At 47.1% G+C, this 57,671-nt stretch carries 48 protein-coding genes and 1 riboswitch (1 of these 49 only partly in view); of the genes, 30 read left to right on the top strand and 18 right to left on the bottom strand.

Features of this window, described 5'->3' with window-relative positions; translation table 11 throughout:
* From AYJ58_RS22150 to dsrO, 4 genes are all read right to left on the bottom strand, one after another.
* On the bottom strand, nucleotides 1–361 hold the beginning of the coding sequence (locus tag AYJ58_RS22150) for a methyl-accepting chemotaxis protein (protein WP_106651665.1). The gene continues 944 nt to the left of window position 1, outside the view; 361 of the gene's 1,305 nt are visible here — the first part of the coding sequence; the start codon lies at nucleotides 359–361; the stop codon falls past the left edge of the window.
* 336 nt (nucleotides 362–697) lie between these two features.
* On the bottom strand, nucleotides 698–3,805 hold the full coding sequence (locus AYJ58_RS21500; protein ID WP_106651664.1) for a tetrathionate reductase subunit A: 3,108 nt from the start codon (nucleotides 3,803–3,805) through the stop codon (nucleotides 698–700).
* A 35-nt stretch (nucleotides 3,806–3,840) separates the two neighbouring features.
* Entirely contained in the window at nucleotides 3,841–4,923 is a 1,083-nt protein-coding gene (gene nrfD / locus AYJ58_RS21495; protein WP_106651663.1) for an NrfD/PsrC family molybdoenzyme membrane anchor subunit, read from the bottom strand.
* Nucleotides 4,913–5,695 carry a sulfate reduction electron transfer complex DsrMKJOP subunit DsrO gene (gene dsrO, locus AYJ58_RS21490; RefSeq protein ID WP_106651662.1) on the bottom strand — a complete coding sequence of 261 codons (783 nt, stop codon included), beginning with the start codon at nucleotides 5,693–5,695 and terminating at the stop codon, nucleotides 4,913–4,915. The genes nrfD and dsrO overlap by 11 nt, the downstream gene beginning before the upstream one ends.
* 408 nt (nucleotides 5,696–6,103) lie before the next feature.
* On the opposite strand from dsrO, the gene AYJ58_RS21485 reads away from it, so the two are divergent.
* The 7 genes from AYJ58_RS21485 to AYJ58_RS21455 all read left to right on the top strand — a co-directional run bounded on the left by AYJ58_RS21485 (nucleotide 6,104) and on the right by AYJ58_RS21455 (nucleotide 17,151).
* The gene (locus AYJ58_RS21485; protein ID WP_106651901.1) at nucleotides 6,104–8,056 is read left to right on the top strand and encodes a sensor histidine kinase; all 1,953 of its coding nucleotides are present in this window, start codon (nucleotides 6,104–6,106) and stop codon (nucleotides 8,054–8,056) included.
* Entirely contained in the window at nucleotides 8,056–8,676 is a 621-nt protein-coding gene (locus tag AYJ58_RS21480) for a response regulator transcription factor (RefSeq protein WP_106651661.1), read from the top strand. Before AYJ58_RS21485 ends, AYJ58_RS21480 begins: the two co-directional genes overlap by 1 nt.
* 347 nt (nucleotides 8,677–9,023) lie before the next feature.
* Nucleotides 9,024–12,713: an ATP-binding protein gene (locus AYJ58_RS21475; protein WP_106651660.1), complete on the top strand. Its 3,690-nt coding sequence runs from the start codon at nucleotides 9,024–9,026 to the stop codon at nucleotides 12,711–12,713.
* A gap of 8 nt (nucleotides 12,714–12,721) precedes the next feature.
* Nucleotides 12,722–13,375, top strand: coding sequence for a condensin complex protein MksE (locus tag AYJ58_RS21470; protein WP_198555712.1), 654 nt, complete (start codon nucleotides 12,722–12,724; stop codon nucleotides 13,373–13,375).
* A 48-nt stretch (nucleotides 13,376–13,423) separates the two neighbouring features.
* Nucleotides 13,424–14,644, top strand: a complete 1,221-nt coding sequence (locus tag AYJ58_RS21465; RefSeq protein WP_106651658.1) for a phosphoenolpyruvate carboxylase — start codon at nucleotides 13,424–13,426, stop codon at nucleotides 14,642–14,644.
* On the top strand, nucleotides 14,632–15,504 hold the full coding sequence (locus AYJ58_RS21460) for a DUF7281 domain-containing protein (RefSeq protein WP_106651657.1): 873 nt from the start codon (nucleotides 14,632–14,634) through the stop codon (nucleotides 15,502–15,504). The genes AYJ58_RS21465 and AYJ58_RS21460 overlap by 13 nt, the downstream gene beginning before the upstream one ends.
* A gap of 402 nt (nucleotides 15,505–15,906) precedes the next feature.
* A complete protein-coding gene (locus tag AYJ58_RS21455) occupies nucleotides 15,907–17,151 on the top strand; it encodes a dicarboxylate/amino acid:cation symporter (RefSeq protein ID WP_006084179.1) in 1,245 nt (414 codons plus the stop codon).
* A gap of 93 nt (nucleotides 17,152–17,244) precedes the next feature.
* Here the strand turns inward: AYJ58_RS21455 and AYJ58_RS21450 are convergent, their stop codons facing one another.
* Complete coding sequence (locus tag AYJ58_RS21450; RefSeq protein WP_106651656.1) at nucleotides 17,245–17,715, bottom strand: hypothetical protein; 471 nt, start codon at nucleotides 17,713–17,715, stop codon at nucleotides 17,245–17,247.
* Between the two features lie 454 nt (nucleotides 17,716–18,169).
* Nucleotides 18,170–18,664 (bottom strand): TIGR00645 family protein, encoded by a 495-nt coding sequence (locus AYJ58_RS21445; protein ID WP_006080109.1) that lies wholly within the window; start codon nucleotides 18,662–18,664, stop codon nucleotides 18,170–18,172.
* Nucleotides 18,665–19,060: 396 nt separating this feature from the next.
* Here AYJ58_RS21445 and AYJ58_RS21435 point away from each other — a divergent pair, with 396 nt between their 5' ends.
* Nucleotides 19,061–19,630, top strand: coding sequence for a DUF7010 family protein (locus AYJ58_RS21435; RefSeq protein WP_106651654.1), 570 nt, complete (start codon nucleotides 19,061–19,063; stop codon nucleotides 19,628–19,630).
* 410 nt (nucleotides 19,631–20,040) lie between these two features.
* On the opposite strand, the gene AYJ58_RS21430 is transcribed toward AYJ58_RS21435, so the two are convergent.
* Both AYJ58_RS21430 and AYJ58_RS21425 read right to left on the bottom strand, forming a co-directional pair.
* Nucleotides 20,041–20,226, bottom strand: coding sequence for a hypothetical protein (locus tag AYJ58_RS21430; protein ID WP_106651653.1), 186 nt, complete (start codon nucleotides 20,224–20,226; stop codon nucleotides 20,041–20,043).
* 354 nt (nucleotides 20,227–20,580) lie between these two features.
* Nucleotides 20,581–21,573 carry a class 1 fructose-bisphosphatase gene (locus AYJ58_RS21425; protein WP_106651652.1) on the bottom strand — a complete coding sequence of 331 codons (993 nt, stop codon included), beginning with the start codon at nucleotides 21,571–21,573 and terminating at the stop codon, nucleotides 20,581–20,583.
* A gap of 264 nt (nucleotides 21,574–21,837) precedes the next feature.
* Between AYJ58_RS21425 and AYJ58_RS21420 the strand changes: the two genes are divergently transcribed.
* Nucleotides 21,838–24,153 carry a S9 family peptidase gene (locus AYJ58_RS21420; RefSeq protein WP_106651651.1) on the top strand — a complete coding sequence of 772 codons (2,316 nt, stop codon included), beginning with the start codon at nucleotides 21,838–21,840 and terminating at the stop codon, nucleotides 24,151–24,153.
* Between the two features lie 96 nt (nucleotides 24,154–24,249).
* Here the strand turns inward: AYJ58_RS21420 and arcA are convergent, their stop codons facing one another.
* Nucleotides 24,250–24,966 (bottom strand): two-component system response regulator ArcA, encoded by a 717-nt coding sequence (gene arcA / locus AYJ58_RS21415; RefSeq protein ID WP_006080127.1) that lies wholly within the window; start codon nucleotides 24,964–24,966, stop codon nucleotides 24,250–24,252.
* 588 nt (nucleotides 24,967–25,554) lie between these two features.
* Between arcA and AYJ58_RS21410 the strand changes: the two genes are divergently transcribed.
* The 3 genes from AYJ58_RS21410 (at nucleotide 25,555) to AYJ58_RS21400 (ending at nucleotide 28,894) form a co-directional block, all read left to right on the top strand.
* On the top strand, nucleotides 25,555–25,989 hold the full coding sequence (locus AYJ58_RS21410; RefSeq protein WP_006080129.1) for a DUF3293 domain-containing protein: 435 nt from the start codon (nucleotides 25,555–25,557) through the stop codon (nucleotides 25,987–25,989).
* A 101-nt stretch (nucleotides 25,990–26,090) separates the two neighbouring features.
* Nucleotides 26,091–26,265, top strand: a riboswitch (Lysine riboswitch).
* Nucleotides 26,266–26,415: 150 nt separating this feature from the next.
* Complete coding sequence (gene lysC / locus AYJ58_RS21405) at nucleotides 26,416–27,771, top strand: lysine-sensitive aspartokinase 3 (protein ID WP_063881752.1); 1,356 nt, start codon at nucleotides 26,416–26,418, stop codon at nucleotides 27,769–27,771.
* 1 nt (nucleotide 27,772) lies between these two features.
* Complete coding sequence (locus AYJ58_RS21400; protein ID WP_106651650.1) at nucleotides 27,773–28,894, top strand: succinylglutamate desuccinylase/aspartoacylase family protein; 1,122 nt, start codon at nucleotides 27,773–27,775, stop codon at nucleotides 28,892–28,894.
* Nucleotides 28,895–28,997: 103 nt separating this feature from the next.
* On the opposite strand, the gene AYJ58_RS21395 is transcribed toward AYJ58_RS21400, so the two are convergent.
* Nucleotides 28,998–29,963: a zinc transporter ZntB gene (locus AYJ58_RS21395; protein ID WP_012588585.1), complete on the bottom strand. Its 966-nt coding sequence runs from the start codon at nucleotides 29,961–29,963 to the stop codon at nucleotides 28,998–29,000.
* Between the two features lie 197 nt (nucleotides 29,964–30,160).
* Here AYJ58_RS21395 and AYJ58_RS21390 point away from each other — a divergent pair, with 197 nt between their 5' ends.
* Nucleotides 30,161–30,535: a YacL family protein gene (locus AYJ58_RS21390; protein WP_006080134.1), complete on the top strand. Its 375-nt coding sequence runs from the start codon at nucleotides 30,161–30,163 to the stop codon at nucleotides 30,533–30,535.
* A 99-nt stretch (nucleotides 30,536–30,634) separates the two neighbouring features.
* Here AYJ58_RS21390 and AYJ58_RS21385 read toward each other — a convergent pair whose 3' ends face one another.
* The gene (locus tag AYJ58_RS21385) at nucleotides 30,635–31,264 is read right to left on the bottom strand and encodes a response regulator (RefSeq protein WP_006084162.1); all 630 of its coding nucleotides are present in this window, start codon (nucleotides 31,262–31,264) and stop codon (nucleotides 30,635–30,637) included.
* A complete protein-coding gene (gene narQ / locus AYJ58_RS21380; RefSeq protein WP_198555550.1) occupies nucleotides 31,257–33,089 on the bottom strand; it encodes a nitrate/nitrite two-component system sensor histidine kinase NarQ in 1,833 nt (610 codons plus the stop codon). The genes AYJ58_RS21385 and narQ overlap by 8 nt, the downstream gene beginning before the upstream one ends.
* A 225-nt stretch (nucleotides 33,090–33,314) precedes the next feature.
* On the opposite strand from narQ, the gene nrfA reads away from it, so the two are divergent.
* The 3 genes from nrfA (at nucleotide 33,315) to AYJ58_RS21365 (ending at nucleotide 37,456) form a co-directional block, all read left to right on the top strand.
* Nucleotides 33,315–34,718 (top strand): ammonia-forming nitrite reductase cytochrome c552 subunit, encoded by a 1,404-nt coding sequence (nrfA, locus tag AYJ58_RS21375; protein WP_012090224.1) that lies wholly within the window; start codon nucleotides 33,315–33,317, stop codon nucleotides 34,716–34,718.
* A 397-nt stretch (nucleotides 34,719–35,115) separates the two neighbouring features.
* Complete coding sequence (locus AYJ58_RS21370; protein WP_106649753.1) at nucleotides 35,116–36,729, top strand: IS1634 family transposase; 1,614 nt, start codon at nucleotides 35,116–35,118, stop codon at nucleotides 36,727–36,729.
* Nucleotides 36,710–37,456 (top strand): putative porin, encoded by a 747-nt coding sequence (locus AYJ58_RS21365; protein WP_106651900.1) that lies wholly within the window; start codon nucleotides 36,710–36,712, stop codon nucleotides 37,454–37,456. The genes AYJ58_RS21370 and AYJ58_RS21365 overlap by 20 nt, the downstream gene beginning before the upstream one ends.
* Before the next feature lie 81 nt (nucleotides 37,457–37,537).
* Here AYJ58_RS21365 and AYJ58_RS21360 read toward each other — a convergent pair whose 3' ends face one another.
* Nucleotides 37,538–38,080 carry a hydrolase gene (locus AYJ58_RS21360; RefSeq protein WP_106651648.1) on the bottom strand — a complete coding sequence of 181 codons (543 nt, stop codon included), beginning with the start codon at nucleotides 38,078–38,080 and terminating at the stop codon, nucleotides 37,538–37,540.
* 343 nt (nucleotides 38,081–38,423) lie between these two features.
* Between AYJ58_RS21360 and AYJ58_RS21355 the strand changes: the two genes are divergently transcribed.
* From AYJ58_RS21355 to aroG, 5 genes are all read left to right on the top strand, one after another.
* Nucleotides 38,424–38,762, top strand: coding sequence for a P-II family nitrogen regulator (locus AYJ58_RS21355; protein ID WP_028761800.1), 339 nt, complete (start codon nucleotides 38,424–38,426; stop codon nucleotides 38,760–38,762).
* A gap of 10 nt (nucleotides 38,763–38,772) precedes the next feature.
* A complete protein-coding gene (locus AYJ58_RS21350) occupies nucleotides 38,773–40,023 on the top strand; it encodes an ammonium transporter (RefSeq protein WP_012197658.1) in 1,251 nt (416 codons plus the stop codon).
* Between the two features lie 218 nt (nucleotides 40,024–40,241).
* A complete protein-coding gene (locus AYJ58_RS21345; protein ID WP_106651647.1) occupies nucleotides 40,242–40,580 on the top strand; it encodes a hypothetical protein in 339 nt (112 codons plus the stop codon).
* A 127-nt stretch (nucleotides 40,581–40,707) separates the two neighbouring features.
* The gene (locus tag AYJ58_RS21340; RefSeq protein WP_106651646.1) at nucleotides 40,708–41,901 is read left to right on the top strand and encodes a tetratricopeptide repeat protein; all 1,194 of its coding nucleotides are present in this window, start codon (nucleotides 40,708–40,710) and stop codon (nucleotides 41,899–41,901) included.
* A 307-nt stretch (nucleotides 41,902–42,208) separates the two neighbouring features.
* The gene (gene aroG, locus AYJ58_RS21335) at nucleotides 42,209–43,264 is read left to right on the top strand and encodes a 3-deoxy-7-phosphoheptulonate synthase AroG (RefSeq protein WP_106651645.1); all 1,056 of its coding nucleotides are present in this window, start codon (nucleotides 42,209–42,211) and stop codon (nucleotides 43,262–43,264) included.
* A 103-nt stretch (nucleotides 43,265–43,367) separates the two neighbouring features.
* On the opposite strand, the gene AYJ58_RS21330 is transcribed toward aroG, so the two are convergent.
* Nucleotides 43,368–43,544: a hypothetical protein gene (locus AYJ58_RS21330; protein ID WP_105250227.1), complete on the bottom strand. Its 177-nt coding sequence runs from the start codon at nucleotides 43,542–43,544 to the stop codon at nucleotides 43,368–43,370.
* A 482-nt stretch (nucleotides 43,545–44,026) separates the two neighbouring features.
* On the opposite strand from AYJ58_RS21330, the gene AYJ58_RS21325 reads away from it, so the two are divergent.
* Entirely contained in the window at nucleotides 44,027–45,826 is a 1,800-nt protein-coding gene (locus AYJ58_RS21325; protein ID WP_106651644.1) for an ABCB family ABC transporter ATP-binding protein/permease, read from the top strand.
* A 77-nt stretch (nucleotides 45,827–45,903) separates the two neighbouring features.
* Nucleotides 45,904–46,164 carry a hypothetical protein gene (locus AYJ58_RS21320; protein ID WP_106651643.1) on the top strand — a complete coding sequence of 87 codons (261 nt, stop codon included), beginning with the start codon at nucleotides 45,904–45,906 and terminating at the stop codon, nucleotides 46,162–46,164.
* A 164-nt stretch (nucleotides 46,165–46,328) separates the two neighbouring features.
* On the opposite strand, the gene AYJ58_RS21315 is transcribed toward AYJ58_RS21320, so the two are convergent.
* The 3 genes from AYJ58_RS21315 to AYJ58_RS21305 form a co-directional block, all read right to left on the bottom strand.
* Nucleotides 46,329–46,538, bottom strand: a complete 210-nt coding sequence (locus AYJ58_RS21315; RefSeq protein WP_006084154.1) for a hypothetical protein — start codon at nucleotides 46,536–46,538, stop codon at nucleotides 46,329–46,331.
* A 151-nt stretch (nucleotides 46,539–46,689) separates the two neighbouring features.
* The gene (locus tag AYJ58_RS21310; protein WP_106651642.1) at nucleotides 46,690–48,180 is read right to left on the bottom strand and encodes an FMN-binding glutamate synthase family protein; all 1,491 of its coding nucleotides are present in this window, start codon (nucleotides 48,178–48,180) and stop codon (nucleotides 46,690–46,692) included.
* Between the two features lie 11 nt (nucleotides 48,181–48,191).
* Nucleotides 48,192–48,809 (bottom strand): histidine phosphatase family protein, encoded by a 618-nt coding sequence (locus tag AYJ58_RS21305; RefSeq protein ID WP_106651641.1) that lies wholly within the window; start codon nucleotides 48,807–48,809, stop codon nucleotides 48,192–48,194.
* A 226-nt stretch (nucleotides 48,810–49,035) separates the two neighbouring features.
* Between AYJ58_RS21305 and AYJ58_RS21300 the strand changes: the two genes are divergently transcribed.
* From AYJ58_RS21300 to AYJ58_RS21290, 3 genes are all read left to right on the top strand, one after another.
* Nucleotides 49,036–49,653 (top strand): DUF5610 domain-containing protein, encoded by a 618-nt coding sequence (locus tag AYJ58_RS21300; protein ID WP_106651640.1) that lies wholly within the window; start codon nucleotides 49,036–49,038, stop codon nucleotides 49,651–49,653.
* 112 nt (nucleotides 49,654–49,765) lie between these two features.
* On the top strand, nucleotides 49,766–50,515 hold the full coding sequence (locus AYJ58_RS21295; protein WP_106651639.1) for a ferredoxin--NADP reductase: 750 nt from the start codon (nucleotides 49,766–49,768) through the stop codon (nucleotides 50,513–50,515).
* 81 nt (nucleotides 50,516–50,596) lie between these two features.
* Nucleotides 50,597–51,193 (top strand): glutathione S-transferase N-terminal domain-containing protein, encoded by a 597-nt coding sequence (locus tag AYJ58_RS21290; protein WP_106651638.1) that lies wholly within the window; start codon nucleotides 50,597–50,599, stop codon nucleotides 51,191–51,193.
* Nucleotides 51,194–51,207: 14 nt separating this feature from the next.
* Here AYJ58_RS21290 and AYJ58_RS21285 read toward each other — a convergent pair whose 3' ends face one another.
* Nucleotides 51,208–51,618 carry a hypothetical protein gene (locus AYJ58_RS21285; RefSeq protein ID WP_106651899.1) on the bottom strand — a complete coding sequence of 137 codons (411 nt, stop codon included), beginning with the start codon at nucleotides 51,616–51,618 and terminating at the stop codon, nucleotides 51,208–51,210.
* 219 nt (nucleotides 51,619–51,837) lie between these two features.
* Here AYJ58_RS21285 and AYJ58_RS21280 point away from each other — a divergent pair, with 219 nt between their 5' ends.
* From AYJ58_RS21280 to ggt, 4 genes are all read left to right on the top strand, one after another.
* Nucleotides 51,838–52,845 carry a Fe(3+) ABC transporter substrate-binding protein gene (locus tag AYJ58_RS21280; RefSeq protein WP_106651637.1) on the top strand — a complete coding sequence of 336 codons (1,008 nt, stop codon included), beginning with the start codon at nucleotides 51,838–51,840 and terminating at the stop codon, nucleotides 52,843–52,845.
* An 84-nt stretch (nucleotides 52,846–52,929) separates the two neighbouring features.
* Entirely contained in the window at nucleotides 52,930–54,561 is a 1,632-nt protein-coding gene (locus AYJ58_RS21275; RefSeq protein WP_106651636.1) for an ABC transporter permease, read from the top strand.
* Entirely contained in the window at nucleotides 54,561–55,610 is a 1,050-nt protein-coding gene (locus tag AYJ58_RS21270) for an ABC transporter ATP-binding protein (protein WP_106651635.1), read from the top strand. The genes AYJ58_RS21275 and AYJ58_RS21270 overlap by 1 nt, the downstream gene beginning before the upstream one ends.
* 176 nt (nucleotides 55,611–55,786) lie before the next feature.
* The gene (gene ggt / locus AYJ58_RS21265) at nucleotides 55,787–57,499 is read left to right on the top strand and encodes a gamma-glutamyltransferase (RefSeq protein ID WP_106651634.1); all 1,713 of its coding nucleotides are present in this window, start codon (nucleotides 55,787–55,789) and stop codon (nucleotides 57,497–57,499) included.
* Nucleotides 57,500–57,671: the final 172 nt, after the last annotated feature.

Genomic DNA, 57,671 nt, shown 5'->3' with positions numbered 1-57,671 from the left:
CTTTGCCCGCCTGTTTTACAGGAAAGTAAGTCGCTCTTAGCCAGATTTCTTGGCCATTTTTATTCACTCGCGCGAAATGTCCCTCCTGTGGATGACCGGCTTTTAAATTACTCCAAAATTGTTGGTATGTAGGAGAATTAGCATAGGTCGCTGAGCAAAACAGCTTATGGTGTTGACCAACAACTTCAGTAAGTGAATAACCGACTACTTTTAAAAACAAGGCATTCGCATCGAGTACTTTTCCTTCCGGCGTAAATTCTACCGTGGCAATACTTTGCTTAATGGCGTCGATGACCGACTCCGCTTCTTGGCGCTTGTTTTCGCTCACTTCTAGGCTTTTACGTAATGAAGAATTGAACACTGAGATACTCCTGATGAGCTTAACTGACTCAAAAACCGCTGGTCTTTATTGAAAGCTCGATATAACGAGCTGGATACACAGATAAATATAGCTGTGATTTTAATGTGTGGTTTATTTCTATGAAACACGTGATCGGGATCTATATACCTAAATTGAGCAAAAGAAGATCACTTTTCTTTGGTTTTAGCTCGACTAGGCTTTGGTTTTAGCCCGACCAGACGTAGCGGCAGAACGGATAGCTAAATTTTAGCATGCTACTTGGGTCAGTTAGCTTGAATTCACGCTATTAAAAAAGCTGCCAATGGCAGCTTTCTAAATATTATCTATGCGCGGCGGTTAGCTTAGTTTTTCAATCTTAGCGGGTAGGCCTTGTCTTGCCGAGGCGCCACTTGCCCAGTCTACCAGCGGATAGCGGCCGTTGCGACTCGGATCGAACAGATTTAAGTCGTTCATGTTGATCCCTACTCGGATCAGCGGATTGGCGACGATTTTAATCTCGTCAATCACAGTGTCACGCGCGCCGAGTTCCTTATGACCATAACCGTGTTCGATAGCGATGCAGTCTGGGTGCACTCCGGCAACACATTCCACCAAGGCAATCACGCTGCCGTTGGGCGTGCTGATTTTTACCGTGTCGCCCGTGCTGATGCCAAGGCGAGTGGCGGTTTTCTCGTTCAGTCGCACCGGATTATTAGGGTGCACTTGGCGCAAACGATCCGAGCCAATACTCATAGAACTCATGGTATGGGATTTGTAGCTGCTGATCAGCAATGGCCACTGTGACTTATCAAACGCCTTATCGAGCGGCGTACCATCGGCCAAGGCGGGTTGATATAAGCGCGGACAACCACTCATAAATTCTCCTGTGAGACTGTTGCGACGACTGCCGACGTCGGGATTCCACAGCATCATAGGTTTAGGCCAGACTTTACTCGGATTCCCCGCGTCATCGCGCGCGCCGCGCATTTCTTCAAAACGGCCGCCGCGGGCAAATAAGTAACTGACTTTTTTGACTTCATCAGGCGTGAGTCTGGTATTGAGCTCACTTTGAATGCGGCTTACACCGCTAAGATACATGTCCTCGGCGTTGATATCGGCGACGGCTTTACCCAAATAGGCCACGTTGGCGGCGCCGTAGAGTGAGTAATCCGCTGCGCGCGTTAACGGATGTAAGCTGCCATCGGCGGCCTTAACGGCATTTTCGCCAAAGCCGGGTAGTTGCAACTTCATCGCCACTTGGCTCAAGAAAGACTCCATGCACACCACATCACCACTGGCCATTTTCGCGACTCTTGGCTCGACAATCGGCCAACGACCTGTGGCAACTTTGGTTAGTGTGCCTTGCCATGCTGAGGTCCAGCCCCAAGACTCGTACGTTAAGGTGTCGGGCACTATGTAATCCGATAGCGCCGAGGTTTCGTTAATAAAGCTGTCGATGCTGATAAACAGCGGCAGCACCTTAGGATCTTTCAGTTGTTCACCAATAGCTTCCCCTAAACCCGCTTGACCATAAATCGGATTGCCCATGTGGTTAATCCATGCTTTGAGTCGATAGGGATAACCGTGCACCGCCGCGGTTAAATGTTCGCCAAGCAAGGGCGATGAAATCGGAAACCAAGGCTCCTTGGCGGGATAAGGCGATTCGCCCGCTTCGACTTTACGGCGATACTCTGAGGTTTTCTCGTAGGGGAATTTAGAGCGCGATAGGAATACGCCCTTAGGTTCGACCATGCCGTCAAACTCCTGCAGATTATACCTTGGGCCTTTACCAAAGGCTGGGAATGAACCGCCGGAAGCTAATGCACCGCCCTTCAAATTGATGTTACCTATCATAGCGTTGAGCATCATGATCGCCCACGCGCTATAGAAACCATTGGCGCTCATTGTGCCGCCGTGGGAGATCACCGCGGCCTTAGTGCCATGGCTGGTAAACTTATCTGCGAGAGCAATAATCTGCGCTTCGCTGATATCGCACTCCTTGGCATAGTGTGCCATCTCGAAGCTGTGCGCCGCTTCACTTAACAGTTGGAAGCTAGATTTAACCGCAATCGTGCCTTTAGGTGTGTCGACACTTTGATTAACGTCGAGCTTGGCTTTTTGACTTTGGCTAGCAAAAACTACCTCGCCACTCGCGGCATCGACAACCAACTGCGAGTCCTGCTCGCCATAGGCTTTGCCGTCGAAAGGTAAGCCAAGATCGCTGGCAAAGAGATATTGGCCATATCTTGGATGGGTGGGCTCGCTGATTATCAAAAAGCCTGCGTTACTGAAGCCACGGTAACCTGATGCTTTTGCGGCATCGACATTGGGCGCACTCAAAAAATCGGCGGCATAGCGCTGGTTATCGATAATCCAGCGCAACATGCCCATGGCGAGGGCCGAGTCGGTGGCGGGGCGGATCGGCAGCCAAGTATTGTTACCCGCGCAAGGTTGATTCGAGGTATTGGGCAACATGGGCGACACCACCACATAACTGAAATTGGTGTTATTCACCCGCGCGTTTGCCAGTTGTCTCGCTTGGCGTTTAAAGGGATTGCCCGATTGCTGCGGCGAGGTGCCGATAAAGAGTAAAAATTCGCTATGGTCCCAATCGGGCTTCAAGTGGGCGTATTTTTTCAAATCATCCAATAAAGCGCCTGCACCAGCGCGGTAGGTAAACCCGCAATAGGCACCATGGTTGGCAAAGTTTCGCGTGCCAAAGCTGTTGAAGGTAAAACGTTTGATAATGGCATCGCGGCCTTCATCGGAGGCGTTCGAGACCAGTAACTGGTTGGCCTTAGGGCCGTATTCTGGATTATTGGTATCGAGCGGTGTGGTGATATCACGAATCGCTCTTAAGCCTTCGACTTGCCCCTCACCAAATAAATCACCGCCTTCGACGACTTCATTCAGCAATTGCTCAAAGCTAATGCTCTGCCATTGGCCGCTGCCGCGCTTACCCACGCGTTTAAGACATTGTGTGACGCGGTGTGGGCTATCTAATTGTTCTAGCATTGCATTACCGCGGGCGCAGGCGGTGGAACGTCCTTGCAGCCCCTGTTCTTGAAAGGCGCTAAGCCCAACAAAGGCGGTTTTGATCGGTGTATCGAAATCGATATGTTCCCGCGATGACAACGGATGATAAGGATTGCCACTGATACGGATGATTTTATCGGTTTTTTGATCGATACGAGCGCGCACGCCGCATTTGGTCCAGCAACCTAAGCACATAGTATTGGCGATGCGTTGATCGTCATTGCTGATTAACTGACCTGACTGTAAATCGACTTTGTATTCAGGTGCTAAGGAATTGCCGTGCAGCGGATCTTGGGTCGGTTTTCCTGAAGTACCATTGACGACACCTTTACCTATTTGCGCTAATGTATGGCTATAACCCGCAGCAAATAATCCCACACCACCCGTGACAGCGGCCCCTTTGATAAAACGACGTTTACTCTTATCCATGATGGACTCCTTAATTCTGTAAACTATTTGGGTGCTCAGCGAGCAAGTTTTGCCGCAGGCGTGTGGCGAATAAGTTCGGAGACCAGCGCCATTAATGCTAACCAGAGGCCGAAGGTACCGGCTATTCCTAATAGCCCTTCGGGTCCCCAAGGCAGTTGATAGAGATAAGTCCCCGCGCCGTATTTAGGATCGGTTTGCGCTTGAATTAGCACTATCCAGCGAAATCCCCACGCAAGGTGAATGCCCGTGAGGCTGACGATTAGCATTGTCATATTGGGTAAGTGACGAATGGCGAGCATCAGTGCCAGCACGGCGAGCGTGACCAGCACCCAAATCGCAGCCAGTTGCCAACTTGGGCTGGTTTCCAGCAATAACGCGGCTTCAGGAGCCGAGCCCTTATCGAATAACGCCCAGCCGATAAGGCATAGGGCGAACAGACTAAAGCTGGCTCTTACCCAGAGTAATAGGCTGTCTTGGGTGCGCTGTTGGTAGCCTTTTAATAGTCGATTCAATACTGCCAAAGTGCCGCAGGCAGCGAGCAGGGCGCTCATCGCCATCAAAGGTGGCAGCCAATAGGTATGCCACAGTGGCCGCGCCTTAATGGCCATGGTTTCCATGCCAGTGTAGAGGGCGATACTGCAGGCACTCAGGGCCGTGATAATCGCGATCGGCTTGATGAATTTGTCACTGTTCCAATCACCGAATCTCAGTAATTGGCCTATTTTATTCACCCAATCTGAGTCTTGATTCGTGGTGTGCTTAGGCAGATATTGACGCAATAGCAGCCAAGCAAACACTGCGCTGGTGCCCGAGAATACGGGCAGTAAAAAGGCGCCATACCACATCCAAGAATCAGGGCGAACTTGCGCATAAAAATGCCAAGCCCGCAGCGGTTGGTGTAAATCGGCGAGTAAGGCGATAGGGGCGACTATGCCTGCGGTTAACATTAAACAGGCGCAGAGCTTCAGCAATCTGTCATCGGGTTTGGGTTGGCTAAACAAGTGTATTGTCGCTACCCATACGCTGGCGTAGGCGAGCCCCATCATAAAAAAGTATTGCACTGCCCAAGGTAGCCAAGTAATGGCGATATCTGGGGTAAAGATTTCTTTAATGACCATGGTGGATCTCCTCGCCAGTATCGGTAAGTAAGGTTCTAACGGGGGCTTGGCCGCTAATCTTGTCCTCAAAAGCGCTGCTCATGCCGATGTAGAACACCCGTGGCGCAGTGTTGGCCGTCGGTTTGAGCACCTTGATATCGGTTTTGTTGGCGGCAAGCAGTTGGCTTATCTGGCTGTTGGGATTATTCAGATCGCCAATCACACGGGCTTCTCCTACGCAGGTTTCGACACAGGCGGGCAGTAACCCTGCATCTAACCTGTGGGCGCAGAAGGTACATTTGTCGGCGGTATTGGTGTCGTGGTTGATAAAGCGCGCATCATAGGGGCAGGCTTGCACGCAATAGCCACAACCAACACACCATTCATTGTTGACGACGACTATGCCGTCCTTGCGCTGTAAGGTCGCGCCCGTAGGACAAACTGGGATGCATGGCGGGTTTTCGCAGTGATTACAAAGTCTTGGCAGCATTAAAAACGCAGGCGGAGTGGTATCTTCCTGCTGCGAGACTTCATACTGCTGCACTGTGGTGCGAAATTGCCCGAGGGGCGGTTGATTCTCGATAGTGCAAGCGACGGTACAGGCTTGGCAGCCTACACAGCGGCGTAGATCGATCACCATACCGTAACGTTTACCCACTTGGCCTTCGCTGGCACTGTGCATTTGAGGGCTGCGCTTATCATCCTGTGCATACACTTGCACGACAGGGATGAGTGCGGCGCCAACACTGACGCTGGCCATTTTGCCGAGAAACTGACGTTTACTCTTGTCCATACAGATTTCCTTCACTACTTGCAGATGGCGAATAAACTGGCTCATAGACCTAGCGTTAAGGTTTATGGCGAGGTTTACAGGCATTCTGTAAAAGGCGAGGCGGCATAACTATAGTGGTTTTCCACATATCGGGTGTGGATTTGATCTAGCGCAACAAATATCCGTTAGAATAGCCTTCAAAATGCTAGGGTTTTATTTTTACGGCTTTTAAACTTAAGTTTGGCCTGCTTTCAATTTGAATTGGATCTGCTTTTAACTGGATTTGAGCTTGAGTTGAAGTTGAGTTGAATTTGAGTGATTGGGGATAAAGGATTGCACTTCACGTTATTTAGGATGATGAAAATAGTGTTTAGCTCAGGGATGTCACTCAAGTGGCCGTTATCGATTCAAGGTTCAATCGAGCCTAATATGACACAGCGAACGATTTTAAGGATGTCACTTAGGACTAAGGTGTTCATCACGTTATTAGCGTGCTTACTCGCTTCGGCAAACGTGTTTGCCGTAGAGCCGCAGAATCAAAGTGCGCATTCGGGATTAACTGACCCTGAGGTTGTTGCGCCAGTCGCTATCGAAGAACCCGGTTATCAAGTGGTCGATGTGGGCGTGTTAGCCATCCGCGGTTATAAGGCGACCATCAACCGCTGGCAGCCGTTAATGGGTTGGCTTGAAACCCAAATTCCCAACAGTTACTTTAGGTTACATCCTCTCACCCTCGATGAGCTCGCTAAGGGCGTTGAAACTCAAGGGCTTGATTTTGTAATTACCAACCCTGGGCAGTCCGTGATGCTGGCGCGGCAATATTCCCTCACTTGGTTGGCGACTCTGCGCAGTCCGTTAAATAATGGTGCGGCGATGCAAGTGGGTTCGGCGCTGGTGGTGCGCGCCGATTCACCCTATCACACCTTAAGTGATCTCAAGGGACGTCGACTCGGGATAGTGTCGAAAAATGCCTTCGGCGGTTACTTGACCTTAGTTTACGAAGCGCAGCTAAAAGGCATAGATTTGCCTCGCTTTGTGGGTGAGATTATTCCGCTGGGGTTCCCGCTAGATAATCTGTTGTATCAGTTAGATGATCAAAAAAGTGGTGATGATGCGGCGAAAGATAATCGACTGGATGCAGCTGTGGTGCCTGTGTGTCAGCTTGAGCAGATGCAAACGGAAGGGCTGATTAATATCGGCCATTATCGGGTGCTCGATAACCAAACTCCGGTGGGATTTCATTGCCAAGTCTCGACTCGCCTCTATCCCAACTGGTCCATGGCGAAGACCAATCGCGCCTCCCAGTCTCTGGCTAAAAGCGTGACCCAAGCGCTGCTAGCGCTGCCCGAAGATCACCTAGCCGCTAAGTCTTCCGATTCTGCGGGTTGGACCACGGCAGTGAGTCAGCTGGCGATCGATCAACTGCTCAAAGATCTCGACATGCATCCCTTACAAACACCTTGGTGGCAAAGAGCGTGGCAGTGGGTCAAGTTACATCAACAATGGGCTTGGTTTGTTTTGGGGATTTTGGTGCTGCTCAATGCGTACCATTTCTGGTTGGAGTATCGTTTTAGCCGTCGCGGCCGGGAGTTGATTAACACTCAGCGCCAGCTCAATGAAAACCGCGCGCTACTGGAACATGCTCAGCGTATCGCGATTGCTGGCGAACTTGGCGCTAGCCTCTCCCACGAACTCAATCAACCTTTGGCGGCGATTGGCCATTATTGCCATGGCGCCGAAGTGCGATTACAGCGGGGGACGAGCCCTGAGGAACTGCAATCGGTATTGACGCTTATCCAGCAGGAAGTCACGCGCGCCGACAGTATTATCAGCCGCTTACGTAACTTGTTGAAGAAACGGCCTGTATCGAAACAAGCTTTGTACTTGCATGAGCTGGTCAATGAGACTGTGCCGCTGCTCGCCTATGAGTTTGAGCAACATCAAATCAATCTTGCCGTGAATGTGAGCGGTGAGCCCTATTTACAGTCCCTCGATGAAGTCGGCATGCAGCAGTTGTTGCTTAACTTGCTGAAAAACGCCTTTGACGCCTGCGTTCAGCGGTTAGAGCTTGAATCCAGTGGCACAGAACAGAGCGTAATGCATAAGCCCTATGTTCCGACGATCGATATCGATCTTCGCTATCAAGAACGCACACTCTTGCTGACAGTCACGGATAATGGCACTGGGTTAACCGAAGAGACCAGCCTGCTAATGCAAGCCTTTTATTCCACTAAATCAGAGGGATTAGGTTTAGGCTTAGTGATTTGCCGCGATATTGCCGAGAGCCATGGCGGAACCTTTAGCCTAGAAAGCGCTATGGGTGGCGGTTGCCAAGCGCAGGTGGCTATACCGCGTAAACCTGAACCCAATGGAGCACAATAATGAGTCTTGCCTTACCTGTGTATTTAATCGATGACGATGACTCAGTGCGTCGTTCCTTGCGTTTTATGCTTGAAAGTTATGGCCTTAAGATCACCGACTTTGATAGCGCCGAAGCCTTTTTTACTACTGTGGACTTAACTCTGCCGGGTTGTGCGTTAGTCGATGTGCGTATGCCGGGGTTGAGTGGCCCGCAGTTGCATCTTGAATTAGTCGCCAAAAATAGTCCGTTAGCGGTGATTTATTTGACCGGCCATGGCGATGTGCCTATGGCAGTAGATGCGCTTAAACTCGGTGCGGTGGATTTTTTTCAAAAGCCCGCCGATGGCGCTAGGTTAGCCGAAGCGGTTGTCAAAGCGTTGGAACATACCAAGGCGCATCATCAAGACAATCAGTATCTTGAGACGTATCAAGCACTCACGCCAAGGGAGCGGGAGATACTCAACCTGATTGCCCAAGGTCTGAAGAACCAAGAGATCGCCGATAGCCTTTGTATTGCCATGCGCACGGTCGAGATCCACCGCGCCAATTTGATGAAAGGCATGCAAGTGGGATCGCTGGCGGAAATGATGCTGATCTATAGCCGGATCGCCGAACGCCTGCGCCTTGAAGATAACCGCTAAAATTTACCTTTTACTGCGCTAATTGCCGCTTTGTTAGCCGCCTATTTGGGCTAAGTTGTCGTATCATTGGCGGTTAGTATTGGCTTTGCTAGTAGCTTAGTTATGAGCTTAGTTCTGGGCCTAATTCGAGGCGTAAAGATTGTGAGCCATGGCATTAGTGCAGCGCCGCTTAATTGCCAATACACCGCGATTGCCTTATTTTAGGGGCACTATTTTTAGGCCATGATTTTAACAGCACTTTTTTACCGTGCTTGTTAAGGTCTGTGGCCCTCTTGGATTGTTTTGCTTTGTCCTGTAGAAGGCTTCTGCAGCTTAGATAAGACGCTCCCGTTTGCATAAGGAATGAAATGGCAAGCTTGATTCGTATTGTGCTGATTGATACGCACCTTCCGGGCGTTGTGGAACTCGCCCTCAATGGCCATACCAACATTTGTGGTACTAACGCCTCGGGTAAGACGACATTACAACGTCTAGTCCCTGTTTTTTATGGCGAATACCCAAGCCGCGTGGTGCCTTCGACCCGCGACAGTTTCGAGCGTTGGTACTTGCCACACGATTCAAGCTACATCATTTACGAATATCAAAAGGCCGATGGCTTACTGTACCAAGCCGTGCTGGCTTCGGCGGGTGATGGCAAGGGGGTTAACTATCGCTTTATCGCCAAAGGTTTTGAGCTAAGCGATTATATTAAATCGCAAAATGGTGACACTATTCTGTGCCACACCATGGCGGAATTAGGCCGTGATTTAAAACGTGCTGGTATCGCCACCACTAACTTACTCAACACCCGTGAATATCGCGCCATTATTCAAAACGATCGCACCCTCTTAAGCACGGGCAGTAACCGCAGCGAACTGCGCGGCTATGCCCGCCAATTTGCCCTGTGTGAGGGCGAGCATTCCCTGCGCCACATCGAAAAACTCGCCAAAGCGGTGCACTCCAAAGAAGGCAAGATGGAGACGGTCAAATCCATGATCGCGGCCATTTTAGAGGAAGACGGAGTTAATCCGCCCAGCTCACGCTTAAACCCGCAGCGCGTTGAGGCGTGGATCCGTGAAAGCCAACTTATCCAAGGGTTTGAAGTTATTCGCCCCGAATTTGAAAAACTCGAGCAAGAATTTAACCAACTGCTCAGTGCAGAGATGCGCTTATCGAGCTTGTCCCGTGGTTATCGCAACGATGAAACCTTAGAAGCCGATCGCCAAGATATTCAGCAAACCTTATCTAAAGAGCTGAATTTAAAGCTCAGATTGCTTGATGACGAATGGAAAGAGCAGCGCGATGAGCTCAACCTCGATTTATCGGCCGCCAAGGGTGATGTGGCGAAGTGCGAGTATGAACTCGATGCCATTGAAGATCAGCACAGCGCCTTTTTAGATGCCAACATAGAGCAAGCTAAGGCCGATCTTGAGATGCTGCCGAACTGGCGCACCGATGTTGAAAACTTAAGTGAACGCCATAAGCTTCAAACCGAGAAGCACCAAGATATTGAGGCGGCCTACAATGCCCGTCGCAGTAAGATTGGCGAGCAGTTAAACCGCGAGCTTGAAGGCCTGCATAGCGACCAAGACAAGCAGCGCGAAGCCCGCGATAAGCAACGTGAAGTCGCGCGCACCGATATTGATGCCCTAGAGCTGCAATGGCGCAACCAAATGGATGCGGGCAAGGCTAGCTTTAGCGAGCAGGAATACCAATTCAAACTCACTGCCGCCGAGCTTAAATTGCGTGTTGATGGAGTGACTTACACCGAAGAAGAAAAGCTGAGTCTCGCGATTTTCGACGAACGTATTCACCGCGCCGACGAAGAACAAGAAAGCTGCAATGCCAAGGTTGAACGCTTAAGCAGCGATGAGCGTAAGCTTAGAGCTAAACGCGATCAAGCCAACGAAGCCTTGCGTATCGCCACCTTAAGGGTGAACGAGCGTCAAACTGCGCTGGATGAACTGCACCACATGCTGTTCCCGCAATCCCACACCCTATTGGAATTTTTGCGTAAGGAAGCCCAAGGCTGGGAGCAAAGTTTAGGGAAAGTGATCGCGCCTGAACTGCTGCATCGCACCGATTTACATCCAAGCTTTTTACATCAAAGTCAGGTTAGCGAATCGAGCGAAGCTTTCTTTGGCGTGCATTTAGATCTTAAAGCGATCGATGTGCCTGAATATGCCGCCTCTGAACAAGAGCTGCGGATTCGGTTAAGCAAAGCCGAAGAAGCCCACACTAGTGCCCAAGAAATGCAAGCCGAGGCCGAATCTCAGCTGGTGGCCATTAATGGCGAGTTGGATAATCTCAGCCGTGAACTGACTTTTGCCCGCACGGCGTACAAAAATAGCCGTGACGATCTGCGTCGCCTATTTGATGAAAAGCGCAGCGAGCAAGAGAAAATTAACAAAGCATTGAGCGAGCGCAAAGCCCATGCGGGACAAAGACTGACTCAACTCGATGGTGAGCTAAAACAGCTTAAACATCAGCACGAACTCTGGCTCGAAGATCAAAAAGAGCAAGCGCTAGAAGCGCGCATGGAAAAGAATGCCTATTGGCAGGAAGTTATCGGCGCGCTCGACAATCAACTCGGCCAAATTAAAGCGACCATTGAAGGACGCCGCGAAAGTGCCAAAATCGAGCAGAAAGCCTGTGAGACTTGGTACAAAAACGAGCTTAAATCCCGCGGTGTGGATGAGGATAATATCCTCAAACTCAAGCAACAAATTCGTGATTTAGAAACTAAAATTAGCCGCGCTGAGCAGCGTCGCAGCGACGTACTGCGCTTCGACGATTGGTATCAGCACACTTGGCTTGCGCGCAAACCTAAACTGCAAACTCAGCTTAGCGATGTGAAGCGCGCGGTATCGGAAATCGATCAACAACTTAAGGCGAAAACTCAGGATGTTAAGACTCGCCGTCAACAACTCGAAACCGAGCGTAAAGTGTCCGATGCGGCGCAGGTTGAAGCCTCTGAAAACTTAACTAAATTACGTGCCGTAATGCGTAAACTCGCCGAGCTTAAGTTACCGAATAATAACGAAGAAGCCCAAGGCAGCCTAGGCGAGCGTCTGCGCCAAGGTGAAGATTTACTGCTAAAACGCGATTACTTGATGGGCTCGGTCAAGCAATATGTAGAGCACTTCGATTCAGTGATCGCCAGCAAGTCAGGTTCGGGCCTTGCCGAAACCTGGGAGCGTGCCCGCGAAGAATCGAGCTTTATCAACGACAAAGGCATTCGTCTGCTGGATTACCGCAAGTTAGTGCCACAGCTTGAGCAATTGCTGAACGTGATAGTGCCGCAATCGATTACTGCGCTGCGTGAGCAAGGACGGATTTTTGGCGTCGACTTAACCGCCTTCTACGATGTATTAGCCGATATTGACCGTCGCATCGCGTCCCAAAGTGCACGCATTACCCGCGAAGTGGGTGAAGAGTTATTCCTCGATGGCGTGTCTGAATCGGCGGTACGAATTCGTTCGCGCATCAGCGAGTTAGAGTTCTGGCCTGAGCTTGAACAGTTCGTCAAAGCCTTTAAACATTGGAAAGCCGATGGCTTTAATGGCTTGCCCGATGAGGATTACACCAACAGCATGCGCCGCGCCTTAGACATTATCGGCCGCGCTGCGTTAACGGGGGGCATCTCTAAGTTGCTGGAAATCGAGCTGCGTCTTAAAGAAGGTAACAGCGATCTGATTATCCGCACCGACAGACAGCTTAACGAATCCTCAAGCCACGGTATGGCGTATCTGATTTTGTGTAAGTTCCTGTTGGCATTCACGCGTTTGCTACGTGGCCGCGCCGACGTGACCATTCACTGGCCAATCGATGAGTTGGGCACTTTGCACCATACCAACGTGAAGAAGATTTTCGATGCCTGCGAAAACAACAACATTTGTGTGCTGGGCGCCTTCCCGAACCCAGAGTCCGAGGTGCTGAACTTGTTCGCCAACCGTTACATTATCAACAAACAAACCAAGAAGTTGCAGGTGGTGAAGCCTAAGGTCAACCCGATTGCTGATATGTTGAGTAAACGCCTGAGCAAGGAGGCCATCTAATGAGCGCCATGAACGAATCGAACCAAACCGTATTAGTTGGCACTGGCGCGTTAATTGAGCTGTTACTCAAGGGCGAGTTTATTTGCCGCACTACCAATGAAGAAGGCTGGCGCGCCCTTAAAAATAACAGCACCCGCGAGCGGGTCGAAGCCTATCTTAATCAAATCAACCGTACCGTGGCGTCCGCCGCCGAAGGCGATGTGTTCTTCTGTGGTTATTTGCAGCTTGGCGATAGCGAACGCAAAGTGATTTCATCGCAGTTTAAAGATATCTGTCAGGCACTTATCCCGCTGGTGGAATGGCTGGTATTAGTGCAAGAAGCCAGTGGTCAAGATGCGCCGCTGAGCGAAGGTGCGCCCGTGCGTTTAACTGAGCTGCAAAGTCGCATCGAAGACACGCCGGCGTTCCGTGAGCAGTTAGCCAAACTCAGCCAATATCGTCTATTTGGCTCGACCAGTACCAACAGCGATGCGCAAATCAAATTAGTCTTCAAACGATTAGTCGAACTCGGCTATTTAGTGCGCCCCAATGCGGAGAAGCAAATCTATATCGCCACGGGTAAGCTGGATTATCTGTATGAAGTCATTCGTTTTATCGATGAAACCGAAGGTTTAAGCCTAGAAGCGCAGGCGGAAACGGCGACCCAGCGGGACTTAATCTAATGTTGGCACTGTTAAACCTAGGTAAAAGCTGCGACCAAGGAGGCCATGATGAGCAGTAACTTACATCAGGCGGGTGTGAAACTGCTCAAGCAGTTAGGTCGCCATGCTGACATTATTATGGACGCCTATTTGGCGGGTTCTCTTAACGAAGATGCGCATGATCCAAGCGTGGTTGAAAAGCTTAAACAGGCCGGTATTTTGTGGCGGCCAGAGCCAGATCAAGAGTTGCGGCTTAAACGCTCCGTGCGTGCCTTACTCGAAGAAGGCTTAAGCGACGAGCGTAATCGCCAAATCGACTCTAACGTCGGTTCGGCTCTCGCGACCATTAAAACCTTGGCCGACCACTACAAAGAGGCGCGTCATAGCTCTGATTACAGCGCCGCCGAGGCCTATTTATCGGATTTGAGCGAGCATGTTTATAGTTTCGCCGATAGTCTGCGTTATTCGATCCGTGTGCTCTGGGGCCGGATCAACAACGAGTTCGGTTATGTGGGTACGATCAACGCTAAGATCCGCGAAAACGAATTAGCCCAAAGCCAAGTGTCTGAATTGCTTAATGGCTTAGAGATGTTCCAGTTTAGTGAGCTAGGCGAAATCGCTGGCGATATCCGTGAGCTGCGCAAACTATTAGTGACGACTTTACAAGAAACCATGAGCGACTGCGCCCAGGAACTGAGCGTAGTGCAGGGACGTTTACTCGAACTCTTAGGTCGCTTTAGGCAAATCCGTGGCCGTACCCGTTTGCTCAAGGGCTGGTTGCTCTACACTGATTTGCATCCGGATTATCGGCCTGCGGACCATGTGTCCCACAAGGACATTCCGAGTCTTTTCAATCGCGCCGAAGTCTTGCTCGCACCTGCTGCGGTAGACGTGCACAACGCCAGCCAAGAGTTGGAGTTAATGGGTATAGTCGCGCATATCAAGGCTATCAGTCGTCATCCCGTGATTGAAGCGGTACGTGAGCGAGATGCGTCAGTGTCACTCACCCAAAGTGAAGACTTCGATGTGCCCGATAATCCACTTAAGCAGGCGGTGGATACCTATTTTGTCGATGTAATTGAGTCTGGTTTGCGCCAATCGGCGCTGGAATATCTGCTGGATAAGGCCTTGCCTTGGGAAGCCGAGAGCTGGATTTATCAAGTGATTGGTGGCTACGAAGGTCTGCCAGATGAACATAAAGCCTACTTTGAGCTTGAGCCATTAGGTGAGCCACATCCTATCTATAGCGGTAACTTTATCATTCGCGATGTTGAGTTATGGCTCGCCTAGGCCAGCAACAACTGCAACTGTTGGAGAAGGCTTTTATTAAGCGTTCTCCCAAGGTTAAGCTCACGGCTAACTGGCGCGCGATTTACCGCGAGTTAGAAGTGGGCGAGTTAGACGAGTCTGAAAAGCATTTGTGCTTCGCGCCCAAAGACTTTGATCTGCTAAGGCAAAGCGTATTGGCGCTAATGGGGCTCGATCTCAGGGATCTGGATTTCAATGTCGATCGCATGGCGATGTCCGCCAAAAGTCACGCTGAAAAGCTCGCTAAGATCCGTCCCGAAGCCGAATACGTTTTGATGAAGTATCTAGGTTTTGAATCGTCGCCAACTGGGATTTCAACACGCACATCACTACGTATTCCTTTGGATGAAGCGCAAAAGCATTGCCATGAACTCAATGTCGCCGCCATCTTAGTGGTTGAAAACTTGGATGTGTTTGACGTTATCCATCAAGCGCGTTTGCCACAGGATTTAACCCATGTGATGGTTATCTACCGAGGTAGCGGCCATCATTCCCCGATTGGCGTGCGGCACTTTTTACAAGCTATGGCAGGTAGATTGCCGGTTATCGCTTTTACCGACTTAGATCCCGCAGGGCTGCAAATCGCCCATACCTTAATGGGCGTGACCCATTACCTTGTGCCGCAACTTGCGCTAACGGCTGCTGCCGAGTTGTTGGCCATTGGGCAAATTAATTCAACCTATGATTTCGACAAGCAAGCGAAACAGACCAAATATCTTCAGCATGCCGATTTAAAGCGTTGGCAAGAATTAGCTTTTTGGCTAACTCAACACAGTATTAGCATTAAACAGCAACACCTGCTAGCTCACGGGCTTGAACTAGTGTTAGTGCCATATATTTAGTCATCACGCACTTTATCTCTCTGCTTTACACTAATTATCTAGTTTTAAATTCCGTTATAATTTGAATTTTAGTCATTAAGACTGAGGTCGATTTTCTAATTGTTTTTAATATGTTTTCATTGTGATTTATTGGTTTTCATTCTGTTTAAATATACGGTTTTAAATAAGTCTTTAGTCTGCTCATTGATTGAACATAATTATTTTTTATCATTAAAAATCAAATGAATGCTAATTTTCCGTGATGCGGTTAGCTTAATTCAAGATGAAAAAATGAAATTTATTCATTGAATTAACGGCTAGCATGTTTCACTATCCCCTGCCTAAGCCAAAAATGGATTGGCAATTGTGCTCATCATGGAAGATGAATAACAAAAAAACTACATTTCTGGGGAAACCACAAGCATGATTAAATCACTTTCGACGCGGATCTTTATAGGTCTGTTTGCGGGTCTTATTTTCGGCACAATAGTGCAGTACTTCTTAAACGATATCGGTTTCTTCTCGGACAATTTGGTCGAGCTTGCCGGCGGCGTTGGCACTATGTTCGTCAATATGATCATGATGCTAGTCGTGCCATTAGTGTTTGTGAGTATTGTTTGTGGTGTCTGTGAGCTGCAAGATCTCAAAAGTTTTGGCCGTTTAGGCGGTAAGACCTTCGGTTTCTATATCATCAATACCTTTGTCGCGATCGCGACGGCATTATTAGTCGTGCTGTTACTCGACCCAGGTAAAGGTGTCGATATGAGCAGCACAGACGGCCTGGCCATTACTGCAACTGAGCTGCCAAGTCTGATGGCACTGGTGATCGACATAGTCCCGCGTAACCCTGTGGCGGCGTTTATGTCGGGCAATATGTTGCAAGTGATCTTTATGGCCCTAATGCTTGGCGGCGTGATTAAGTCACTCGGTGAGCATGTCGCTGGCGCTGTGCAAGGTTTTCAAACCGCGAATAAAATCATGATGAAGCTGATTTCTGTGGTGATGAGCCTAGCGCCCTACGGTGTGTTTGCCTTGATGTTCAAGCTCGGCGCGACCTTAGATGCTGGCGTGTTTATGAGCGTAGTTGAGTACATGGTGCTGATCCTCGCGCTGCTACTACTGTGGATTTTTGTGGTTTACCCAATGGCGGTGGGCATATTTACCCCAATTTCGGCCAAAACCTTCCGCGAGAAGACCCAAGAGCAAGTGTTGTTTTCACTGTCGACCGCAAGCTCGAATGCGACGATTCCTGTGACTATGCGTACCTTAACCGAAAAGTTAGGTGTGAATCGCGCGGTAGCAGGCTTTGGTGTGCCGCTCGGCGCGACCATGAACATGGGCGGCGTGGCGATTTACATCACTATCGCGATTTTCTTTGTCGCTAACGCCTTTGGTATGCCTATCACCTCTGATCAATTGCCTTCGCTGCTATTTAGCATCTTCCTGCTCTCTGTCGGTGCCGGCGGTGTGCCCGGCGGCGGCATGGTGATGATAGGCGTGTTAATCCATCAAATGGGTTTACCGATAGAAGCCTTCGCCATTGTCGCGGCGTTAGATCGCATTATCGATATGGTGCTGACTTCTTGTAACGTGGTAGGTGATGCTGCGGTATTGACCATAGTGGACCAAACCGAGAAAGTGCATCAGGTTGAACTAGCAAAGAGCTAATCTGGACGTTAAGTCATATACCATAAATGCAAAAAGCCACTGTCATCAGTGGCTTTTTGTTTTTACGATTTGATTAAATGCTGATTGAGGTGACTACTTGGCACAATCTTGTTTCAGTCTGACCACTGCATCGGCAAAGCCTACGGCAACGAGGTCTGCACTAGTGTATTTGCTAGAGCGAAAAGATACTGCTTCAAGGTGTATTTGTTGAGCCTGCAGTTCACCTAAACTTGCCCATAGATCTGGGTTGGCTGTGCCCCCGCTGCTGAAATTCATCAGTGAGCCAGTACCATGCAATTTCAGCTTAGCCTGTTCGCCACTGGTAATGATGAGTACGCTAGGATCACCATTAAATGCGAAGGATTCCGACATAGTGACATTGATGCTAGGTTGCAGATCTCCAACGGAACAGGCCAAGGTTAATTTGAGATTTTTATCGATAAAATCGATGCTATGACTCTTCAGTGGTATTCCTTCTGCGTTTAGAGTTGAGGCCAAATCTTCCTTGGCATGGGCGTAGCCAATATGGCTGACGAGCATGAGAGCCAGTAACTGTGTTTTCACTTTACTACCTTGCGCTTACAGTAATGTTTACTTACGAATGGATGCGTTAGTGACGAGTTTGTCAAAAAGGGTGGCGATTATAGAGTTTTTTGACACTTTTGGGTAAGTATTTTAATAGATTTAAACCGTATGACTGATATCTAGATATTTAACACAATAAGTTGAAAGAATAGATATTACAAATAGCCGTATTAAGATTTAAATGAGTGCTGATTAATGAGTCAACAAGGTGAAAATAAAGTTGGGATGTGTGGGATCAGTCATGCGTTAAATAGTGGGTTTTAATATTATTTTTTGGATTTTTTGGGTTTTTATTTTGTTAAAAGGCCACTCAATAGAGTGGCTTTTTAATTTAGCAGAAACGAATGAAACGTTATCTTCGTTTAGTTTTTACTTTCAAAACCTTACACAGCGTTAACACCGTGTTCGCTCCACTTACGAAGGCTCGAACTTGCTACTTACCAGCGCGGGTCATTTTATCTAAATACCCCATGGCAAAGGCGGACAACACAAAGGTGATGTGGATTAATAGGTACCACATGATTTTATCGTTATCGATATTCTTCACATCCATAAAGATTTTTAGTAGATGAATGGATGAAATCGCCACAATAGAAGCGGCGACTTTGTTTTTTAATGAGCCAGAATCTAACTTACCGAGCCAACTGAGCTTCTCACTGTCTTCGCCCACATCTAATTGTGACACGAAGTTTTCATAGCCAGAAAACATCACCATCACAATCAGGCCGCCGACTAGAGTGATATCAATTAAGGACAGGGTGACCAGCACCAGATCCACTTCGGTCATCTCAAAAATAATCGGCAGAATATGGAAGATCTCTTGGAAGAATTTAATGCCTAAACCGATTAGGACTAGGCTTAATCCCAAGTAAATCGGCGCCATAATCCAGCGAGATGCATACATTAGCCTTTCAAATATTTTTTCCATATTCCATTTAACCCTTAATCTAAAAATGCGGTAAAAAATCGAGTTACCAACGACTAAAACAGTAACATCGCGCATTTTAGGCGCGCGATAACCCTAGGGTAAAGCGTGAGATATATGCTGTTATTGCGCTTTCTGTTGACATTGTCGTCATCTAAACCCGATTCAGGGTTTAGCAGCGCGGCAGCGTCTAACTTACTCATGTCTTCGATATGTTTGATTGTCGCTTTTTTCAAGCAGATACCAAAGTAAATTCAGCAATAGAGGATCACGTTTTTACACTTTTTAGGACTTTGTTGAAAGAGGTGACATTTGTCATCTTCTATTGCTGACAACTCACACTGCCGTGATTTAGCGGATATAGGGATACTAAAGCCATACCAACAAGGAGGCTTAATCATGCAACATAAATCACTGGACCAACAATTAATCGAATACCGCCAAAAACGTGCTTTAGCTATGCCTTTATCCGGCATGATAGTGTGGAGCTTACTGTTTATATTGAGCTTTGTATTAACTCCTTCGCAGTTGGTGATGGCTGTATTTATCGGAACGGGTTCTATTGTCTATCTTGCTATGGGAGTTTCGCGGCTGACGGGCGAGAATATCTCCTTCAAGAAAAGCACAGATCGTAATTGGTTTGAGACTGTGTTTTTGGCTGCGATGGGGATGAGTTTTTTAACCTTTAGCATCAGTATTCCCTTTTTTATAGAAAACTATTTAGCCCTGCCTTTCGCCCTTGCGGTGCAAACAGGTTTAATGTGGTTAGTCCACGGTGTTTTAGCGGCGCAAAAGGTGGCGATTGTGCATGCAATTGTGCGCACTGTGGCTTGCGTGGCTGCTTTTATGTTGTGGCCTGAGTTGAGTTTTCAGCTTCAACCTTTAATTGTGGTGGTATGTTATGGGTTCTCTATCCCAGTGATGCAGCGCCGTTGGAAGATTCAGCAAAATTTTTGTGTTGCGGGTTAGTGGTTAGTAGGTTTTGCGGCCTTACGGCCGAGGTAAGTCAAAGTCGGGGTCTTCACCCCCCAATCAATTGTGATGATTTGATTGGAGTTACACTAACAAAGTTATCGCAGCTATTAATTGCAGCCTAACGGCTGAGGTGAATCAAAGTCGTGGGTCTTCAACCCACACCCGACCAAAAGGGGAAAAGCGCCTGTTCCCCTTTTGGAAATCCCCCGGCGTCCCTAGCGAAGTTATATGCATTGGTTAGTGGCTTCGTGCTTATTCGAAAATCGCTAACGCTTCCGATGGGGCGTCCCTTCCCCCCGAAAGCTACGCAGACGTCCTGTCTGCGTCACGCTATTTTCTTCAACGCCCTTCAGCAACTTCGCAGGGGAGGTGAACTTCTATTGCCTTGGTGTTAGCTGTTAGTCCTAAAGATTTGTACCTGTCCCATCTTTCGCAACCGTTGATATCGCCTGTGCTACTTTTTCTTCTGTATCTTTCAAAATCTCTTTTGACTCCTTTTCCAATTTTGCTGTCAGTTTTGAGAAACCAGGTATGTTTCTTAGCTTTTCAACGGCATCACCTAATTTAACACTTTTATCTAAAGCATCCATCAAGGGGTGATCTGAACTGGCAGTTAGACATGGACGTTGTTCGGCAAGGACTCTTGTTAACAAAGAGGCAAGAGGGAATTGCTGTTGATCCCCTCTTGGTCGGGTGTGGGGTGAAGCCCCACGACTTTGACTTATCTCGGCCGTAAGGCCGCAATCGATATAGCATTGTGCTAAACAGCACGAATATTAGGCTGAGGGGTGAAGCCCACGACTTTGACTTGCCTCGGCCGTTAGGCCGCAATTTCTTCAGCGGTAAAGCCGCATCACAACTCAAATGTCGTATTCTGCGACAATAAAAAAGCCACTGTGTTCAGTGGCTTTTATCATGAAAAATCAGAAAGTAAGCGATTCGGCTTACTCTATATTTGGTTCTTCACTGTAATCGATACCGTGGTAGCTCAGGCAAGCGTCGACTTCGTTGCTGCTGCCTAGGATGACGGCAACACGTTGGTGAATTTGTGTTGGTTGAATATCCAAAATGGTTTCATAACCGGTAGAAGCCTTACCGCCGGCTTGTTCGACTAAGAAAGCCATTGGATTGGCTTCGTACATCAAGCGCAGTTTGTACGGTTTTTTCGGATCTTTATTGTCTGTTGGGTAGGTGAAAATACCGCCACGTGATAGCACGCGGTGTACGTCGCCGACCATGGCCGCAATCCAGCGCATGTTGAATGATTTTTCGCGTGGGCCAATTTTACCGAGCAGTAAATCGGCAATATAGGTTTGCATTGGCGCTTCCCAAAAACGTTGGTTCGACATGTTAATGGCAAACTCTTGGGTCTCTGGGCTAATGCTCATGGCGGCGTTAGTCAGTAAAAATTCATTGGTTTCTGGGTGCAAAGTAAAGAGTTGCACGCCTTGGCCAGTGGTTAATGCCAGCATGGTCGATGGACCATAAAGTACATAACCTGCGGCTAATTGCGCGCGGCCAGATTGTAAAAAGCTGGTTTCAGTCAACTCGCCAGCAGGGGCGGGCAGGACAGAAAAGATAGTGCCGACTAACGAGTTGATATCTATGTTAGATGAGCCATCTAGTGGATCGAAACACACCAGATATTGACCATTTTGGCTGACTTCAACTACATGATCTTCTTCTTCCGATGCCAAACCGCGCACTGTACCGTCAGCTTTTAATGCATCTTTGAGCATGTCGTTGGTGATGATATCCAGTTTTTTCTGGGTTTCACCTTGGACGTTTTCTTGCTCAGTCGCGCCTAACACGCCTGCAAGCGCACCGTGGCGAACGGCATGGCTAATGGCTTTTGAGGTGTCGGCTAAGGTTAAAATGAGGTGGGAGAGGGAGTCGTTCACTGCCTGTGAGGTCAGGTGCTGGGTCAGAGTCTGCATGTTATGTCCTTTAGAGGTTCAACAATGAGGTCAATTTCGTTATTTGCCGCGAATGATAACTCAGTTAGTCGACAATTTCAGCGATGTTGCTGATGCTTTTAGCGAATATTAGGGCTTTTAGGGATTATTTGGACTGAGCCTACGAGATGATCCTAATTTGTATCGGCATATTGCATGCGCTTTCTATTTGTAGCGCGCCTCTGGCACAATGGCGGCAGTTTTTTAATCGCCAGCCTAAGGCGAGTACACTTCCAAGGAATAATAATGATTAAAAATAGGTTAACTTGGTTCCCTGCGAGCTCGCTTAAGGTGCGCGCCGTTCCCCTACTGATAGCGAGCCAAATGGCCATGATTTCGACAGCAATGATTTCAACAACCACCCCAGCTTTGGCAATGGAAGGCGGCAAACTGCCATTGACGATTGAGCGAATGAATGCCTCGCCCGCCTTAGCAGGCACCAGTCCCCGTGGTTTAAAATTGTCACCCGATGGGCTGCGCGTCACCTATCTTGCTGGCCGTAAAGACAATCAAAGTTTTTATGATCTCTGGCAGATGGATGTCAAAAGCGGTGAGTCGAGTTTGCTATTAAACGCCGATAAACTTGCGACCAATGAATTATCCGATGAAGAAAAAGCCCGCCGCGAGCGCCAACGTATTTATGGTGAAGGCATTATGGAGTACTTCTGGGCCGATGATAGCCAAGCGCTATTAATTCCGGCCTCTGGCAATCTGTATTACTTTTCCCTCGTCGACAATAGCGTGACTCAATTGCCGATTGGCGAAGGGTTTGCTACAGATGCACGCTTATCGCCCAAGGGGCATTTTGTGTCTTTCGTGCGGGATCAAAATTTGTATGTGTTAGATCTGGCGACGAAAAAACTCCAAGCTATGACGACCGATGGCGGCGGGGCAATTAAAAATGCCATGGCTGAGTTTGTCGCTCAAGAAGAAATGGATCGCATGACCGGTTACTGGTGGGCGCCCGATGAATCGGCTATCGCCTTCACCCGTATCGACGAATCTGCGGTCGAGCAAGTGACGCGCAATGAGATCTATGCCGATGGCATTAAACTCACCGAGCAGCGTTATCCTGCTGCAGGTAAAAACAACGTCGACATCGCATTAGGTGTGGTCACGCTAAAAGATAAGGCCATCAATTGGGTGAGCCTGCGCGAAGAGAATAGCAAAGACAAGAGCAAAGACATTTATCTGCCGCGTGTCGATTGGTTGCCCGATAGCAAACACTTGTCGTTCCAGTGGCAGAGCCGCGATCAACATCAGCTCGATTTGCAGTTAGTGGCGTTAGATGCACTGACTAAGCCAAAAACCTTAGTGAAAGAACGCAGTGATGCTTGGGTAAACCTCAATAACGATCTGCACTTCTTAAAGCAGCAGTCTGCCTTTATTTGGGCGTCTGAGCGTGACGGCTTTAATCATCTGTATCTTTTTGACTTAAAAGGCAAACTCAAAACGCAATTGACTAAGGGCGAGTGGGCTGTCGATGAGCTGGAATACATAGATGAAACCGCAGGCTGGGTGTATTTCACTGGCCGCAAAGACACGCCAATCGAAAAACAGCTTTATCGCGTGCCGTTAGCGGGCGGCAAGGTTGAGCGCGTGAGCAAGCAAGCGGGGATGCACAATCCTGTTTTCGCCGATAATCAGAGCGTATATCTGGATTATTTCAACAGCTTATCTCAGCCACCGCAAATCAGTTTACACGGTGACGAGGGCCAGCAACTGGCTTGGGTCGAGCAAAATGCGGTTAAGCAAGGTCATCCTTTATATGATTATGCGGGACTATGGCAAATCCCTGAATTTGGTGAACTGAAAGCCGAAGATGGCCAAGTGCTGCAAACCCGCTTATTCAAACCCGTTCCCTTCGATGCAAGCAAGAAATACCCTGTCGTAGTGCGAGTTTACGGTGGGCCGCACGCCCAGTTAGTGACTAATAGTTGGAGCGAGCAGGACTACTTTACCCAGTATCTGGTGCAACAAGGCTATGTGGTATTCCAGTTGGATAACCGCGGCAGCGCCCACAGAGGCACTCAGTTCGAGCAGGTGATTTACCGTCATTTGGGCGAAGCTGAAGTGAATGATCAAAAACTGGGGGTGGAGTATTTACGGAGTCAGCCCTTTGTCGATGCCGATAATGTGGCGATTTACGGCCACAGTTACGGTGGTTATATGGCCTTGATGAGTTTATTTAAGGCGCCAGATTACTTTAAAGCCGCGATTTCGGGCGCACCTGTGACCGACTGGCGCTTGTATGACACCCATTATACTGAACGTTACTTAGGTCACCCCGAAGGTAATGAAAAGGGTTATGAAGCCAGCAGCGTGTTTCCTTACGTGAAAAACTATCAAGCAGGTCTATTGATGTATCACGGCATGGCTGACGATAACGTCTTGTTTGAAAACAGCACTCGGGTTTATAAAGCGCTGCAGGATGAAGGCAAATTATTCCAGATGATCGATTATCCTGGATCTAAACATTCGATGCGTGGCGAGAAAGTGCGTAATCACTTATATCGCTCATTAGCGGATTTCCTTGATAGACAGCTGGAAAGCGCTAAGTAACAGGCATAAAAAAACCAGATCCTAAGATCTGGTTTTTTGTGGATTGATGCTTATCAAATCAATCCTGCTTCTCATGCGGGTGTTGCTTAGCGGCGATTAGCCTTCTAAGTTGCCGCAAAAGCGATAGCCTTCACCGTGAATAGTGGCGATGATTTCTGGCGTATCTGGCAAGCTTTCGAAATGCTTACGGATACGACGGATAGTCACGTCTACAGTACGATCGTGTGGCTTAAGTTCACGGCCAGTCATTTTCATCAGTAGATCGGCACGAGTCAAAATTTTGCCTGGGTTTTCAACAAAGTGCAGCATAGCGCGGAATTCGCTACGTGGCAGTTTGTAAGATTCACCCTGTGGGCTCACTAATGAACGGCTGTTGATCTCTAGGCTCCAATCGTTGAAGCGATAGTATTCTACTGAGCTCTTTTCTTCGACTTCGGCACCAGCGCTGTTGACGCGAGTCAGAAGGTTACGAGCACGAATCGTCAATTCACGTGGGTTGAACGGCTTGGTAATATAATCGTCCGCGCCAATTTCAAGTCCAAGGATTTTGTCGACTTCGTTGTCACGACCTGTCAGGAAGATCAGACCGATGTTGTTGATTTCACGTAGTTCACGTGCCAACAACAGGCCATTCTTGCCTGGCAAGTTAATGTCCATAACGACCAAGTTAATTTTGTTTTCCTGCATAGCCTTATGCATTTCTGCGCCATCATTGGCCTCAGTTACCACATACCCTTCTGCCTCGAAAATACTTCTCAGCGTGTTACGGGTAACGGCTTCATCTTCAACGATCAGAATGTGCGGATTTTGCATATTATTTACCTAAATTTTAATCAGTTTATACTAACCAATAAGAGCAACTTACTTCGGGCTCTTATATTCATAAAAGCGTTGATACTTCCTTGAACTGCTTTGTGCTCAAAAGGAAAATCTTTACGGTGACATCTATATCTGGATGTAGATTAAGTGCACGTTTAAGTGTAATACGAGAAAACGTAATCAGTACCAACTTCGATAAGCAATAGTTAGAATAAGTTCCTTAACTATTGTTTTTTTTAAATGTTTAAAAGACAAATCAAATGTAGAACACATTTTAAACAGATGCCCGGTCAGTTCACGTTACTTAAAGCGATATATGTAACAAACTGTATTGAACGATAAGCATCTTGCTCAATCTGTTTCAACTCACCAGTACGTACATTGTACTCGTTTTAGTCATTTGTTAACAAATGAAATGTTAACAAATTTTAGGTGAGTCGAGGTTTTTACCATGATATTTACTTTAGCTATTGATTAGTATAACTAATGTATTTGCGATTCCTGTGAGCCAGTTCACGCCTCTTTGGATTTTACAATCACTCTGCTACACTAGCCTGGGTTCATTTTTCGATTAGACTACCAATGGACAATACGACTCAAGATTTGTGGCAATGTTACCAAGCGCCGTTATTTTTGCTGACTCAAGCATTATCCTGTGATTTTTCCTTTGCTGTTATTACCGCTCATAATCCCGCTTCAAAGCTGCTTTCTCCCAGTCAAAACCGTTTACTCGATCGCCAACTTCTCCGTGAAATTGAATTACTCGGCAGTCCCTATCGTGCTTTAGTGGGCGCGGCGCCGGATTTATCCCACATGGAAAAAAGCTGGGCCGTGTTTATCGATAGAACGATGGCGCTGCAATTGGGGAAGAAATTTAATCAGTACGCGATTTATGTAGTCGAACAAGGGGAGGTGAGCTTAGTGCCTTGCACTTTGGCCGGACATGATGAAGTGTGTTTAGGCAAATTTAGTGATTATGTGCAGCTGGTATACGAGTTGCCCGATTTAAGCACTTAGTTGTTTTCAAAAGATTTTATTTAAATTATTCATTTGTTATGAAATTAGCATTGACTTCATTAGGGGTTTATTGCTACTTTTTTCGTCCCTTTCCCTAGGAAAGGAACAGAAGAGGAGCGTTAACTAGGTAGTCGGTCAGAGGAGCACAAACTCCAGCGATGACTGATGAGGGAGATTAACGCCGAGGCATAGATATGGTTGTTGCATGTTTATGTCGGTCGCTCAGGCTGAATCCTGACGATTGTCACCTGTAATTGGTGGAGAGCTTCTGGTGACGATTGCTGTTTCCCTTCTTTTGGGGTGCGTTATCATTGAGCACCAGGCTCTTCGAACGAAGTTAGTTCGGAGTGTGATCATGTTAGTTAATCAATATTTTATTCAATCTGCGTTTATTTCTTGCCCTACGTGTTTCACGGAGGTGCGCTAATGTCCCTCGTTGTCGCAAAATTTGGTGGCACCTCAGTCGCCGACTATAACGCTATGAATCGCTGTGCCGACATAGTGTTAGCCAATCCTCATTGCCGTTTAGTCGTGGTCAGCGCATCGAGTGGCGTGACCAATCTGTTAGTGGAATTGACTCAAGAATCCATCAACGACGATGGTCGATTACAGCGATTAAAACAAATTGCCCAAATTCAATATGCGATTTTAGATAAGCTTGGTCGTCCTAACGATGTGGCCGCCGCATTAGATAAATTATTGAGTCGCATGTCAGTATTGAGTGACGCGCTCGCATCACAACGCAGCAAAGCGACCATGGATGAGTTGTTGTCCCTCGGTGAGCAATGTTCTTCGGCGTTGTTTTCAGCAGTCATCCGCGAGAAAGGTGTTAACTCCAGCGCCTTCGATGTACGCCGAGTATTACGTACCGACAGCCACTTTGGCCGCGCGGAACCTCAGGTTGAGCAGATTGCGACTTTAGCTCGTGATTATCTTCAGCCACTGCTAGCGGAACAAGTGATTGTCACACAAGGCTTTATCGGTGCCGATGAAGCAGGTCAAACGACAACATTAGGCCGCGGTGGTAGTGATTATTCTGCTGCGCTGTTAGCCGAAGCGTTACGCGCCTCAGCGGTAGAGATTTGGACCGATGTCGCAGGGATTTATACAACCGATCCGCGCCTTGCGCCCAATGCCTTTCCGATTGCCGAGATCAGCTTTAATGAAGCCGCCGAGATGGCGACCTTTGGTGCCAAGGTATTGCATCCTGCGACCATTCTTCCTGCCGTTCGTCAGCAAATTCAAGTGTTTGTGGGTTCAAGTAAAGAGCCTGAAAAGGGCGGGACTTGGATCCGTCATCAAGTGGAAGATGCGCCCGTATTCCGCGCTGTGGCTTTGCGCCGCGACCAAACCCTGTTAAATCTTCACAGCTTGCAAATGTTGCATGCACAGGGCTTTTTAGCGGAAACCTTTGCGACATTGGCGCGACATAAGATCAGTGTGGATTTAATTACCACCTCAGAAGTGAACGTGTCTCTAACCCTCGATAAAACTGGCTCAGATTCAAGTGGCCAAGGTTTGTTGAGTGAGGCATTGTTGCAAGAATTATCACAGCATTGCCGGGTGCGCGTCGAAGATGGATTAGCCTTAGTGGCGATTATCGGTAACCGCATTGCGACCACGCCGGGTATTTGTCGCCGTGTGTTTGAAGTGTTAGAACCACACAATGTGCGGATGATTTGCCAAGGCGCCAGCCCACATAATCTGTGTGTGTTAGTGGCAGAATCGGAAGCGGCGCAAGTGGTGAAATCGCTGCATCAAAATCTGTTCGAAGGCGCTTAATATGCCGCCGACAACATCGTCCCTGCAAATTGGGGAGCTTGCCGCAGGGCAAGCGCTTACCTTGCCTATTTACCATTTTAAGCCGAGCGACGATAAGGTGACTGGCCCCAAAGTGTATATTCAGGCCAATGTACACGGCGCTGAAGTGCAAGGTAATGCGGTGATTTATCAGTTGATGAAGCAGCTCGAACTCTGTGACATCCGCGGTGAAATCACCTTAGTACCATTAGCCAATCCCCTTGGGATCAACCAAAAAAGTGGTGAGTTTACCCTCGGCCGATTTGACCCTATTACGGGGGCGAACTGGAATCGTGAGTATTTGAATCATGCTATCGATTTGCCAACTTGGTATAGCGAACATGCCAAGCTCAGTGATAACGAGCTGATCCAAGCTTATCGCAGTACTTTGGTTGAAGCCTGTCAGCAAAAATTACGGCATGAATGGGGCATTACAACCGGCCATAGGCTTGCGGTCAACTTGCAGATAATGGCCCATGGCGCGGATATAGTGCTCGATCTGCATACGGGTCCTAAATCCTGTAAGCATTTGTATTGTCCTGAATATGACTTAGCTGCCGCACAGTATTTGTCGATCCCTTATACGCTCGTTATCCCCAATACCTTTGGTGGTGCTATGGATGAAGCAGCGTTTTGTCCTTGGTGGCAATTAAGTGATTTTGCAAAAGCACAGGGGCGCGATCTAGCCGTTGCTGTGTCAGCGTTAACCTTAGAATTGGCGAGCCAAGAGCGCGTCTGTCTTGAGGATGCGTTGGTTGATGCCCAAGGGATTTTGGCATATTTAAGCTACCGCGGCGTGATCGCTGAAACCGTTGCGCCCGCTAAAATGCAGCGCTTTGGTTGTTACCTTAAGGACTATAAAAAGTATCACGCGCCAAGTGCTGGGTTAGTGGAATATCTCGCGCTTGTGGGTGAACCACTGGCTGCGGGACAGCCCTTAGTAAATTTACTGCGAATGGATTTATACGGTACGGCGGATGAGCTAAAGACGGTCCGTTTGCCGCAGGACTGCGTGCCGATTTTGCACTTTGCTTCGGCATCTGTGCACCAAGGGACAGAGCTTTATAAAGTCATGACTCATGTGTTTGAGTTGCCGACGACATAATCGCCCGCTTAGAGCATAAGCATTAGCTCATAACATTCAGCTTATAAGAATGAACGAAAACAACGCCAATCCTAATCGATTGGCGTTGTTGTTTTTAAGGTGGCTATAACCACTTAAATCGATAAAACAGCGCCATTTGTAGGGCGACGAGTGAGATTAATATGCCGCAGAAGGTGGCGAAGGCCCAAGTGTTGTCGGCGCCCGGTATGCCGCCAATATTGACCCCGAGTAAGCCGGTTAAAAAGCCTAATGGTAAGAAGATGGCCGACACTAAGGATAAGAAATATAAGCGTTTATTGAGCTGTTCCGATTGTTGGCTGAGTAATTCTTCCTGAGTCACATTCGCCCTATCGCGCAGGGCATCGAGATCTTCAATGGTGCGGATAAGCTTATCATTTGTTTCCCTGAGTTTAAGTCGCTCCGAATCGTTAAACAGACTAACTTGCTCGGAAATCATTTTTGAAAAGGCTTCACGCTGGGGCGCTAAATAGCGGCGAATGGCGACAGTTTGGCGGCGTAGTTCAGCGATATCGGTGCGTAAGTCTTTTACATTGCCCGAGACAACGAGCTCTTCTAAATCAGAGAGTTGTTCTTCTAACTTATCGATGAACTCGACTTTACGGTTAGTGAGTCGCTCGCAGACAGCGACGATAAAGTCGCCCGTAGTTGCAGGCCCATTGCCCTCAAGGATCAGCTCGGCGACATCTTTGACCGACTGTAACTCGCGATCGCAGGTGGATATGATCCGCTGTTTATCGGCATAAATACGCACGGCCACCATGTCTTCGGGAGCTGAATTGGGGTTGAGGTTGACGCCGCGTAACGCGAGTAATATGCCTTCGCCGGCGATAACGGCGCGGGGGCGAGTATCTTGGGCGAGTAGGGCATCACTCTCGACCTTCGGCAGGCCGCTATTGAGTATCCAGTGGCGCGCCTTTTTATTGCGATAGCGAAGGTGCAACCAGAGTAGGCCATCCTGCGGATCCCATTTTTCGATCTGTTCTAAGCTTAAGGTGGAACCCGCTTGGGCGCCGCTTAGCACTAAACTGTAGATAAATCCTTCGTGCATATCGCATTCCATATAACTTTCAAAATCATACAAACAAGCTAACTGATTTTGCCATGAAAATGAAGTCAGTACTCGTGCTTAACGGATAAGAGGCCAACGCTAATAGAGTTAAATCGGCTGTGCTGCGTGGGGCGAGCAACTTCGGCAAGGATAGGTTAAAATTAGCATTAGTAGGCTTAGATCAAAGAGACAACAAAATGGAATACGAATTTCGGCGTAACAGTTTAACCGGCACCTTTCTGGCCAGCTTTAGCATGGATCATGAAGTGCTGGGGCAATGGTTTACAGAAGAATTAGGGCCTGAGTTAGCCAAAATTCAGCAAGTGTTAGACATGATTAAAGAAATTCAAACCGATAAACGAGGTGCATGGCGTCTCGTCGGTAATGATTTCACCTTAGAGTTAGAGCGTGAGCAGGCGCGGGTGTTTGCGAATACGTTAGGTTTCGAGCAAGAGTATGAATTAGAAGAGGCGATGTCACTCTATGATGCTGAATCTGAAGCCTATTGTGGCCTTGAGGATTTTGAGCAGGCGCTACTGAGTTGGCAGACATTTATCGAGAAAGGTTTGTAATCGTCCATTCAAATCCTGTTCGATAAAAACATAAAGGCAATCATAGGATTGCCTTTATTGTTTGCGCTATACCTCGCTATACCTCGCTAAACTCAGGGATTACTGATTAAGGTAGCGTACCGCCATTTCGGTTCTCGACTTGGCATTGGCTTTGCGCAGTAGGTTTTTCACATGCACTTTGACAGTGCCTTCACTAATGTGTAAATGCTCTGAAATCATCCGATTACTTAAGCCTTCCGCCAGTTGCTCTAGAATTTGCAGCTCCCTTGGCGTCAGGCTTGAAATCCATTCTTGCTCATCGGTCGCATCTTTTAGCTCGTAGAGGTATTCCTCCACTTCATCGCTGATAACTCTGTGGCCAAGCATGGCATTTTTGAGTTTTTCGAGCAGTAAATCGGGCTCAGTATCTTTGAGCAAATAGCCGTCGGCTCCTGCGCGTAATAAACGGATCACATCCTGTTTGGCATCTGAAACTGTGAGTATCACTATGCGCGAGGTGACGCCCTCTTGGCGCATGGCATTGAGCGTATCTAGGCCTGTCATGCCTTTCATATTCAGATCGAGCAAGATGATATCGGGCTCATCGGTGGCGACGGCGGTTAATGCATCTAAACCACCACCGGCTTCGCCAAAAAGGCTGAAGTCAGGATCTGAGGCAATGAGCTGGCAGATGCCTTTGCGTAAGAGGGGATGGTCGTCGACCACCAGTACGGAATAAGGTTTACCCATTTGAAGGCTCCTGTTGAGAGGGGAAAATAAGTGTTACTCGAGTGCCACTTGAACCTTTGCTTTGCTGCGCAAGGTCGAATGAATGGTTAGGCTTGAGTGCATCGTCTTGTTTATTGCATCCTTGCTCAATCGTGGTGGTCGCTGCGTTAAATCGGCTTATTTCATTATTGCTAAATACGACTTTACCTGAAAGTTTGCTGGCTCGCTCATGCATAATCCCTATGCCAAAGTGTTGATCTCGTTCTTTTAAGTGTCCAATACCTATGCCGTTATCACAAACATCAATATTGACCATGCCTTTATCATCTTTATAGCAATGGATATTGATGAGGCTGGCCTCGGCGTGTTTGATGGCGTTTAGAGTCGCTTCTCGCGTGATCTGCAGTATGTGAATATGCTGTTTTGCCTCTAACCATTGTGGTGCAAGTTTATAGTCTAAGGTGATCTTGATATTCGTCTTGGCTCTGAGCTGCTCGAGCATAGCCTCTAGGGCACTTTTTAGATCGGGTTCTTTAATTGTGAGTCTAAAGGTAGACAGTAATTCCCTGAGTTGCACGTAGGCTGTGCTCACGCCTTCGTTGATTTCGGTTAATTGCGCCTCAACGATCGGGCTGCGGCAACTGCAATCTAAGTTTTTGCGTAATAAGCTAATTTGGATTTTGAGGAAGGACAGCACTTGCCCTAAAGAGTCGTGTAGCTCCCGCGCGATCACGCCGCGTTCCTCCATTAGCGCCAGTTGTTGTCTTTGCTCCGTGGCATTATGGATCACGATTGAGCGGGTCAACATAATCGCGAAATTATTAAATAGCGCGATATTCGGTGTTTGGTCGGCAATTAACTCTAAATAGCCTAAATTAGCCTGCTCAAATTGCAGTGGGAAACGGGTACTCTCTTGAGTCATATCTGGCCAGCCGCCATCGGCCTCAATCACTTCAAGCTCTTGCTCTGGATACTGGATAATGAGCCTAAGGTAGTCGAGTGACTCATAGCCTTTTAACTGATTTAGTGCCGCTTTGAGCGCTTTGTAATCGAGCTTATTTGCGTTTAGTGTCAGTAGGTTATCGTATAAAAATGCCAGCTCATTGTTGGCCCGAGTGAGTGCTAAGGTTTTCTCTGCCACCTGCGACTCTAAATCGCCATAAAGCATGGCGAGTTCCTTGGCCGTTTTTTGCAGGGCATGGGTGAGCGCTGTAAGTTCGATATATTCGGTTTCGGGCATTTCGATTTCAAAATTGCCTTTAGAAATAGTATTCGCCGATTCCATTAGCTTTTGCAGTGGGATCACCACTTTCTTCTTAGTAAAACGCACCGCCACAAAGGCGATAATGAGCATGACGCTTAAGCCTAATATTTGGCTGGCGGCGAGGAGCCTGAGTTTAAAGGCGGCGTGGTGCTCCATTTCCAATACCAGTAAATCTATGGTGTCGACAAAGTCCTTAAGTGACGCCACATAGTCGCGGGAGTTTTCTTGCTCTATGTAGTATTTCATCACCAGCCATTTATCGATCACGAGCTGATATTGATCGGCAATCTTACGTGGACTAAACCAACTATCTGAAGGCTTTAAGGTATCGGAATAGAGGGTGTTTTCGAATTCGATGATTTTATCGAGCGCGGCCTCACTGCCTGAGTTGGCGTAAAACATCAATCGATAGCTTTGCATCCGCAAAGAACCCGAGGCGTTAATCGCCTTAGCGTCGCCCAAGCTGTAAGACAAATTGATGATAGCAAAGGTCGATAAACTGCTAGAAAGCAGAATGAGTACTAACATTAATCCTAAGATTTTTGAGGTTAGACTGCCTCGTTTCATTAATCCGCTATTCATTTTAATGGCCGCTGTTATGGCACTTTGCAGTGGTTTTTACATTAGAAAATAATGTAATACATTAACAAAAGTATAGAAGTGTGAACAACAACACCTTTACATTTTGATCTAGCGCAAACTTCGACCTAGATACCCCCTAAGAGGTATATGTTTAGCGGGATTAAGTCACTAAGTTTGACCATGGAGATGTCGTGATTTACAACAATAATGCAACACGGAGATGAGATGATGAAGAAGATGACAGGTAAGTCCTTTGCACTAAGTGCACTGGTTGCCGCCAGCTTCATGGCGGCGGGCGCAATGGCGAGTGATAAAACTGAGCCTCGCAACGAAGTTTATAAAGACAAATTTGCTAATCAATACGCTAGCTGGCATGACACAGATAAAAGCACTGAGAATACCGATGTGTTAGCCTCGGACCCGAGCTTAGTCGTGCTGTGGGCAGGTTATGGTTTTGCGAAAGATTACAACGCACCACGTGGCCACATGTATGCCATTACGGATGTGCGTAACACTCTGCGAACTGGCGCACCTGCCAACGCGGAAGATGGTCCAATGCCTATGGCTTGTTGGAGCTGTAAGAGCCCTGATGTACCTCGCTTAATTGAAGAGCAAGGCGAAGATGGTTACTTTAAAGGTAAATGGGCCAAGGGCGGCCCAGAAGTGGTGAACACCATAGGCTGCGGTGACTGCCATGAGAAAGGCACGCCTAAACTGCGTATCTCTCGCCCTTTTGCTGAACGTGGTATGGAAGCATTAGGTACACCGTTTGCCAAAGCGTCTAAAAAAGACAAGCAATCTATGGTCTGCGGTCAGTGTCACGTTGAATACTATTTCGAGAAAAAAGAAGGCAGAAAAGGTTTCGTTAAATTCCCTTGGGATATGGGCACAACCGTTGAGCAAATGGAAACCTATTACGACGGTATTGAGTTCTCCGACTGGACGCATGCGCTGTCTAAAACCCCTATGTTAAAAGCGCAGCACCCTGGCTATGAAACTTGGAAACTCGGTGTTCATGGTAAGAACGATGTGAGCTGTGTTGATTGTCACATGCCAAAAGTGACTAACGACAAAGGCCGTAAGTACACAGATCATAAAGTGGGTAACCCATTTGATCGTTTTGAAGAAACCTGCGCGACGTGCCACAGCCAAAGTAAAGAGTTCTTAGTCGGCTTGACCAACGAACGTAAAGCGAAAGTAAAAGAGCTTAAAGGCCGCGCCGAAGCACAACTGGTGAAAGCGCACTTTGAAGCCGCAGCCGCTTGGAAAGCGGGTGCAACTGAAGCGGAAATGAAGCCTATTCTAACCGATATCCGTCATTCACAATGGCGTTGGGACTATGCGATTGCTTCACACGGCGCTGCTGCTCACGCTCCTGAAGAAGTCTTACGCATTTTAGGTACCGCAGTAGATAAAGCGGCTGATGCGCGGGTTAAATTAGCGCAACTGTTGGCGAAAAAAGGCATCACAGATCCTGTCGCTATCCCTGATATTTCGACTAAAGCTAAGGCACAAGCCGCTTTAGGTATGGACATGGAAAAAATGAATGCTGAGAAAGAAGCATTTAAGAAGGACATGTTACCTAAGTGGGATGAAGAAGCGAAAAAACGCGAAGCCACTTATAAATAATACTTAAGTAGACTTCAAAATAATAAAAAGCTCCTATAAAGGGAGCTTTTTTATATCCTTTATTAAAGGATAAATATTAAATTTTTATTTCAATTCTATATTTTTTGCATTAAGGTGTGCGCCGCTAGGAGAGCAGGTTCGTTTAAATAAAAAATTTAAATGGATATTAATGATAATGGAATAAGCAATGCTGAGATTGTTTCTTCGTTATGTTCATCTTTTACTCCTAGCTTATAATCATATAAGGGAATACTTTGATGAAAAAAATTACCGCGCTTGCAATATTATTAGGTTTCGTAAGTGTTAATCCGTCATTCCGCACCTCATTTGAGATTTAAAAAAACTTGACGGCGATCGGTCATTCTGATCTATTACTACTTTTTGCAGGTAGATCATTATGGCCACTCCCGCTATCTCTATTCGTAACCTCGATCACCTTGGCTTGGTTGCTGCACTCTGCCAAGAACTTGGCATTGCTCGCATGATTGATGCGGTGCTCCCCAAAACACCTCCCTACAAAGTCTCACATGGTGAAGCTTTGGTGGCGATGATATTGAACGGTCTGGGCTTTCATAGCTCCACCTTGCACATGTTTCCGCAATTCTTTGCCAACAAGCCTGTAGAGCGCCTGATTGGCCCTGGGATCTGTGCGGATGACCTCAATGATGATGTGCTCGGTCGCTGTCTCGATGCCCTCTTTGAGGCAGATGTGAGCATGCTTTATCAGGTGATGGCGGAGCAAGTCGTCGAGCGGTTGGGACTCAAAAGTACCGCAGTGCACCTCGATATCACCAGCTTCCACGTCGATGGCGCCTATGACCAAGCCGATGGCGAACAGCTCGGTAAGTTGCAATTGGTACGTGGCTATAGCCGCGACCATCGGCCCGAGCTGAACCAGGTTATCCTGGAACTTATCTGTGAAAATCAGGCCGGCCTGCCCATCTACATGCAGGCCTTGAGTGGTAATAGTAATGATACCAAGGCCTTTGCCCAGACCGTACGGCGCCACTTGAGCAGTCTCAAGGCCGCGCAGGAGAGTCGTTACCTGGTCGGCGATGCGGCACTGTACTGCGCCGATACTTTGCAACTGCTGGCGCAACAGCAGCAACTGTTTGTCACCCGGGTACCTGTCACGTTGAACGAGGCCAAGCAGGCCGTAGCAACAATCGGCGCGCAACCTCTGACTGCCTTGGGCAATGGCTATCATGGCCGTTGGCAAGGTGCCAATTATGCCGGCGTCGCGCAGCGCTGGTTGCTGGTGCGCAGCGAACAGGCCGGCCATCGCGAGCAGCAGACATTGGCCAAAAACCTGCTCAAAGACAGTACTCGCGAGCTCAAAGCCTTCGCCAAATTGTGTGCCCGACGCTTTGCTTGTGAGGCGGATGCCCAAGCTGAGTTGAGTCGTTTTACCGCCAGCTTGATGCTGCTGCAACTGGATGCCGAGGTGGTGAGTGAACCCGTTTATGCAGGGCGTGGCAGACCCAAGCGTGGCGAAGAGCCAATTGGCCATCAGTTTCAAATCCGTGGGTTGGCGGCAACTAGCCTGGCTTGCGTTGAAGAGGCTCGCAACCAGACCGGTGTGTTCATCCTGGCGACCAATGACCACAGCGATACGCTGACCATGGCCGAACTACTCGCCACCTATAAAGCGCAGCAGAATGTCGAACGAGGCTTTCGTTTTCTCAAGAGCCCGGAGTTTTTAACCTCCTCACTGTACCTGAAAAAACCGGAGCGGATTGAAGCGCTGCTGATGGTGATGACCTGTAGCCTGATGATTTATGCCGCGTTGGAGCACCGTATCCGGCAGGGATTAATGGAGCAAAACCGCAGCGTGGCGGATATGAAAAAGAAACCGACCCAGCAGCCGACGGCCCGTTGGATCTTTTTGCGCTTTGGTGGCATATATGAATATCGACAGGGAGACGCTCCGCCACAAGTAACGGAGCTAACAGGAGACCAGCAGATCATTTTGGAGGTATTGGGTGAACGCTATCGGCAAATTTATTCCTAAATTAGGTGCGGAATGTCGGGTTAATGCCGCTGCTGCACAAGATAACTCATTTCAGCATGAAGCAGGCCTAAAATATAGCGCAAATTCTGAAGAGTTCAGCGATGGTCTGTGGAACGCGAATTATCGTTACTACATTAGCCCAGTTGACCAAACTAAAGGTCCTTATGCGCTTAATGGATTTTTAGCTCAAACGTCTAATGTTGGTGTTAATTACAGCAATTATGATGAATCAGATTTAGATGCCGTTGGTGTTGATGGCACTTATGTATTTGCTTCTAAATGGTTTATTGCTGCTAACTATCAACGTTCTGAAATCGGCAGTTTTGACTGGAACACTTACGGTGCAGAAGTCGGTTATTACTTCAACGATAGCTCTGCAGTATCTGCTTTCTATAACGATGGCAGCGATAGCATCGAAGAATCATACGGTTTAAAAGTGCGTAGCTTTATTGCACTGCAATCAACCACTGGTGTTGATTTGAGCGCAAACTGGACACATCAAGATTCTGACGACACATTCAATTTAGGCGCTGATTGGTATGTGACTAAATCATGGTCTGTTGGTCTAGGTTATACTGATGATGGTCATGATGATACTTTAGTATTAAAAACCGCTTATTGGTTACGTCTATCTGATAGCTTCTCTGCAAACTTTGAGTTAGCTAGAGAATTAGATTCCGATGCTGATGGTGTATTTATTGGTTTAGGTCTGACTGGTCGTTTCTAATTTAATATTCGTAACGTTTTTTTAATATAAAGGTCACAAGTTAATGTGACCTTTATTATTTTACCCTAAATAAATTTAAGACTATTTTATCAGTTTTAATAATGCCCTAAAGCGCTCGCCTTGGGCCTGATGTTGTAATTCAAATAATAGTGATTCAACGTTCGTTAATAAGGCGCCTCTGGCTGTCATCATCTGAATACCCAGTTGTTTATTCTCAGCACTGCGTGACGAGACGCCGTCTGCGACGAGATGCACCGAATATTGCTGCTCTATAAGGTCACAACAGGTTTGATAAACACACACATGGGTTTCAATGCCCGCCAGTATGACGTGTTTACGATTTGTCTTAGTGAGTGCCTGCGCAAACTCTTCACAGTGCCAACCGCTAAAATGTTGCTTGGCAATGGGGGAGCCGCTTTTCTCTAGCAAGGTTTGAAGCTCAGGACTGGTTGCTCCGAGCTTATCGGGTAGCTGTTCTAACCAGAGTATGGGTATTTCAAATAATTGTGCACCTTGGATTAAGGTCTGTAGTTGTTGGTGCAGCTTGTCACTGTTATCCATGATTTGTGCAAGTTTTCCCTGCACATCGACGATAACGAGAACACATTCTTCAGGTTTTAACATCGGGCCTTCCTTCTGCGCTTGATGATTGTCTTAGTGATGATCTTCGCTTTTGTTTAAGAGCTTGTACTGTGATGCTCAGATTTCATCTCGATTTACGCTTTTCCAGTAGACCTCAATTTAACCTTGTTACCAATAGGCCTAAGGTCGAATAGCGACTGCACTTAAGCTGCTCACTAAAAGAGTGCGTTGCACTTGTTTGTGCTCGATTATGGTGCATTTTTAACCTTTAAAAATAATCTTATTTAGTTAAATTTTAAATTAATCAGCAAGTTAAATTTTTGGCCTAATGATTGAATTACCTTTGATACAAGTTAATAACAATCGCGTTTTTTTGGAGGTCAGGATGAAACTAGTCAGCGCTATCATCAAGCCGTTTAAGTTGGATGATGTCCGTGAAGCTATCGCCGGAATAGGTATTGAAGGCATGACGGTGACCGAAGTTAAAGGTTTTGGCCGTCAAAAAGGGCACACAGAGTTGTATCGTGGCGCCGAGTATCAGGTGGATTTTTTGCCAAAAGTAAAACTAGAAATTGCCACTAAGGCTGAAAATCTCGACATGTTGATTGAGGCCATCACCACTGCGGCTCATACGGGGAAAATTGGCGACGGTAAGATCTTCGTCGTCGACTTAGAACATGCTATCCGTATCCGTACGGGTGAACTCGATACAGAAGCGCTATAAGGGGCTGATAATGGAAGAATTAACAAAACTAGGTGGCACAGTCACTGAACTACGCTTTGCACTCGATACCTTTTACTTTTTGATCTCAGGTGCTTTGGTAATGTGGATGGCAGCGGGATTTGCCATGTTAGAAGCGGGCTTAGTTCGCTCTAAAAACACCACTGAAATTTTAACTAAGAACGTGGTGTTGTACGCGATTGCCTGTGTGATGTACCTATTGGTTGGCTACAACATTATGTATGTCGATAACACTGAAGGAGGCTGGTTGCCATCGATTGGTACCTTAATCGGTTCTCAATCATCGGATGCGAGCCATGCATTAGAATCTGACTTCTTCTTCCAAGTGGTGTTTGTGGCAACGGCGATGTCAATTGTCTCTGGCGCCGTGGCGGAACGGATGAAGTTATGGGCTTTCCTGTTCTTCTCTGTGGTAATGACTGCGGTTATCTATCCAGTGGAAGGGTATTGGACTTGGGGCCAAGGTTTTATCGCAAAACTGGGCTTTGTGGACTTTGCGGGTAGCGGTATTGTGCACATGACTGGTGCGACTGCAGCGATTGCGGGGGTATTATTGCTCGGTGCACGTAAGGGTAAATATGGCCCTAACGGTCAAGTGAATCCTATCCCAGGCTCTAATTTGCCAATGGCAACCTTAGGTATGTTTATTCTGTGGATGGGCTGGTTTGGCTTCAACGGTGGATCGCAATTAATGGTGTCGGATGCGGCGAATGCGAGCTCAGTGGCAAAAGTGTTCGTTAATACTAATACTGCGGCGGCATTTGGTGCTATCTCTGCGCTTATCGTATGTAAGATGATTTGGGGTAAAGCGGATTTAACCATGATACTCAACGGTATTCTGGCGGGTTTAGTGGCGATTACGGCAGATCCGCTATCACCTTCATTGTTAATGGCGGGCGTGATTGGTGTGGTTGCTGGTGGTTTAGTGGTGTTCTCTATTGTGGGCTTAGATCGCATTAAGATCGATGATCCAGTGGGCGCGATTTCAGTACACGGCGTGGCGGGTTTCCTTGGGTTAATGTGTGTGCCATTATCCAACGCTGATGCGACCATTACTGGGCAGTTGACCGGTGCAGCCTTCATCTTTACTTGGGTATTCTGTTCATCCTTTGTGGTTTGGTATGCGATTAAGAAAACCATGGGGATCCGTGTGACTGAGGAAGAAGAATACAATGGTATGGATGCGTCTGATTGTGGTATCGATGCTTACCCAGAGTTTGTTACGGTTAAAAATGCTGGTTAAGTAAACTGGCGAATGAATGGTGATTCAACTTGATGCCTAGCGTGGTTCGAGGGATAGTAAAGCAGAGCGTAGGCTCTGCTTTTTTATGGGGCTTAGTCATGGGTTAAGCTCAAGGCGGTTTAGAGTGGGGCTTAACAGGCTGACGTGCATTACCTTACAGCATGATTTACCTACACTATTTACCTACAGTATTTACTGCACGAACAGAGGGGTGAACTATGAGCTTACATGCCACAGCTGTCGGTCAATTTACGCGACTCAGCCTTATCGTTATTGCTGGCTTGATATCAGTATCTACCTTAGCAGGGGAAATCATAGTTAACCGCTCGAGTGAGCCTGTCGATGCCTTTGCTGTGCGTGATCAAGTGCTCAAGGATTTTGAGTGGCAGGAGTCGCTTCGTCGTCAACAGCAGATCCAAATTCTGCAGGCTTTACCCTTAGGTTGTATTACTGTGATGAAGCCCTATCGCTATTTTACCTGTGGGGAGCATAACTATCGGCCATACCATTACCAGCAGCGCGAGCTATACATAGAGGTTGATCAACCTTCGCAGTAACTAACGTGTTAAATCACTTACCGTTATTTTTTAACGATAGCGATTGTCATTTTTTGTAACCATTTTATGTCGTCTTTTTCGCCATTTGTAATAAGCTCAAATAGGAGCTAATGGTGTGGGAGGACATATGTCAAAACTATTCCGAGCCGTATACCTGAGTGCCATCATGGGCACTGTACTCAGTCAGTTGGTTGCCTGTAGCTCGACGACCATCGCGCCTGATCCGTCTGATCTTGAGTCGCTACTTGCCGATTCACTGTTTACCCCTGTCGCCGATATTCCTTCCGTTGCGGATATTTTTTATCTGCCGCCTGAGGTGGTAACAGATGTAAAGCGTAGCTATGACAAATATACTTTTTCCCATAATAACGCCATGTTAGCCAACGAATGGTTAGCCAGTTATATCAATGCCAGCCAAACCAATAGCACTAAAATTGATTTTCGCTACCAAGATAACCTGACCCAAATTGCCCGTGAAACCTACGCCCAAAGGGCAGGGAATTGCATGTCCTTAGTGGTCATGACTTCTGCGTTGGCGGATATATTGAATGTGGGCGCTGAGTATCAAGATATCGCTATTGAACCCGTATGGGACAAGCAAGGGGATTTCTATTTAATCAATGGTCATGTGAACTTACGCTTACTTCCGCCCGAGAATTTACATTCAGTCTATGTGTCATCCGCAGCAATCTTAGTGGACTTCATGCCCGAGCGCGCCCTACGAGGGTATGGTAAGACCCGAGTGAATAAGCAAACCTTGATCAGCATGTTTTACAATAACATGGCGGCAGAATCTTTAGTGAATGGCGATTTAGATAGGGCCTATGCCCTCATCAAAGCGGGTTTAAATGTCGGTCAGTTTGTCCCCTCACTCAATACGCTCGCCATTATTTATCGGCATAAAGGGGATGAGAAACGGGCTGAACAAGTGTATCGCTATGCGCTTAAGTTTGAGGCTAAAAATTTAACCACGCTTTATAACTTAGCTTTGATTTTAGGGGATCAGGGCCGGCTTGATGAATGGGCTGAAATCAATAAAGTGCTTGAATTAGCAAGGATACGTAATCCTTATTATTACTATGATATGGCGCAGCAAGCCTTCGATGAACATCAATACGACGAGGCTTTAGCATGGTATCAAAGGGCGTTGGCCAAAGCTGATTATCGGCATGAATTCTTTTTCGGTTTATCAAAAACCTATTGGGCGCTGGGGGATGAAAAGCGTGCCAAACTGAATATGGAAAAAGCGCTGGCTTTGAGCCGTGATGATTCAGAGCGTCATCGCTATCAAAATAAGTTACAAGTCATGCTGCACCATTAGTATTGGCCTGCTCTCTAGCATTCAGCTCTCTTGCATAGAGAGCTGGATCAATTGCACTTATTCCCCGCTTGCTTTTTATCCGCCATATTTGATTTTGTTCATTAAGGCTGTGAGTTAGCTGGCATATTTGAATTTTGATTTTTTTAAAATATATTAAAACAATAAGTTATATTTGATTTTTTGAAATGGAGACAACTTGGTTGCATTGGCGCTTGAGACTCGATAAATTGAACTCAGTATTGCAGTTGAGATCCCTTATCGCAGCGATAGAAATAGCCTAAAACACCAGCGTTGGAGCAGTAAAATTATGTATTACCAAAATGATGACGTTCGCATTAAAGAAGTAAAAGAGTTACTTCCTCCTATCGCGATTCTAGAACGATTTCCTGCTTCCGAAAAAGCCTCTGCGACTGTGTTTAATGCGCGAAATAGTATCCACAATATTCTGGCTAAGTCTGATGATCGCCTGTTAGTGGTAATTGGACCTTGTTCTATCCACGATCCCAAAGCGGCGTTGGAATATGGTCAACGTCTGGTTACGCTGCGTGAACGTTATAAAGATCAACTTGAAATTGTGATGCGAGTGTATTTTGAAAAACCAAGAACCACAGTGGGTTGGAAGGGGCTGATTAACGATCCTTACATGGATAACAGCTTTAAACTCAATGATGGTTTACGCACTGCGCGTAAGTTGTTAGTGGATTTGAACGACAGCGGTATGCCAACCGCCGGTGAGTTTCTTGACATGATCACCCCGCAATATATGGCAGATTTAATGTGCTGGGGAGCCATTGGCGCCCGAACAACTGAGTCACAAGTGCACAGAGAGCTAGCCTCAGGTCTTTCTTGTCCGGTCGGTTTTAAAAATGGGACCGATGGCACCATTAAAGTCGCTATCGATGCGATTGGTGCTGCCAATGCACCGCACCATTTTTTATCTGTGACTAAGTTAGGCCATTCGGCGATCGTTTCGACCAAAGGGAATCCTGATTGCCACATTATTTTACGTGGCGGCCGCGAGCCTAATTATAGTGCGCCGCATGTCGCTGAAATTAGCCAGCAGTTATTAAAAGCTCAGCTTGCCGACAACATCATGATCGACTTTAGCCATGCCAATAGTAGTAAAGAGTACCAACGTCAGTTAGTGGTGGCTGAAGATGTGGCAGGTCAAGTGGCGACGGGGAATACTGCTATTTTTGGCGTTATGGTCGAAAGCCATTTAGTGGAAGGTCGTCAGGATTTAATTGAAGGCCAAGAGCTGTGTTATGGTCAGAGCATTACCGATGCGTGTATCGGTTGGGATGATACCGAGCGCCTGTTGGCCATTTTGAATCAGAGTATTATCGAACGCCGTCAGGTTTAATTATCTGTTCGTGCAAACATAAACCGCAACGATACCTGAATTAGTCGTTAACGATTGCGGGTAAAGTAAAAACAAAGGCGCTATCCTGGCGCCTTTGTTTTATCTATTTATTGCTTATTTCAACAATGTATTCATTTGCTTTGGCTAAGCTACCAAAGGCGGCAATAAGGTTGTTTCTACCTTTATCTTGTATCTCTGGATTGCCTGATTCGATCATCATCCACACCCAAGTTTGGATCAGTGGTAATGGCGGGTATTGAACTTTAGCGGAATCCAACATAAAGCTTCCTTTGATCTTATTTAATTTATTTGTCTTAATGTTCTCGCTAGAGTTTGAGCTTATGAATAGCCAAATCTAGCGCGTAGAGGTTAACAAATTCTATCGATTTGTATAACCGCCTCCATGGCATTTTGGGCAAAACTGCTAAAATAATCAACAGCAGCAAGGTTGAGCTAAGCTTTTCCCATAGCAAACTTGTCTACATTTATACGGTGCTGGGCGCAAGCAAAACGCAAGCTATGGGTATTTGTGCCTGCACTGAAATCAGTATAAATTCATTTATTGTGAATATGCCAGTGTAATACGTAAGTATGACAGCTTGGCTTTTCATCGAATCAGAATAGCAGTGCATTGTGTCGTGAATAAGTCTATTTGTCTGTCAGAAAAATCTGATTGATTTTATTCAAGCTTTGCTCGTTTCGTTTAGCTTAAGTCTGGTTTGTACTGTTACAATTGACATAACTCATTCAAGGTTATGTCCTATGCGCCCAACGTTATATTTTGAAGGTCCAGTCGATAAATTAAACTGGCACGTCATGAAACTGCTTTGGCCTTACTTATTGGAATACAAAGGTCGGATTGCGTTGGCGATGTCCTGCCTCATCATCGCTAAGTTGACCAGCGTGGCTCTGCCTTTTATTTTAAAGCATTTGGTTGATACCTTAGACGCCGATAAAACCGCGCAAGCCCTAAGCGTACCCGTGGGATTAGTGTTGGCCTATGGTGCGATTCGTTTACTGACAGCGATTACGGGCGAGATCCGCGATACTTTGTTTGGCCGGGTGACTGAGCGGGCGATCCGCCGTTTAGGCTTAGCGGTATTCGACCATTTACACCGACTAGATCTCGATTTTCATCTAGAACGCAAAACCGGCGGCCTATCCCGTGATATTGAGCGCGGCACCAGTGGCGTGAGTTTCCTCATGCGGTTTATGGTGTTCAACATAGTGCCGACCTTGCTCGAAATTGTCATGGTGATTGGCATTTTCTTCTATAACTATGGTATTGCGTTTGCGGCAATCACCTTTATTGCTGTGCTGGCTTATATTATTTTTTCTGTGGTCGCGACCGAATGGCGCACTGAGTATGTACGTGATGCCGCCAAGGCTGATTCTTTATCAAATACCCGGGCGATTGATAGTTTGCTGAACTATGAAACCGTTAAGTATTTCAATAATGAGAAGTATGAATCGCAGCGCTACGATCAAGCGCTCGAACAGTGGGAAGTCGCTAAACGTAAAAACCGCTTATCTTTGTTTGCGCTCAATGGCGGACAAGCTGTGATTATCGCCCTAGCGATGACAGCTATGATGGCGCTGGCGGCATACAGAGTTACCTATGGCGATATGACCTTAGGCGATTTTGTGTTGATTAATGCGTTTATGATGCAGCTCTTTTTACCCCTTAACTTCTTAGGTTTTGTGTATCGCGAAATACGCGGCGCCTTAGCCAATATTGAGCGTATGTTTAGCCTACTTGATAAACATCCTATGATAGTCGACTTACCCCAAGCACTCGATTTTCAACCCACTAAGGGTGAATTGATATTTGAAAATGTTAATTTTAGCTACGATGAGCGGCAAATTCTGCGGGACGTGAGCTTTAAGGTTGAAGCCGGTAAAAAGGTGGCTGTTGTAGGTGATAGTGGCGCAGGTAAATCGACCCTGATTAAACTGCTATTTCGATTTTACGATGTGGACCAAGGCGCGATTAAAATCGATGGACAAGATATCCGTCATCTGACGCAAGATGCGCTGCGACGGGCCATCGCTATCGTGCCGCAGGATACTGTGCTGTTTAACGATTCATTAGTTGAGAACATACGTTATGGCCGCCCAAGCGCGACGGATGAAGAGGTGCGCAACGCGATTAAATTAGCGCATTTAGAGCAATTTATTGCATCGCTTGCCCTTGGGTGGGATACAAAGGTGGGTGAACGCGGCTTAAAGCTCTCTGGCGGAGAAAAACAGCGGGTTGCGATAGCCAGAGCCATTTTAAAGGGCTCGCCCGTGCTAGTGTTTGATGAGGCAACATCCTCACTCGATAGCCGCTCCGAGCAAGCGATTTTGTCGGCACTGCGGGAAGTCGCTAAAGGGCATACTAGCCTTGTGGTGGCACATCGATTATCTACGATTGTCGATGCTGACCAAATCGTTGTATTGAGCCAAGGTGAAATTGTTGAGCAGGGTAATCACCAGACTTTGCTAGTGGCAAATGGTCTATATGCCAAATTATGGCGGATACAAAATGAGCAGCAACATACTCATCTGAGCAGTGAATAGCGCAATACAGTTCAGTCTTTATTCAGCTTCGGCTCTCTATACTCAAATGCCAACACATCAATCGGAAGAGATCTGGCATGGAAAATATTGCACTGAGAGTGAACATTGAAGGCAAAGAAGAAAAAGTCGCCACTGATTGGTTTGCCATCATGGCGACATTGAAAAAACGTGGTGTTGATTATGATTCGCTGCAACGTATTCATGCTGAATTGAATGCGGGTCTACTGGTGACGACTCGGTGTCTTACTTTGGCTAAGGTCAATCCAGAGATGGTACTTGCGGGCGTGATCCGCGATATGCATGTGCCGACAAGTGACTACATGATGAGCATGCGCTAAACATCATAGACAATGCACTAGAAAATGCGTTAGAAAGTCAGCGTTTGATGAGAATATGAGAGGGTAGTGGTGAGCAACTATTCTCGATGCTCAAGGAAGAGTCATTTTGCTCTAACGTTTTATATCTTGTTTAAGACCAATTGTTTAAGGCCAATAGTGCCGAATTAAGCTACGCCATTCAGCTTGCCAGCTTTCCAACCTTCGCATAAAAGATTCAATTTAGGCGCTGACTCATCGATCAAGGTGAGTCGAATGATCTGTCCTTCACGAAAACACACAAGCTCGCCTTCGATCTCAGTCAGGCGATTACAGCTCTTACAGCTCGTGCTTACAGTTTTACTGGCGGGCAGTTGGCTTACGAAGCTAGATTTCAAAGTGTTTCCTTAAGTTCAATTGTGGGTAAGGTATTTGAATAACGCCTCACCTCACGGATCTTACCTCTTTTGTGATACGCATTCAAATATACCTTATGTAAAACTCATATAGACAAAAGTTGTACTGGCTAATCACCGCAAGGGTTTGCGGCTATTTATCCATGTGCGAATAGAATTTGTCGAGTGAGATAGATAAACCGCTATCGAGCACAATTCGTACATGTGAAGGCTTAAGTTGTCTTGGCTCTGTCACACCGCAAGAGTGCGCGATTAGCCCTAAGTCATGGTGTAAATTATGATTATAGTTAGCGACCCGCGTCGATTTATCCCTAGGATTTAGCCCTTGTTGTAGTTTTGGATTATGCGTAGTAATACCCGTTGGACAGGTATCTTTATTACATTGCAAGGCTTGAATACAGCCGAGGGCAAACATGTTGCCACGGGCCGATGCGATAAAATCAGCACCTAATGCCAAAGCCCAAGCGACTCTAGATGGGACGATAAGTTTACCTGAGGCAATGACTTTGATGCGTTTACGCAAGCCGCGTTGGATCAAGATATTGACTAGAATAGGTAAGCTTTCTTTCAGCGGTAATCCAACATAATCCATTAACGGTTGCGGTGCTGCGCCCGTGCCACCATCGGCGCTGTCTAAGGTAAAAAAGTCGGGGGCAGAGTCTTCGCCGCGGCGTTCAATTTCATCACATAAATCTTCCAGCCATTGTACATCACCGAGTACGGCTTTAATGCCAGTAGGTTTACCTGTAACTTCACGTACTCGTTCGACCATATCCAAAATGTCGTTCACTGACTTAAATTCGATATGGCCATTGGGGCTGATTGAGTCGTGTCCCTCAGGAATGCCGCGAATATGGGCAATTTCAGCATTCACTTTAATACCGGGTAAAATGCCACCTTTGCCTGGTTTTGCCCCTTGACTCATTTTGATTTCGAACATTTTGACTTCGGGATGAATCGCTATCGCCTTCAGTTTTTCATCATCTAAATGCCCTTGTTCATTGCGAACGCCGTATTTGGCCGTTCCAATTTGAAAGACGAGATCGCAGCCGCCTTTGAGATGATAAGGACTCAAGCCACCTTCACCCGTATTAAGCCAGCAACCCGCCTGCGCTGCACCATGGGAAAGGGCGGTGATAGCTGGGCGTGATAGGGCGCCAAAACTCATGGCTGAAATATGGCAAATGGCTTGAGTGGTATAAGGTTGACGACAGTGAGTGCCAATCGTCAGCGGGTGAATAGGAGTAATATCTTCATCTTGGGTCGGGAAGGCGGTATTCATAAACATGATAGTACCGGCAGTATCCAAGGGGCGAGTCGAACCAAAGGCTATGGTTCTATCAACATTTTTAGCGGCGCGGTAAACCCAGCTGCGTTCAGCACGGTTGAAGGGCAATTCTTCCCTGTCTTGGGCGAAAAAGTATTGCCTGAAAAACTCACCTTGTTTTTCGAACAGATATCGAAAACGACCAATCACGGGATAGTTATGCCTTACTGCTTGTTTAGTCTGCATTTTATCTGCGATATACATGTAAATAACGGCAAGTACTGCGAGGCCTATGACGATCAAAAATAGTCCTGAAAACAGATCGAGTCCCCACATAAACCAATTGAGTTCACTCATGTCATTTATCCTTATTCTTGTCCGTAACGGGTGGCGATCAAGCTCGCGGGTTGGCCATCATTGAGAGAGAGCAAAAACAGCTGGCTGTAGTCCTCTTCGCCGATTTCTTGGACCTCAGGTCCACCAAGGGCTTTGATGAGCAATGGCACTGTGTTTGAATGACCAGCGATGAGCGTATTACCTCGTACCGCATGCACTTGTTCGACAATCAGCTGAATATGTTCTTCGATAGGTTTGGCTGCCTCGACTATCGTCACGGGCAAATGGCGAGCCTCGGCGATAGGCGCGAGTGTTTGCTGGGTTCGCTGGTATTGAGTCGCAATGAGCTGTGACAACGGCGTGCGGCTCAAGGCGGTGATCAGTGATGTTGCGCGCATTTCTCCCTTGGGCGATAACTGCGGGTCATTGGCTGGTGTGTCGGCTTTTTCGGCATGTCTGACTAAAATGATTAGCCTATTTTCCGCATGGGCTGGGTTAATTGGAGCTAGGCCAAGACAAGTGAAGAACACAAGACCAGTGAGCAGACTAAGGCGCTTAATATTGATGCTCATATAGTGCTCAGTACAGCGTTTAAGTATTTGTGTAAACGCGTGAAAGCGGAAATGACTCAAACTGCGGCCTACTGCCATGGTGTAACATCCTTTTCTATTAGCTTTTGTCTAAGCTCGACGATAATAATGATCTGCATGCGGGTGTATTGGCACTTTATGCAATTTATACAGAATAAACCCACTCAATATATACGGGCCTTATCATGGCCTTGTGGTCACGATGGTACTTCAATTCTAAAAATTACTAAAGCTGGTTAAATTTTGGTCGATAATAAAGTCGACCCGAATTGAATGGATAGTCATCATGGAAATCAATAAATCCCCTCAAGTGCAAAGTACCCCTTTGCCGCAGAAAAAATATGCTGAAAATACGGCGCCTAAGGGTACCGAAGTGAGTGATTCGAAGGATGTGAAAGTCACACTTAAACAAACGGCATATCAGACAAGTAAGTTATTAATGAATCAAGCAATTCTATCTGCGCAGCAGGAAGTGAATATCAAGTCTGGCGATCAGTCTATGACTTTACTCTATCGTGCCGCTATCGATGCGATAGACAAAGAGCTAGCGCCTACTATGGGCGAAAACGCGACTCAAACCGCTTACGATAATGGTGTTGATATGTCACCAGAGGCCACAGCCGATCGTATCGTGAGTTTTGCGACTAAATTCTTTGGGATTCATCAGCAGCAACATTCAGGTATGAGCTTAGATGAGCAGCTCGATAGTTTTATGGGGATTATTGGTGGTGCCATTGACAACGGTTTTAAAGAAGCGAAAGACATTCTGTCTGGCCTTAAAGTGTTGCAGGGGGATATTGCCGATGGTGTCGATAAAACCTATGGTTTAGTGCAAGAGGGACTACAGGCCTTTAGAGATAGTTTTAACAAGAAGACAGATGAGGCAAAATCGAGTGCCACTTAATGCTTTATTGTTTTCGGTTCTATCATCATAAGCCCCTTACATAAGGGGTTTTTGTTATGCGGAAAAAAGTCTATGCTGGAAGCCTATTTAACGTTTCGCTTGAGGGTAAGCTATGTGGACTAGGGGACAAGTTATAGAACGTATTGATTGGAGCGATAAGTTATTTTCATTGCGCATCGCCGCCGAGTTAGCCCCATTTATTGCTGGCCAGTTTATCAAGTTAAGTCAAATGCAAGATGATAAGCGTGTAGCCAGAGCATACTCCTTAGTCAATTCTCCCGACAAACCCTATGCCGAAGTGCTCGCAGTCGCGGTAGAAGACGGCCTGTTATCGCCGCAATTGCAAAACCTTGGCATAGGCGATGAAATTGAAATTACCTCAACCGCGACTGGTTTTATGACCTTAGCGGAAATTCCTAAGGGTGAACTCCAAGGCAAGCACTTATGGTTTTTGGCTACAGGTACTGCAGTAGGACCATTTTTGTCTATGCTCGATACCCATGAGCCTTGGGAGCGTTTCGAAAAAGTCGTACTTGTGTATGGAGTGCGCGAGGCGCAGGATTTGGCGTATCTTGATAAGCTGCGTGAGTTAGAGCGCACATACCCAGCACAGTTTACATTAGTCTTGAGTGTGACCCGTGAACCCTTTGCCGATGCGTTGCAGTGTCGTATACCCGAGGGCCTGGTCTCGGGTGAGATTGAAAAAAAGGCAGGAGTAACCTTAAGTGCTGCTGATTCCCAAGTTATGATTTGTGGCAATCCCGGAATGATCAATGGCGCGCAAAGCGCCTTACTCGATAAGGGATTAGTGAAGAATTTACGTCGTGCTCCCGGACAAATTACCGTAGAGAAATATTGGTGATCCCATTTTATATGGGTGGGAGCAAGCCGTTTTCGCTCCTAAATAGCCATAGCGTTTAATGCAAATATAAGGAAATTTTTGATGAAGTTGTTAAGTTCTCAAGCTTCACCCTACGCCCGTTGTGTTAGAGCCTTAATCCAGTATTTAGGAATTAACAATATTGAAGAGCAGCTAGTCAATCCCTTTGAAAACAGTGCCGAATTACTCGATGCCAACCCGCTAGGACAGATCCCATGTCTTATTACCAACGATGGCGTGGCACTATTCGATAGTGAAGTGATTATGCGCTACCTAGATGCTGAGCTTGGCGATCGTAAGATGTTTGGCATCTCAAGTCATAACTGGGTGTTGGAGTGTCAATATTCTTTGATAAAAGGCTTAATCGATAGCGCGGTAAAATTGCGCCAAGAGCAGATGCGTGAAGATGAAGGGGTGAGATCGGCTTTTTGGACGGCTCGCTTTGAACAAGCATTGCTGCGTGGTCTTATGCAGGTTGAACTGCAAACCGTCATCACCCAAACCACGATTCAGGCACCGCAATTAGCCTTGATTTGCTTGCTTGATTATGTGGACTTTAGACATCCAGAGTTAGATTGGCGCAAGGTTGCCCCTGCGACGGCACTTTGGTTTAGTGAGATGCGTAATCTCCCCGCGTTTATCCAAACCCGTCCCCAATAACTGGATGGAGATGCTCAGCCATCGGTTGCGCGTCTTCCCTTTGGTCTATCACGGCGGTTTTGTTCTCCAAAAGCGCCGAATAATTCCCGTGTAACCCCATATTCGACTCTACGGTCATTCCCTATTTGGCGCCTATCTTCATGGTGTTGATAGCGACATTGGCACTGGGTCATAGTGCATTCTTCCATCGGGATTTCCGGTGCATCCTTCGATAAAAAACGTTTTCCAGACAGTGTTTCAGCCTGCTCACAGCAACTGCCGTCATTCACTATGCTTACACTGTGAAAATGATTATGCGGCTTAGTTCTATCCGCGTGTTGATTTACCGCTTTAGCATAGTGTCTATGCCGCTTGTGACCAGTATTGAGTTTAAATAGGCCAAATAACGCTACTGCGACTATACCTAGTAGCAAAACAGTTAACATGACGCCTCCTGAAAGCATTTTAAGCAAATTAAGGTTCAGTTTAGTTTGATTTGAGATAATCGCCAGTTTTGAGTTTAAATTCATTAAAAACAAAAAGTTAAATGGACTATTGCTCTCTGCATATCCATCTATTACTCTTGCGCTACTGATAAGCATTATCATTAATGCGGCCATGTTCACACTCGCTGAACATATCATCACTTTGGGGAGAAATTGGTAATGAAATGGGTAACTTGCGCGGCTATTGTTGGGTTAATGTCGGTTGGGCATTCAGCGAATGCAGATGATAAATTAACCGTTTATTCTTATCGTCAAGCCTTCTTGGTGGAGCCTATCTTGACGCGTTTCACCGAAGAAACCGGCATAGGTGTTAATTTGGTCTTTGCAAAAGATGGTATTGCCGAGCGTCTTGCCCGTGAAGGCCGTTTATCCCCAGCAGATTTGGTGCTGACCTCTGATTTCTCGCGTCTAGTTGAATTAGTCGATAAAGATCTGACTTCACCAGTTAAAAATACCCAACTCGAAAGCAACATTCCTGCTCAGTATCGTGACCCCGATGGCCAGTGGTACGCCCTGACCATGCGAGTACGAAATCTCTATACGGCGAAAGACCGTTTAGGGCCGCAGCAAATCACCTATGAAGAACTCGCCGATCCTAAATACAAAGGCAAAATCTGTACCCGCAGCGGTAAGCATCCATACAACATAGCATTAGTGGCGTCTATGATTGCTCACCATGGTGAAGCTGAGGCTAAAACGTGGCTGACCGGTGTGAAGAGTAACTTAGCGCGCAAGCCACAGGGTAACGACAGAGCCCAAGTGAAAGCGGTAAAAGAAGGCTTATGTGATATCGCCATAGGTAACAGCTATTACTACGGCAACATGATGCAAGACCCTGAGCAAAAAAGCTGGGCCGAGGCCGTCACGATTAACTTCCCGAACCAAGCCGATCGCGGTGCTCATGTGAACGTTTCTGGCATGGTGTTAACTCGTCATGCGCCTAATAAAGCCAATGCGATCAAATTGATGGAATTTCTATCCGCCGATGTGGCTCAAAAGGCTTATGCTGATGTGAATATGGAATACCCAGTGAAAGCCGATGTGGCACCTTCAACCTTAGTAGCTTCATGGGGCGAGTTTAAGTCGGATCAATTGCCTATTTTCAAACTGGCAGAATATCACCAAGCGGCGGTTAAGTTATTAGATGAAGTGCAGTTTGATCTCTAGCATTTGACGTTAAGTACGAGTGACAAATTGCAGAATTAGGTTATCAGCGCCATTGATTGGCGCTGTAACTTTTTAAGGATTGACATGATTTTAGGATTAGCCAGAAGCTGGTCGCTTGCTGGTTATGCGGTGGCCACCCTGCTGGTGCTGCCACTGGTTGCGCTGATATTGCAGGCTTTGCAGCCTGACGAAGCCGTGTTTGGCCACTTGATGGCAACTGTCCTGCCAACTTATATTATCAACAGCTTATTGCTGATCTTTTGGGTGAGTTTAGGCGCGTTATTACTCGCGTTACCCTGCGCTTGGTTGATGGCTCGCTGTGAATTTGTCGGCAGGCGCTACTTGCAATGGGCGCTATTACTGCCCCTCGCTATGCCGGGGTACATTGTTGCCTACGTGTATACCGATTTGCTCGATTATGCGGGGCCAGTACAGCGTAGTTTGAGATCGATTTTTGGTTGGAACTCACCGCAGGATTATTTCTTCCCCGATATTCGCACCTTAGGCGGCGCGGCGTGCATGTTGTCGCTAGTGTTATTCCCCTATATTTATCTATTGGCGCGTACCGCCTTTATGGAGCAATCCTTAAGCTTGGCCCATGCATCAAGGATCATGGGATGCTCGCCGTGGCAGAGTTTTTGGCGTTTATCTTTGCCCATGGCAAGGCCGGCCCTCGCGGTTGGGGTGGCTTTGGTGGCGATGGAAACAGCCGCCGATTTTGCGACGGTTAACTATTTTGCCGTGCCAACCTTAACTACGGCCGTGTATGACACTTGGTTGGGCTATGGCAATCTGACTGCCGCCGCTAAGTTGTCGGCGATTATTTTGCTGGTGGTGTTTTGCTTGATTGGGCTTGAGCGTTTTGCCCGTCGTAAACAGCAGTTATTCCAAAAACAATCGCGCATCCAAGCCAGTGACTTGTATCGACTCTCGACAGCGCAAACCACAGTTGCACTGAGCTTTTGCGTCGCTCTGCTGTTATTAGCCTTTTTATTGCCCTTTGGCATTTTAATTTCCTATGCTATTGGTTACTTTGAACAAAGCTGGGATGGGCGCTTTTGGCAATTAAGTCTTAATAGTCTAAGCCTTGCGCTGATCACTAGCTTAATCTGTTGCTTAATCGCTTTGCTGCTCATGTTTGTACGCCGGATAAGCCCAAGGCCCAGTGATGTCTTGCCCTCACGTTTAGCCTCGACGGGTTATGCCTTGCCCGGCACTGTGCTCGCAATCGGCGTATTAGTGCCGCTCACTATGCTCGATTTTACGATAAACGATCTGGCGGATTTACTTGGTTTAAATGGCCCTGGGCTTATTTTAACGGGCAGCGTAGTGGCATTGATTTTTGCTTTTTGTGTGCGTTTCGTGGCAATTGCGATTGGCAGTGTTGAAAGCAGTTATAAACGCATCTCGCCATCGCTAGACATGGTGAGCCTGACCATGGGGCAAACTCCTAGGCAACTTTTGCGGCGGGTGCATTTGCCTCTACTTGGCAAGGGATTGTTTGCTGGTGCATTATTAGTGTTTATCGAAAGCATGAAGGAACTGCCCGCGGCGTTATTGCTGCGGCCTATCGGTTTTGAAAACCTTGCAACTTATGTATTCCAGTTTGTATCCGATGAAAAACTCGAGCACGGCGCCTTAGCCGCGATTGTGATTGTGCTGGTGGGCTTAGTACCGCTGATTTATTTAAACCGTTCATTGGAGCACCACAGCTGATGACAAACACGCTCAAACTCATGCAAGTTCATAGCGATTATCAGGGCCAGCAAGTTTTAAAGGGGTTGAGTTTGGCCCTAGAACAAGGAGAGATTCTTGCTCTGTTAGGCCCCAGCGGTTGTGGCAAGACAACCTTATTACGAGCCGTGGCGGGGTTACAGGCGATTAGCCAAGGTGAAATCCAGATAAATGGCCGTGTTGTAAGTGGCGACAGTCAGTTTGTGCCTAGCGAGCAGCGTGGTATCGGCATGATTTTCCAAGACTATGCGCTTTTTCCCCATTTAACTGTGGCGGAGAATATTCTTTTTGGCGTGGATAAATTGTCGGCCGGCGAGCGTCAGGCACGGTTGGATGAGATGCTAACCTTAGTCAAACTCGAAGGCTTGGCTCAGCGTTATCCCCATGAGTTATCTGGCGGTCAACAGCAGCGCGTCTCGATTGCGCGGGCACTTGCCTATGAGCCGCAGTTATTACTGCTCGATGAGCCTTTTTCTAATATCGATGCCCAAGTGCGTTACGAGATGATGGCGGAAATTCGCAGTATCTTAAAACAGCGTAATGTGAGCGCGGTATTTGTCACCCACAGCAAGGATGAAGCCTTTGTATTTGCAGATACTTTGGCGATTTTTAATCAAGGCATTATAGTGCAGCATGGCAGCGCTGAAGCCTTATACGCCGCGCCCAATAGCCGTTATGTGGCGGACTTTTTAGGTAGCGGTAATTACTTACCCGCCGCAGTGCTCGATGGACACAGAGTTGCCACTCCAATCGGCCACTTAACCAGCCTCACACCATTAGGGTTGCCGAGCGAGTTCAGCGGCACGGTATTCTTGCGCCCGCAGCAATTGACGCTCAGTGCCGATGAGCAAGGTGTGGGCACGATCACAGAGCGGCGTTTTTTAGGCGCTTTTTGTCATTACTGGGTCAAGATTGAAGCCGCCTCCCATGCATATTATGTCGAAGTGCGAAGCCAAATGATGCAGCTCACTATCGGCCAAAAAGTCGGGGTTACGACAGAGCCGCACTCGCTGGTACTATTTGAATCTTAGGCATATTGATATTGTGCAGAGCCAATCTAAGCCGTCAGGTATTAATGCCATGGTGATAAGCTATCACCAACGAAAGTATGACATTTTTGCTTACGTTTAACTTGCGTCTATGCGGTATGGGGTGGTGATTTTTTCGACCATCCTTGTTACTTTGAACCTCCGGTTTTGGAGGACTTATGCTAAAAACAATAAAATCAATTTGTAGCTTAGTGACAGTAGTGACGGCGATGTCGTCTTCAGGAGTGATGGCCATGGATAGGATCACGGGTAAAGCCTTTGCGACGCGCTCTGAAGTGTATGCCACCCATGGAATGGCGGCGACCAGCCAACCCCTCGCCACGCAAGTCGCTATCGACATACTCAAGCAGGGCGGTAGTGCCGTCGATGCGGCCATTGCCGCTAATGCCATGCTAGGGTTAGTCGAGCCAACGGGTTCAGGTGTTGGTGGCGATTTATTTGCCATCGTCTGGAGCGCGAAAGATAAACGTCTCTATGGCCTTAACGCTTCGGGTCGCAGTCCAAAATCCTTAAGTTTAGAAAAGCTCAAATCCCTCGGCTTAGACTATTTGCCGCCGCTTGGGCCTTTGCCTGTTTCTGTGCCCGGCGCAGTGGATGGTTGGTATGAACTGCATAATAAGTTCGGCAAATTAGCTATGGCCGATAATCTCGCGCCCGCAATCCACTATGCCCGTGATGGTTTTCCTGTCTCCGAATTGATTGCTTATTATCTTGAGGGTAGCGGTAAAAAACTCGCAAAATTCCCTGGTTTTAAAGAAACTTATATGCCTAATGGCAAGATGCCAGCGGTGGGCGAAATCTTTAAAAACCCAGCGCTTGCTAATACCTATGAGAAAATTGCCAAAGGTGGCCGCGATGTTTTTTATAAAGGCGATATTGCCAAAAGTATCGATAAGTACATGAAATCCCAAGGTGGTTATTTAAGTTATGATGACTTAGCGACCCATACTAGCGACTGGATAGATCCGGTTTCGGTGAACTACCGTGGTTACGATGTATGGGAACTGCCGCCCAATGGTCAAGGCATTGCGGCGCTACAAATCTTAAAAACCATGGAACCCTTTAATGTGGCTGCGATGGGCTTTAATAGCCCCGAATATGTGCATTTATTTGTCGAAGCCAAAAAACTCGCCTTTGCCGACAGAGCTAAGTTTTATGCCGACATGGCCTTTAATAAAGTGCCAGTTAACGAGTTGATTTCGCAGCAATATAATTATGATCGCGCTAATTTAATCGATCCCAATAAAGCGGCCAAGAGTGTTGATGCGGGTAATCCTGCGTTGCAACATGGCGATACTGTGTACCTGACCACAGCCGACAAAGACGGCAACATGGTGTCACTCATTCAAAGTAACTACCGTGGTATGGGGTCGGGCATGACACCGCCAGATCTCGGTTTCGTGCTGCAAGACCGTGGGCAAATGTTTGATTTAACTGAGGGGCGTTTTAATAGCTACGCACCGGGTAAGCGTCCATTCCATACTATTATTCCCGCCTTTGTGACCAAAGACGGTAAGCCTTGGTTGAGTTTTGGGGTGATGGGCGGCGCGACTCAGCCACAAATGCACGCACAAATTGTAATGAATCTGATTGATTTTAAAATGAACTTGCAAGAAGCGGGCGATGCCCCGAGAATTTTGCATATGGGCTCAACCGAGCCCACCGGCGAAGTGATGAATGATGGCGGCTACGTCAGTCTGGAATCGGGCTTCCCTGTGGAAACACGCCGTGAGCTTATCAAGAAAGGTCATGTGCTGCGTGATGGACTTGGGGATTTTGGCGGCTATCAAGCTATTGGATTTAATGCTGAAACGGGCGTGTATCGTGGCGCTTCTGAGAGCCGTAAAGATGGTCATGCTGCCGGTTATTAACTTCAGCGTCACGCTAAGGTAAGCTCGAGGTAGAGTAAGCTTTGCTGCTCTAATTCGATTAAACTGAATGACGAGACTTTTCAGTCTCGTCATTTTTACATTAGGGATCTTGGGCGTGATATTGCTACCTAATGAGCATTATCATGATAAACCAGAACAAACTGTGCGTTAG

The sequence above is a fragment of the Shewanella sp. Pdp11 genome (genome assembly GCF_002838165.1).
Classification (GTDB): domain Bacteria; phylum Pseudomonadota; class Gammaproteobacteria; order Enterobacterales; family Shewanellaceae; genus Shewanella; species Shewanella hafniensis.
The sequence above is the reverse complement of the archived record's forward strand: the minus strand, read 5'-3'. Positions and strand labels throughout refer to the sequence as shown.

Excerpts from the sequence above, each read along its gene's own strand:
- AYJ58_RS21355 (WP_028761800.1), top strand. The coding sequence starts at position 38,424 with ATGAAACTAGTCAGCGCTATCATCAAGCCGTTTAAGTTGGATGATGTC.
- AYJ58_RS21285 (WP_106651899.1), bottom strand. The coding sequence starts at position 51,618 with ATGTTAACTGTTTTGCTACTAGGTATAGTCGCAGTAGCGTTATTTGGC.
- AYJ58_RS21320 (WP_106651643.1), top strand. The coding sequence starts at position 45,904 with ATGGAAAATATTGCACTGAGAGTGAACATTGAAGGCAAAGAAGAAAAA.
- AYJ58_RS21280 (WP_106651637.1), top strand. The coding sequence starts at position 51,838 with ATGAAATGGGTAACTTGCGCGGCTATTGTTGGGTTAATGTCGGTTGGG.
- AYJ58_RS21500 (WP_106651664.1), bottom strand. The coding sequence starts at position 3,805 with ATGGATAAGAGTAAACGTCGTTTTATCAAAGGGGCCGCTGTCACGGGT.
- AYJ58_RS21435 (WP_106651654.1), top strand. The coding sequence starts at position 19,061 with ATGCAACATAAATCACTGGACCAACAATTAATCGAATACCGCCAAAAA.
- AYJ58_RS21295 (WP_106651639.1), top strand. The coding sequence starts at position 49,766 with ATGTGGACTAGGGGACAAGTTATAGAACGTATTGATTGGAGCGATAAG.
- AYJ58_RS21340 (WP_106651646.1), top strand. The coding sequence starts at position 40,708 with ATGTCAAAACTATTCCGAGCCGTATACCTGAGTGCCATCATGGGCACT.
- AYJ58_RS21370 (WP_106649753.1), top strand. The coding sequence starts at position 35,116 with ATGGCCACTCCCGCTATCTCTATTCGTAACCTCGATCACCTTGGCTTG.
- AYJ58_RS21430 (WP_106651653.1), bottom strand. The coding sequence starts at position 20,226 with ATGGATGCTTTAGATAAAAGTGTTAAATTAGGTGATGCCGTTGAAAAG.
- AYJ58_RS21390 (WP_006080134.1), top strand. The coding sequence starts at position 30,161 with ATGGAATACGAATTTCGGCGTAACAGTTTAACCGGCACCTTTCTGGCC.
- AYJ58_RS21480 (WP_106651661.1), top strand. The coding sequence starts at position 8,056 with ATGAGTCTTGCCTTACCTGTGTATTTAATCGATGACGATGACTCAGTG.
- AYJ58_RS21330 (WP_105250227.1), bottom strand. The coding sequence starts at position 43,544 with ATGTTGGATTCCGCTAAAGTTCAATACCCGCCATTACCACTGATCCAA.
- AYJ58_RS21270 (WP_106651635.1), top strand. The coding sequence starts at position 54,561 with ATGACAAACACGCTCAAACTCATGCAAGTTCATAGCGATTATCAGGGC.
- AYJ58_RS21385 (WP_006084162.1), bottom strand. The coding sequence starts at position 31,264 with ATGGGTAAACCTTATTCCGTACTGGTGGTCGACGACCATCCCCTCTTA.
- AYJ58_RS21360 (WP_106651648.1), bottom strand. The coding sequence starts at position 38,080 with ATGTTAAAACCTGAAGAATGTGTTCTCGTTATCGTCGATGTGCAGGGA.
- nrfD (WP_106651663.1), bottom strand. The coding sequence starts at position 4,923 with ATGGTCATTAAAGAAATCTTTACCCCAGATATCGCCATTACTTGGCTA.
- AYJ58_RS21425 (WP_106651652.1), bottom strand. The coding sequence starts at position 21,573 with ATGCAGACTCTGACCCAGCACCTGACCTCACAGGCAGTGAACGACTCC.
- AYJ58_RS21310 (WP_106651642.1), bottom strand. The coding sequence starts at position 48,180 with ATGAGTGAACTCAATTGGTTTATGTGGGGACTCGATCTGTTTTCAGGA.
- AYJ58_RS21300 (WP_106651640.1), top strand. The coding sequence starts at position 49,036 with ATGGAAATCAATAAATCCCCTCAAGTGCAAAGTACCCCTTTGCCGCAG.
- AYJ58_RS21350 (WP_012197658.1), top strand. The coding sequence starts at position 38,773 with ATGGAAGAATTAACAAAACTAGGTGGCACAGTCACTGAACTACGCTTT.
- aroG (WP_106651645.1), top strand. The coding sequence starts at position 42,209 with ATGTATTACCAAAATGATGACGTTCGCATTAAAGAAGTAAAAGAGTTA.
- narQ (WP_198555550.1), bottom strand. The coding sequence starts at position 33,089 with ATGAATAGCGGATTAATGAAACGAGGCAGTCTAACCTCAAAAATCTTA.
- dsrO (WP_106651662.1), bottom strand. The coding sequence starts at position 5,695 with ATGGACAAGAGTAAACGTCAGTTTCTCGGCAAAATGGCCAGCGTCAGT.
- nrfA (WP_012090224.1), top strand. The coding sequence starts at position 33,315 with ATGATGAAGAAGATGACAGGTAAGTCCTTTGCACTAAGTGCACTGGTT.
- AYJ58_RS21445 (WP_006080109.1), bottom strand. The coding sequence starts at position 18,664 with ATGGAAAAAATATTTGAAAGGCTAATGTATGCATCTCGCTGGATTATG.
- arcA (WP_006080127.1), bottom strand. The coding sequence starts at position 24,966 with ATGCAAAATCCGCACATTCTGATCGTTGAAGATGAAGCCGTTACCCGT.
- AYJ58_RS21420 (WP_106651651.1), top strand. The coding sequence starts at position 21,838 with ATGATTAAAAATAGGTTAACTTGGTTCCCTGCGAGCTCGCTTAAGGTG.
- AYJ58_RS21275 (WP_106651636.1), top strand. The coding sequence starts at position 52,930 with ATGATTTTAGGATTAGCCAGAAGCTGGTCGCTTGCTGGTTATGCGGTG.
- AYJ58_RS21325 (WP_106651644.1), top strand. The coding sequence starts at position 44,027 with ATGCGCCCAACGTTATATTTTGAAGGTCCAGTCGATAAATTAAACTGG.
- AYJ58_RS21455 (WP_006084179.1), top strand. The coding sequence starts at position 15,907 with ATGATTAAATCACTTTCGACGCGGATCTTTATAGGTCTGTTTGCGGGT.
- AYJ58_RS21395 (WP_012588585.1), bottom strand. The coding sequence starts at position 29,963 with ATGCACGAAGGATTTATCTACAGTTTAGTGCTAAGCGGCGCCCAAGCG.
- AYJ58_RS21470 (WP_198555712.1), top strand. The coding sequence starts at position 12,722 with ATGAACGAATCGAACCAAACCGTATTAGTTGGCACTGGCGCGTTAATT.
- AYJ58_RS21410 (WP_006080129.1), top strand. The coding sequence starts at position 25,555 with ATGGACAATACGACTCAAGATTTGTGGCAATGTTACCAAGCGCCGTTA.
- ggt (WP_106651634.1), top strand. The coding sequence starts at position 55,787 with ATGCTAAAAACAATAAAATCAATTTGTAGCTTAGTGACAGTAGTGACG.
- AYJ58_RS21465 (WP_106651658.1), top strand. The coding sequence starts at position 13,424 with ATGAGCAGTAACTTACATCAGGCGGGTGTGAAACTGCTCAAGCAGTTA.
- AYJ58_RS21305 (WP_106651641.1), bottom strand. The coding sequence starts at position 48,809 with ATGGCAGTAGGCCGCAGTTTGAGTCATTTCCGCTTTCACGCGTTTACA.
- AYJ58_RS21475 (WP_106651660.1), top strand. The coding sequence starts at position 9,024 with ATGGCAAGCTTGATTCGTATTGTGCTGATTGATACGCACCTTCCGGGC.
- AYJ58_RS21290 (WP_106651638.1), top strand. The coding sequence starts at position 50,597 with ATGAAGTTGTTAAGTTCTCAAGCTTCACCCTACGCCCGTTGTGTTAGA.
- lysC (WP_063881752.1), top strand. The coding sequence starts at position 26,416 with ATGTCCCTCGTTGTCGCAAAATTTGGTGGCACCTCAGTCGCCGACTAT.
- AYJ58_RS21460 (WP_106651657.1), top strand. The coding sequence starts at position 14,632 with ATGGCTCGCCTAGGCCAGCAACAACTGCAACTGTTGGAGAAGGCTTTT.
- AYJ58_RS21400 (WP_106651650.1), top strand. The coding sequence starts at position 27,773 with ATGCCGCCGACAACATCGTCCCTGCAAATTGGGGAGCTTGCCGCAGGG.
- AYJ58_RS21345 (WP_106651647.1), top strand. The coding sequence starts at position 40,242 with ATGAGCTTACATGCCACAGCTGTCGGTCAATTTACGCGACTCAGCCTT.
- AYJ58_RS21485 (WP_106651901.1), top strand. The coding sequence starts at position 6,104 with ATGACACAGCGAACGATTTTAAGGATGTCACTTAGGACTAAGGTGTTC.